Source organism: Rickettsiella endosymbiont of Rhagonycha lignosa (genome assembly GCF_964031165.1).
In the GTDB taxonomy this organism is placed as follows: Bacteria; Pseudomonadota; Gammaproteobacteria; order Diplorickettsiales; family Diplorickettsiaceae; genus Aquirickettsiella.
Map to the genome: position 1 here is coordinate 573,357 of NZ_OZ035011.1, position 57,671 is coordinate 631,027.

At 37.3% G+C, this 57,671-nt stretch carries 56 protein-coding genes (2 of these 56 cut by a window edge); 38 read left to right on the plus strand and 18 right to left on the minus strand.

Going from position 1 to position 57,671, the window contains the following annotated elements; genetic code table 11:
- From AAHI99_RS02635 to fumC, 5 genes are all read left to right on the plus strand, one after another.
- On the plus strand, window positions 1–745 hold the final stretch of the coding sequence (locus AAHI99_RS02635; protein WP_342228126.1) for a penicillin-binding protein 2. The gene continues 1,010 nt to the left of window position 1, outside the view; 745 of the gene's 1,755 nt are visible here — the last part of the coding sequence; the start codon falls outside the window, past its left edge; the stop codon is at window positions 743–745.
- A gap of 272 nt (window positions 746–1,017) precedes the next feature.
- Window positions 1,018–1,431, plus strand: coding sequence for a DUF807 family protein (locus AAHI99_RS02640; protein ID WP_342228127.1), 414 nt, complete (start codon window positions 1,018–1,020; stop codon window positions 1,429–1,431).
- A gap of 538 nt (window positions 1,432–1,969) precedes the next feature.
- The gene (locus AAHI99_RS02645; RefSeq protein ID WP_342228128.1) at window positions 1,970–3,772 is read left to right on the plus strand and encodes a hypothetical protein; all 1,803 of its coding nucleotides are present in this window, start codon (window positions 1,970–1,972) and stop codon (window positions 3,770–3,772) included.
- A gap of 127 nt (window positions 3,773–3,899) precedes the next feature.
- Entirely contained in the window at window positions 3,900–4,883 is a 984-nt protein-coding gene (gene epmB, locus AAHI99_RS02650; protein WP_342228129.1) for an EF-P beta-lysylation protein EpmB, read from the plus strand.
- A 117-nt stretch (window positions 4,884–5,000) separates the two neighbouring features.
- Window positions 5,001–6,401: a class II fumarate hydratase gene (gene fumC, locus AAHI99_RS02655; RefSeq protein ID WP_342228130.1), complete on the plus strand. Its 1,401-nt coding sequence runs from the start codon at window positions 5,001–5,003 to the stop codon at window positions 6,399–6,401.
- 113 nt (window positions 6,402–6,514) lie between these two features.
- Here fumC and AAHI99_RS02660 read toward each other — a convergent pair whose 3' ends face one another.
- The 5 genes from AAHI99_RS02660 to AAHI99_RS02680 all read right to left on the minus strand — a co-directional run bounded on the left by AAHI99_RS02660 (window position 6,515) and on the right by AAHI99_RS02680 (window position 11,430).
- The gene (locus tag AAHI99_RS02660) at window positions 6,515–7,882 is read right to left on the minus strand and encodes a hypothetical protein (protein ID WP_342228131.1); all 1,368 of its coding nucleotides are present in this window, start codon (window positions 7,880–7,882) and stop codon (window positions 6,515–6,517) included.
- A gap of 184 nt (window positions 7,883–8,066) precedes the next feature.
- A complete protein-coding gene (gene dapF, locus AAHI99_RS02665) occupies window positions 8,067–8,900 on the minus strand; it encodes a diaminopimelate epimerase (protein WP_342228132.1) in 834 nt (277 codons plus the stop codon).
- 11 nt (window positions 8,901–8,911) lie between these two features.
- Window positions 8,912–10,162 carry a diaminopimelate decarboxylase gene (gene lysA / locus AAHI99_RS02670; protein ID WP_342228133.1) on the minus strand — a complete coding sequence of 417 codons (1,251 nt, stop codon included), beginning with the start codon at window positions 10,160–10,162 and terminating at the stop codon, window positions 8,912–8,914.
- Window positions 10,162–10,305, minus strand: a complete 144-nt coding sequence (gene lptM, locus AAHI99_RS02675; RefSeq protein WP_342228134.1) for an LPS translocon maturation chaperone LptM — start codon at window positions 10,303–10,305, stop codon at window positions 10,162–10,164. The genes lysA and lptM overlap by 1 nt, the downstream gene beginning before the upstream one ends.
- A 621-nt stretch (window positions 10,306–10,926) precedes the next feature.
- Entirely contained in the window at window positions 10,927–11,430 is a 504-nt protein-coding gene (locus AAHI99_RS02680; RefSeq protein WP_342228135.1) for a DM13 domain-containing protein, read from the minus strand.
- 486 nt (window positions 11,431–11,916) lie between these two features.
- On the opposite strand from AAHI99_RS02680, the gene AAHI99_RS02685 reads away from it, so the two are divergent.
- The 7 genes from AAHI99_RS02685 (at window position 11,917) to AAHI99_RS02715 (ending at window position 18,897) form a co-directional block, all read left to right on the plus strand.
- A complete protein-coding gene (locus AAHI99_RS02685; protein ID WP_342228136.1) occupies window positions 11,917–12,588 on the plus strand; it encodes an alpha/beta fold hydrolase in 672 nt (223 codons plus the stop codon).
- 318 nt (window positions 12,589–12,906) lie between these two features.
- Window positions 12,907–14,700: a translation elongation factor 4 gene (gene lepA, locus AAHI99_RS02690; RefSeq protein WP_342228137.1), complete on the plus strand. Its 1,794-nt coding sequence runs from the start codon at window positions 12,907–12,909 to the stop codon at window positions 14,698–14,700.
- 23 nt (window positions 14,701–14,723) lie between these two features.
- Window positions 14,724–15,500: a signal peptidase I gene (lepB, locus tag AAHI99_RS02695; protein WP_342228343.1), complete on the plus strand. Its 777-nt coding sequence runs from the start codon at window positions 14,724–14,726 to the stop codon at window positions 15,498–15,500.
- A gap of 29 nt (window positions 15,501–15,529) precedes the next feature.
- A complete protein-coding gene (rnc, locus tag AAHI99_RS02700; protein ID WP_339051277.1) occupies window positions 15,530–16,219 on the plus strand; it encodes a ribonuclease III in 690 nt (229 codons plus the stop codon).
- Window positions 16,220–16,348: 129 nt separating this feature from the next.
- Window positions 16,349–17,227 carry a GTPase Era gene (gene era / locus AAHI99_RS02705; RefSeq protein ID WP_342228138.1) on the plus strand — a complete coding sequence of 293 codons (879 nt, stop codon included), beginning with the start codon at window positions 16,349–16,351 and terminating at the stop codon, window positions 17,225–17,227.
- A 72-nt stretch (window positions 17,228–17,299) separates the two neighbouring features.
- Window positions 17,300–17,944, plus strand: coding sequence for a hydrolase (locus AAHI99_RS02710; protein ID WP_342228139.1), 645 nt, complete (start codon window positions 17,300–17,302; stop codon window positions 17,942–17,944).
- An 83-nt stretch (window positions 17,945–18,027) separates the two neighbouring features.
- On the plus strand, window positions 18,028–18,897 hold the full coding sequence (locus AAHI99_RS02715; protein WP_342228140.1) for a hypothetical protein: 870 nt from the start codon (window positions 18,028–18,030) through the stop codon (window positions 18,895–18,897).
- A 389-nt stretch (window positions 18,898–19,286) separates the two neighbouring features.
- Here AAHI99_RS02715 and AAHI99_RS02720 read toward each other — a convergent pair whose 3' ends face one another.
- Both AAHI99_RS02720 and AAHI99_RS02725 read right to left on the minus strand, forming a co-directional pair.
- Window positions 19,287–19,793: a DUF721 domain-containing protein gene (locus AAHI99_RS02720; protein ID WP_342228141.1), complete on the minus strand. Its 507-nt coding sequence runs from the start codon at window positions 19,791–19,793 to the stop codon at window positions 19,287–19,289.
- Window position 19,794: 1 nt separating this feature from the next.
- Complete coding sequence (locus AAHI99_RS02725; protein WP_342228142.1) at window positions 19,795–21,759, minus strand: APC family permease; 1,965 nt, start codon at window positions 21,757–21,759, stop codon at window positions 19,795–19,797.
- Between the two features lie 152 nt (window positions 21,760–21,911).
- On the opposite strand from AAHI99_RS02725, the gene AAHI99_RS02730 reads away from it, so the two are divergent.
- The 6 genes from AAHI99_RS02730 (at window position 21,912) to AAHI99_RS02755 (ending at window position 26,900) form a co-directional block, all read left to right on the plus strand.
- The gene (locus tag AAHI99_RS02730; RefSeq protein ID WP_342228143.1) at window positions 21,912–22,703 is read left to right on the plus strand and encodes an ankyrin repeat domain-containing protein; all 792 of its coding nucleotides are present in this window, start codon (window positions 21,912–21,914) and stop codon (window positions 22,701–22,703) included.
- A gap of 122 nt (window positions 22,704–22,825) precedes the next feature.
- Window positions 22,826–24,136 (plus strand): glutamate--cysteine ligase, encoded by a 1,311-nt coding sequence (gene gshA / locus AAHI99_RS02735; protein ID WP_342228144.1) that lies wholly within the window; start codon window positions 22,826–22,828, stop codon window positions 24,134–24,136.
- Window positions 24,137–24,139: 3 nt separating this feature from the next.
- Window positions 24,140–25,084, plus strand: a complete 945-nt coding sequence (gene gshB / locus AAHI99_RS02740) for a glutathione synthase (protein WP_342228145.1) — start codon at window positions 24,140–24,142, stop codon at window positions 25,082–25,084.
- A 109-nt stretch (window positions 25,085–25,193) separates the two neighbouring features.
- Window positions 25,194–25,589, plus strand: coding sequence for an ADP-dependent NAD(P)H-hydrate dehydratase (locus tag AAHI99_RS02745; protein ID WP_342228146.1), 396 nt, complete (start codon window positions 25,194–25,196; stop codon window positions 25,587–25,589).
- Complete coding sequence (locus tag AAHI99_RS02750) at window positions 25,586–26,014, plus strand: ADP-dependent NAD(P)H-hydrate dehydratase (RefSeq protein ID WP_342228147.1); 429 nt, start codon at window positions 25,586–25,588, stop codon at window positions 26,012–26,014. The genes AAHI99_RS02745 and AAHI99_RS02750 overlap by 4 nt, the downstream gene beginning before the upstream one ends.
- Window positions 26,015–26,039: 25 nt before the next feature.
- Window positions 26,040–26,900 carry a DoxX family protein gene (locus AAHI99_RS02755; protein WP_342228148.1) on the plus strand — a complete coding sequence of 287 codons (861 nt, stop codon included), beginning with the start codon at window positions 26,040–26,042 and terminating at the stop codon, window positions 26,898–26,900.
- Between the two features lie 143 nt (window positions 26,901–27,043).
- Here the strand turns inward: AAHI99_RS02755 and AAHI99_RS02760 are convergent, their stop codons facing one another.
- Window positions 27,044–27,931 (minus strand): methyltransferase domain-containing protein, encoded by an 888-nt coding sequence (locus tag AAHI99_RS02760; protein ID WP_342228149.1) that lies wholly within the window; start codon window positions 27,929–27,931, stop codon window positions 27,044–27,046.
- Between the two features lie 185 nt (window positions 27,932–28,116).
- On the opposite strand from AAHI99_RS02760, the gene AAHI99_RS02765 reads away from it, so the two are divergent.
- The gene (locus AAHI99_RS02765; protein WP_342228150.1) at window positions 28,117–28,686 is read left to right on the plus strand and encodes a hypothetical protein; all 570 of its coding nucleotides are present in this window, start codon (window positions 28,117–28,119) and stop codon (window positions 28,684–28,686) included.
- A 104-nt stretch (window positions 28,687–28,790) separates the two neighbouring features.
- Window positions 28,791–29,552: a hypothetical protein gene (locus AAHI99_RS02770; RefSeq protein WP_342228151.1), complete on the plus strand. Its 762-nt coding sequence runs from the start codon at window positions 28,791–28,793 to the stop codon at window positions 29,550–29,552.
- A 20-nt stretch (window positions 29,553–29,572) separates the two neighbouring features.
- Here the strand turns inward: AAHI99_RS02770 and AAHI99_RS02775 are convergent, their stop codons facing one another.
- The 9 genes from AAHI99_RS02775 to AAHI99_RS02815 all read right to left on the minus strand — a co-directional run bounded on the left by AAHI99_RS02775 (window position 29,573) and on the right by AAHI99_RS02815 (window position 36,841).
- The gene (locus AAHI99_RS02775; RefSeq protein ID WP_342228152.1) at window positions 29,573–29,887 is read right to left on the minus strand and encodes a Rieske (2Fe-2S) protein; all 315 of its coding nucleotides are present in this window, start codon (window positions 29,885–29,887) and stop codon (window positions 29,573–29,575) included.
- A 35-nt stretch (window positions 29,888–29,922) separates the two neighbouring features.
- Window positions 29,923–30,267, minus strand: a complete 345-nt coding sequence (locus tag AAHI99_RS02780) for an SUF system Fe-S cluster assembly protein (protein WP_425288725.1) — start codon at window positions 30,265–30,267, stop codon at window positions 29,923–29,925.
- Between the two features lie 11 nt (window positions 30,268–30,278).
- A complete protein-coding gene (sufU, locus tag AAHI99_RS02785; protein WP_342228153.1) occupies window positions 30,279–30,740 on the minus strand; it encodes a Fe-S cluster assembly sulfur transfer protein SufU in 462 nt (153 codons plus the stop codon).
- Window positions 30,741–30,744: 4 nt separating this feature from the next.
- Window positions 30,745–31,992, minus strand: a complete 1,248-nt coding sequence (locus tag AAHI99_RS02790; protein ID WP_342228154.1) for a cysteine desulfurase — start codon at window positions 31,990–31,992, stop codon at window positions 30,745–30,747.
- Window positions 31,979–33,313 carry a Fe-S cluster assembly protein SufD gene (gene sufD / locus AAHI99_RS02795; protein WP_342228155.1) on the minus strand — a complete coding sequence of 445 codons (1,335 nt, stop codon included), beginning with the start codon at window positions 33,311–33,313 and terminating at the stop codon, window positions 31,979–31,981. Before sufD ends, AAHI99_RS02790 begins: the two co-directional genes overlap by 14 nt.
- Entirely contained in the window at window positions 33,307–34,071 is a 765-nt protein-coding gene (gene sufC, locus AAHI99_RS02800) for a Fe-S cluster assembly ATPase SufC (protein WP_342228156.1), read from the minus strand. Before sufC ends, sufD begins: the two co-directional genes overlap by 7 nt.
- Window positions 34,072–34,095: 24 nt before the next feature.
- Window positions 34,096–35,538 (minus strand): Fe-S cluster assembly protein SufB, encoded by a 1,443-nt coding sequence (sufB, locus tag AAHI99_RS02805; protein ID WP_342228157.1) that lies wholly within the window; start codon window positions 35,536–35,538, stop codon window positions 34,096–34,098.
- Window positions 35,535–35,999, minus strand: coding sequence for an SUF system Fe-S cluster assembly regulator (locus AAHI99_RS02810; protein WP_342228158.1), 465 nt, complete (start codon window positions 35,997–35,999; stop codon window positions 35,535–35,537). The genes sufB and AAHI99_RS02810 overlap by 4 nt, the downstream gene beginning before the upstream one ends.
- Window positions 36,000–36,301: 302 nt before the next feature.
- The gene (locus AAHI99_RS02815; RefSeq protein ID WP_342228159.1) at window positions 36,302–36,841 is read right to left on the minus strand and encodes a hypothetical protein; all 540 of its coding nucleotides are present in this window, start codon (window positions 36,839–36,841) and stop codon (window positions 36,302–36,304) included.
- 320 nt (window positions 36,842–37,161) lie between these two features.
- Between AAHI99_RS02815 and AAHI99_RS02820 the strand changes: the two genes are divergently transcribed.
- Complete coding sequence (locus AAHI99_RS02820; protein WP_342228160.1) at window positions 37,162–41,037, plus strand: hypothetical protein; 3,876 nt, start codon at window positions 37,162–37,164, stop codon at window positions 41,035–41,037.
- Between the two features lie 286 nt (window positions 41,038–41,323).
- Window positions 41,324–42,040, plus strand: coding sequence for a type 1 glutamine amidotransferase domain-containing protein (locus AAHI99_RS02825; protein WP_342228161.1), 717 nt, complete (start codon window positions 41,324–41,326; stop codon window positions 42,038–42,040).
- 155 nt (window positions 42,041–42,195) lie between these two features.
- Here AAHI99_RS02825 and AAHI99_RS02830 read toward each other — a convergent pair whose 3' ends face one another.
- Window positions 42,196–42,954 (minus strand): pteridine reductase, encoded by a 759-nt coding sequence (locus AAHI99_RS02830; RefSeq protein WP_342228162.1) that lies wholly within the window; start codon window positions 42,952–42,954, stop codon window positions 42,196–42,198.
- Between the two features lie 28 nt (window positions 42,955–42,982).
- Between AAHI99_RS02830 and AAHI99_RS02835 the strand changes: the two genes are divergently transcribed.
- The 16 genes from AAHI99_RS02835 to AAHI99_RS02910 all read left to right on the plus strand — a co-directional run.
- Window positions 42,983–44,164, plus strand: coding sequence for a class I SAM-dependent methyltransferase (locus AAHI99_RS02835; RefSeq protein WP_342228163.1), 1,182 nt, complete (start codon window positions 42,983–42,985; stop codon window positions 44,162–44,164).
- Window positions 44,165–44,236: 72 nt separating this feature from the next.
- A complete protein-coding gene (locus AAHI99_RS02840; RefSeq protein WP_342228164.1) occupies window positions 44,237–44,440 on the plus strand; it encodes a hypothetical protein in 204 nt (67 codons plus the stop codon).
- A 24-nt stretch (window positions 44,441–44,464) separates the two neighbouring features.
- On the plus strand, window positions 44,465–45,034 hold the full coding sequence (icmQ, locus tag AAHI99_RS02845) for a Dot/Icm secretion system protein IcmQ (protein ID WP_342228165.1): 570 nt from the start codon (window positions 44,465–44,467) through the stop codon (window positions 45,032–45,034).
- 122 nt (window positions 45,035–45,156) lie between these two features.
- Window positions 45,157–46,284, plus strand: a complete 1,128-nt coding sequence (icmP, locus tag AAHI99_RS02850; protein WP_342228166.1) for a type IVB secretion system coupling complex protein DotM/IcmP — start codon at window positions 45,157–45,159, stop codon at window positions 46,282–46,284.
- A gap of 8 nt (window positions 46,285–46,292) precedes the next feature.
- The gene (locus AAHI99_RS02855; RefSeq protein ID WP_342228167.1) at window positions 46,293–48,653 is read left to right on the plus strand and encodes a TraM recognition domain-containing protein; all 2,361 of its coding nucleotides are present in this window, start codon (window positions 46,293–46,295) and stop codon (window positions 48,651–48,653) included.
- 11 nt (window positions 48,654–48,664) lie between these two features.
- Window positions 48,665–49,186, plus strand: coding sequence for an OmpA family protein (locus AAHI99_RS02860; RefSeq protein ID WP_342228168.1), 522 nt, complete (start codon window positions 48,665–48,667; stop codon window positions 49,184–49,186).
- A 167-nt stretch (window positions 49,187–49,353) separates the two neighbouring features.
- Window positions 49,354–49,581 carry a type IV secretion protein IcmL gene (locus AAHI99_RS02865; protein ID WP_342228169.1) on the plus strand — a complete coding sequence of 76 codons (228 nt, stop codon included), beginning with the start codon at window positions 49,354–49,356 and terminating at the stop codon, window positions 49,579–49,581.
- Window positions 49,582–49,613: 32 nt separating this feature from the next.
- Window positions 49,614–50,252 (plus strand): type IVB secretion system apparatus protein IcmL/DotI, encoded by a 639-nt coding sequence (locus AAHI99_RS02870; protein ID WP_342228170.1) that lies wholly within the window; start codon window positions 49,614–49,616, stop codon window positions 50,250–50,252.
- A gap of 98 nt (window positions 50,253–50,350) precedes the next feature.
- A complete protein-coding gene (locus tag AAHI99_RS02875; protein WP_342228171.1) occupies window positions 50,351–51,214 on the plus strand; it encodes a DotH/IcmK family type IV secretion protein in 864 nt (287 codons plus the stop codon).
- Between the two features lie 8 nt (window positions 51,215–51,222).
- Window positions 51,223–53,583: a TrbI/VirB10 family protein gene (locus tag AAHI99_RS02880; RefSeq protein WP_342228172.1), complete on the plus strand. Its 2,361-nt coding sequence runs from the start codon at window positions 51,223–51,225 to the stop codon at window positions 53,581–53,583.
- Window positions 53,584–53,619: 36 nt separating this feature from the next.
- The gene (locus tag AAHI99_RS02885; RefSeq protein WP_342228173.1) at window positions 53,620–54,339 is read left to right on the plus strand and encodes a hypothetical protein; all 720 of its coding nucleotides are present in this window, start codon (window positions 53,620–53,622) and stop codon (window positions 54,337–54,339) included.
- 5 nt (window positions 54,340–54,344) lie between these two features.
- On the plus strand, window positions 54,345–54,965 hold the full coding sequence (locus AAHI99_RS02890; protein ID WP_342228174.1) for a hypothetical protein: 621 nt from the start codon (window positions 54,345–54,347) through the stop codon (window positions 54,963–54,965).
- Window positions 54,966–55,084: 119 nt separating this feature from the next.
- On the plus strand, window positions 55,085–55,429 hold the full coding sequence (locus AAHI99_RS02895; protein WP_342228345.1) for a type IV secretion protein IcmD: 345 nt from the start codon (window positions 55,085–55,087) through the stop codon (window positions 55,427–55,429).
- Window positions 55,430–55,651: 222 nt separating this feature from the next.
- Entirely contained in the window at window positions 55,652–55,993 is a 342-nt protein-coding gene (locus tag AAHI99_RS02900) for a type IV secretion protein IcmD (protein ID WP_342228346.1), read from the plus strand.
- A gap of 3 nt (window positions 55,994–55,996) precedes the next feature.
- Window positions 55,997–56,593, plus strand: a complete 597-nt coding sequence (gene icmJ / locus AAHI99_RS02905; protein WP_342228175.1) for a type IVB secretion system protein IcmJDotN — start codon at window positions 55,997–55,999, stop codon at window positions 56,591–56,593.
- Window positions 56,594–56,602: 9 nt separating this feature from the next.
- A protein-coding gene (locus AAHI99_RS02910; protein ID WP_342228176.1) for a type IV secretion protein IcmB crosses the window boundary here: on the plus strand, window positions 56,603–57,671 show its 5' portion. Its footprint extends 1,955 nt past the window's final position; only the first 1,069 of its 3,024 coding nucleotides appear in the window; the start codon lies at window positions 56,603–56,605; its stop codon lies off the right edge, out of view.

Sequence of the window (57,671 nt, forward strand, 5' to 3'; positions counted from 1 at the left end):
TATGGATGAACATAATAATGGTGTGATGGATTTAACTAAGATATTACAGATCTCGAGTAACATGGGAATGTCAAAGCTTATTCTTTCGCTTCCCGCAGAAAATTTGTGGAATACTTTACACCAAATGGGTTTTGGTCAAATTACACAAAGTGGTTTTCCAGGAGAGCGAACCGGCAGTTTGCCAAATTTTAAAGTATGGAATCCTTTTGTACTGGCCACTTTATCGTTTGGTTATGGGATCTCAGTCACTGCGCTACAATTGGCGCAAGCTTATGCAGTGCTAGCGCATGGAGGTATCAAAATTCCCGTTACTTTTCTTAAAGTTCAAGGTGATCCGCCATTAGGTGAACAGGTGATGGATAAAACTATTAGTAGAGAAGTTTTGGATATGTTGGAGTCAGTACTGACTAAAGGAGGAACAGCCCCATTAGCGCGTGTTCCAGGTTATAGAGTGATAGGCAAAACAGGTACGGTGCGTATAGTCGGCGTACATGGCTATGAAAAGCATCACTATAATAGTATTTTTATTGGTATCGCTCCTGCAAGTCATCCACGTTTAGTCGTGGCTGTCATTTTGCATGATCCAAAAGGTCGCTTGTATTATGGAGGTTATACGGCTGGACCTATCTTTTCGCATGTGATGAATAATGCTTTACACTTATTAAATATTGTACCTGATGATTTAGCCAGTCTTAATCAACCACTTCCTAAAGTAATGCTTCCTTCACTAGGCATGCGAGATTAAAGCGACTGCCGAATAATATCTCATCCTCATTATAATATTTGGTTTTTTCAAATTATAAATAAAATATAAACCGTTCATACATTATCATCATTAATGTCAACAAAATCCATTTTATCAGTTTATTCTGCGCTTAACTCTATATTATCCAATTTTAGTTTTTTCATTAAAAAGATAGAATTTTCGAGAAAGTTAAAAATCGTTTTAATCTTTCCAGTACGGCTTAGCAGTCGTCAGAAATTAGCAATTTAAAAATTATATTTTAAGGAGATAATATGTTAAACGCTAACTTATCGTTTGATGGTTCCACAGGGCAGATATTGAATTACATAGGAAATAAAAAAGCTATTGAGGCGCCCGATATTGTACGGATAGGAGCAGGAAAATACACTGTAACGTTTTTATCAGGTCGTCAGATTGATGCAGCTAGAATAGGATCATCTATCGTGACAGTCCAATGCCAAAGTCCAGTGGGGAGCGGAACAATTACCAACGTTATTGCGAGTCCAAAAGCTGTATATAATCCTAATTCCATTGAATTTCCCTGGAGTATTAGTTTCCAAATCGAAACACAAAATGTGGTTCCTGCTTTATTATTATTGGGTCCGATATTAAGTTATGTCGATAGACCGGTAGTAATGGTGGCGTTTCGAGCAAAAAATAAGATGCAGCACGGAAGAAATATGTGAAGTTTTGTTAGGACTGGAGATTGTAGTGCCAATTAGATAAAATTTCCTAGGCATAACAGAAATGTATCGTAACAAACGGGTTAAAATGCTACTAGCTATTTATCAAATAACAGGAATGACGAGGATAGTTTTTCCTCGTGGTAAGGAATATATAATAATACATAAATAAAGATTTGATAATTAACTCGTTTTTTACCCTTCACGACATGTATGCGCTAATTTAAATCTGCAGCGAATAGAGAGAAAAAAATCGTTGCAATACACGGATTAACGCATATATTCCCGTGATAGTCGTAATCCACCATAGCTTAGATGCAACTAATTCTGCAAATACAGATGATTTGGGTAGATTACCGTTACAGGTGATTTGACTTTGCAAGTAACGGAAGGTTCTAATATTTCATTCGATCGGTTAGTTGTATGCTCATTACCAATACAGCTAGTTGTTAATTTTTAAAAAAACTATACTATTATTGGGATGGCCATCGATTGTACGGCTTTAAGCTTTGAGATTACTTAATATTTGAAGGAATAGGCGATGCATAAGGAAATGCAGTTTCAGTTCATTTTTCTTAGTATATTGGTTTTTTTTGTATTTTTTACTTCAAGTATAGAAGCTCGCGAGCCTTTACCACCGCGCTTTTCAGCGGCGGCATCTACGGGTGTATATACCGTAGGTCAAGCGGATCTGATGGTATCACTCGATGGTGACGCGCAACATAATCTCTATGTGAATCCACAAGGCGCCTATGGTAGTGATCAGCAATGGTATGGTGATCTGGGCTTAGGTTATCGCTGGATCAAGAATGATGCCGCGATATTAGGTTGGTATTTATTCGCAGGACATACTCGTGGAGAAAATAGCAGTGGATTTTGGATAACCAATCCTGGTGTAGAAGTGATGGGCAGTCGCTGGGATGCTCGGATTAACGCGTATATTCCGGTGGCTGGGCGAAGTAATGAATTAGGTATAAAAGACTTTAATATCGTCAGCACCCCTGTTTTTACGGGTCATACCGAAACCATTAATAGTGTATTTAATGAAGTCAATGCGATTCAACAAATCGGTAATGGCGCAGATGCCAGAGTGGGATATCAACTTTTTCCTCAAGTACCCTTAAAAGGCTATATAGGAGCATATTTTTTTGATATAGCTAATACGGATAATGTGCGAGGTGGTGCAGCAGGATTAGAATATTGGTTTGATGATAATATTCGCGTATTCGCAAATTACAGTTATGATAATTATCAGCATAGTAAAGTAGTCGGTGGTTTAGGCATTAGTTTTGGCGGTGTGAGAAAACATTGGGCCGATCCCACGTTATCGGAACGTTTAACGGATCCGGTGGATCGCTATTTAGCGAACTTGGGTCATGGTTCAGGCATACCAAGTAAAACGCTCTTATATGCTATGGGTCGCGGTAGCAGCAGTGAGATTATCAGTAATAACATTGCGTTTTTTAGTCAAACGGGTACACCTAACACCGGAGGTAATTTAACTATCGCCAATTGCACGTTTGAAAATCCGTGTGGACCGAATGATTTTACACAAGCGGGTGTGAACAGTTTAAATCCTATATTACCCAATACAATGTTTTATTTTAATGGTGGAACTTATCCAGCGAATAATATTGGAAATGCACTCACTTTAAATGTTGGTCAAAGCGTTTCTTCTAGAACGGCAAATTACAGTGCTGCAGCAACAGGTGCTGCGCGTTCTACATTTAATGGTGGGTTTATTTTAAATGGAAATAACACATTGGATGGTGTTATTTTGAATAATACTTTAGTTGCACCATCTAATGGTATTTCTAGCAATGGCGGCCAAAATATAATGATTAGTAATAGCCAAATAGGGAGTGTGGGGAATCCTTATACTACTGGGGTAAATTTTCTAAGTGTTTCGAATGCCCGTATAACGGGTGATACGATTCAAGCGAGCTTATTAGGTCTCAATATATTGAATTCAACATCAGTCGATGTTGAGAATAGTAGGATTAATGTTAATGGGGCAAACGCAGCAGGTGTTGCAGCGGCTGGCTCTCAGATTAATCTAAGTAATGGAGTTATTACAGTTACAAGTAATGCAGCATCGACAAGTGCTGGAATATCTTCTATAAGTAATTCAAGCGTTACCGCGGATGATATGCAAATTACTGTAACTAATAATGGCACGGGTGCAGCCTTTGATCTTTTTACTTTTACTTCAGGTGATATTATCGTTACTAATAGCCAATTAGCTGCTAATGGACCTAATGCAGCGATAGCCAGTGGAACTAATATTATAATAGGCGCACTTACTACATGCACTTTAAATGGTGTAGCAGTTGCATGTCCTTAATTAATGAGTGATAGAAATTGTTTTGTGTAAAAGGTGAAGGAATTTAATAGCGTCAACACCTCTAGCTTGCTAATTGGAGGATAGTGGTTTAGTTTTCCTGATAAAAATTATTCAAATTATTAAAGAAATGCTACAAAAAAATTGGCAAACATCACTTAAGGAAGTTATTACTGATCCGACAGAATTGCTCGACAAATTGGAATTAAATCCTAGTTTATTAGCTGCAGCGCAACGAGCAGCACAATTATTTCCGTTACGCGTGCCCGCAGGCTTTGTGGCTCGTATGCAAAAAGGCAATCCTTATGATCCTCTATTACAACAAGTCCTGCCTTTAGCCGCAGAAGAAATAATCAGTTTTGGTTATAGCCAGGATCCTCTTCTGGAACAATCCGTTAATCCATTACCGGGTTTATTACATAAGTATCATGGCAGAGTATTGCTAACTATTACCGGCGCTTGTGCTATAAATTGCCGTTATTGTTTTCGCCGCCATTTTCCTTACACAGAAAATAGAGCAGGCGGTAAGGCTTGGCAGAATATACTGAAATATATTGAAGCGGATGCTTCGATTCGTGAAGTGATTTTCAGTGGTGGTGATCCTTTATTAGCGCCTGATGATTATTTGAGAAAATGTGCTGATGATCTTGCCAATATTGCGCATGTTAACATTTTACGCATCCACTCTCGTTTACCTATCGTTTTACCTGAACGTATAAGCACAGAGTTTTTGAACTGGTTTCCGGCAACACGATTACAACCGGTTTTGGTGACACATAGCAATCATGCGAATGAATGTGACGATTCGGTGCAGCAAGCAATAGAAAAATTACGCCTTAAAAAAGTCTATGTTTTAAATCAGGCAGTTTTATTAAGAGGCGTGAATGATAATGTTGCAGCCTTAGTTAATTTAAGTGAACGTTTATTTGCTTGTGGAATTTTACCTTACTATTTACATTTACTCGATAAAGTGCAAGGAGCTGCGCATTTTGCTGTGCCCGAAGAACACGCTAAGCAACTGATAATAACATTACGCGATAGATTACCGGGTTATTTAGTACCGAAATGTGTGTATGAACAAGATGGTGCTTCATCCAAATTGCCGGTGGTATAACCAAGTTAATGTTGAAAAATTATGTAGCATGTTAAAAACTAGCCAATTTTAAACAGACACTTTATACTTTCTCAGCCAATTTTTTCAAAATTCCTTGAGTCACATCGTGGGTGTTGTATGTCAGAAAAGCCAAAAAAGACCCGACTTGAAACCGATAGTATGGGACCGATTGAAGTCCCTGCCGATCACTATTGGGGCTCTCAAACTCAACGTAGCTTGCATCATTTTGATATAGGTCAAGAACAGATGCCTTTGGCTGTGATTCACGCGTTTGCTATTTTGAAGAAAGCAACTGCTAAAGCCAATCAAGAATTGGGGTTATTAACCAAAGATAAAGCCGATTTGATTATTCAAGTTGCCGACGAAATAAAATCCGGACAACTTGACGCTGAATTTCCATTACGCGTTTGGCAAACTGGTAGTGGTACACAAACAAATATGAACGTGAATGAAGTGATTGCTAATCGCGCCATAGAATTAGCCGGTGGGGAACGTGGTAGTAAAAATCCTATACACCCCAATGATCATGTGAATAAATCACAATCATCGAATGATACGTTTCCGACGGCGATGTATATTGCTGCGGTATTAGCTATCGCTAAACAATTGCTACCAGCACTACAAACCTTGTATGTTGCTTTAAGCGAAAAAGTTCATGAATTTAAAGATATTATTAAAATCGGTCGTACACATTTACAAGATGCCGTGCCTTTGACCTTAGGCCAAGAGTTTTCGGCTTATGTGGATCAATTAGAATCGGCTTTGGCAAATATCGAACAAACATTACCGGGTCTTTATCAGCTGGCAATTGGTGGTACGGCGGTTGGAACGGGTTTAAATACGCATCCGAAATTTGCTGAGTTAACCGCAAAAATAATTGCTGAAGAAACCAAATTACCTTTTGTTTCCGCCAAAAATAAATTTTCCGCTTTAGCAGCACATGATGCATTAGTGTTTTCTAGTGGCGCTCTAAAAACCTTAGCCTGTGCGTTAATGAAAATGGCGAATGATATTCGCTGGTTAGGTTCGGGTCCGCGTTCAGGTTTAGGTGAGCTTATTTTACCTGAAAATGAACCCGGTTCTTCGATTATGCCGGGCAAAGTAAACCCCACACAATGTGAAGCGATGACCATGGTGTGTGTGCAAGTGATGGCAAATGATACAGCGATCAGTATGGCAGGTAGTCAAGGTAATTTTGAATTAAATGTATTCAAACCCTTGATGATTTATAATTTTTTACAATCGGTCGATCTATTAAGTTCGGCATGCCAATCATTTGCACATTATTGTGTTAAAGGTTTAAAAGCCAATCAAGCGAAGATTAAGCATTTTCTTGAAAACTCACTCATGCTAGTGACCGCTTTGAACCCTATTATAGGTTATGATAAAGCCGCTAAAATTGCGCATAAAGCATTACATGAAGAAACCAGTTTACGCGCAGCCTGTGTGTCATTGGGTTATCTCAGCGCTGAAGAATTTGACAAAGCTGTGGATCCGAAAAAAATGTTAGGTGCTTAGAAATTTAATTTTCATGAATTTTATTATTTGCAGTCTGTTAATAAAATAGGCTTTATCTCTCATGAATGAAATCAAAAGCCTTTTTTAAAGAAAAACTATGACAGTCCTGCAGTTTATTTACATTTAATAGATTGAAACGAATGATCTATTAGACTATTCTTTGAATTTTCTGCCGGATTTACATTAAGGTTTCGTGGATGTGAGTTAAAAAAAATATTTTCTAGTTTTTTAGTCTGGTACTTTAAATAAAGATTTTTGTTTCCTGTTGGGTCATCCATTTTTTTACGTTCTTCAATAGCTTGTTTCGCTGCTTCAAGCCAATGGGGACGAAGTATACTAAGTTCATTTAAGATAGCACTATTATGATAGAACATATCAGTATCACCCATCTTTTTAGCTTGACCGAGCGAATAGTTTAAAAGACCTTGTAAGGTCCAAATCGTTGTACCTTCCTGATTTAAAGATTCCCTATAAACTGTTTTATCGGTTGCATCCATAATTCTTATTTGGAACTCGATATATTTATAGGACTGTGAATACATTAATAATGATGGAGGAGGAAGAAAAAAATGTTTTTTCTTACCATGACGATCATAGAATGAAAACGTCAATGTTAAAGTATTAAATTCAGCCGCATTATTCTTTAATAGTTTATATAACAAAGATAAACACAAGCTTCCGCAAGAAGTCGGATCCGCTTGGGGATGAGGTAATGTTGGAGGATTATCTGTATCAATAAAAAATGATAAGTCTGGCATAAAAAGTGGAATTCCCAAAAAATCAGAATCGAGAAGTTGAGATTTATGTGAAATGCCAGAGTTAGAAAAATAATTCCAAGTAATAGGTTTAATGATATTTTTTCTTGTCAATATCAAACATTCAATATGCTCTTTTGTTTTATCAGTATTATTAGTAAATATATAACCTATTTTTTCATCTTTTTTTAATGTTTTTCTAATTTCTTCAACTTCATGCTTCACTTCAAACTTATCTAAACAAACATCTTGTAAGCTTTGAATGTGATAATCAATTTGTTGATCCAAAAGAGGTTTACATGCAAGCTGACTGGCTGTCTCATTGAGTTTAATTATTTCACTATCGGATAAATCAGGGTTGAGATGGCCGCTAGGAAGTATAAATTTATTGATTGATTGGGTAATGTCGGAATAGTCTTTCCAGAAGGGTGGTGAAATATTTGATATACAAAGATGATTTTGCTTGGTTTCGCCTGGAGAAAGATAATTTAATTGAATATAAGTGGAGTATTTGCTGTTAGGATCTCGAAGTTTTTCTAATGTAGGTGCGATGCGAATTGAATTTTTCTTTCGTTTTTCAGCAAGAAGTTCTGGACTTTTTTTTCCATTTTTTATTATTTTAATTTTCTTTTCCCGGAAATGATTAATGATACTATCAATCCCTAAAGAGCTTATTTGATGAGAACGATGAAAATTTAAAAATATTTCCTTAGTAAATTTCTGCATAATTACTCCTTGCTTTTTTATGCTAAAAAAAATAATAATTTATTTCTATGAATAAAATTATTTATCCGGTCAGTTTTTAATGGACTTTATCGATATTGTCAAGATAACGATAAAGCAATTTTATAAAATGCCATACCGCATAGTACAAGAAGTGGTTAACTAGCTTTTATAAAGTTAATTATGGTTAATCAATGTCACCTTGAAAAACAACGACGGGGTTACCGCGCAAAAATACGGGAAAACCTTCACCTTCCCAACGTACAGTCAGGGGGCCACCAGGTAGTTTGACATTGACTTTTTTAGCGAGTCGATTTAATAAATGTCCAGCAATGACAGCGGCACAAGCACCACTACCACACGCTTGAGTTTCTCCGACACCACGTTCATAAATACGCAAATCGATTTGTTTCGGATCGCGAATTTTCATAAATTCAACGTTACTACCTTGCGGAAAATAAGGATGGGGATGTTGATTAAGGTAGGTACCTAAATCTTCTATAGGTACTTGATCTAAACAATTTACTTGTATTACACAATGTGGATTGCCTAATGATAAAACACAACAATCAAAGCGGCCGAAAGGTGTTTCGATAGGATGAATGGGCGGTGTAGACATACTGATGAAAGGAATTTTTTCCGGATCAAAAATGGGTAAACCCAAGTTTGCAGTGACTTTGCCACTTTTTTCAATATTCAGTTCCAAGATATTATTCATGGTCATTAGATGGATAGTGTTTTCTGTGCAAAGTTTTTTTTCTAATAAAAATTTTGCAACACATAATGCGCCATTGCCACATTGTGCCACTTCATTGCCATCCGCATTAAAAATTCGATAATAAAAATGCGAAGACTTAGGTCGAGGTTTCTCAATTAACAACAATTGATCAAAGCCAATACCACGTTGTCGATTGGCCCACAGGCGTATTAATTTACCACTAGGTTTGAAGTTTTGTTGTATGGCATCGATGACAACAAAGTCATTACCTAATAAATGCATTTTCGTAAATTCTGTTTTCATTCAAAAATTTTTTAGTATGTAGAAAGAAGCTTTTCGTTTTGCCATAATTGCTCTAAGGTTTCACGTGAACGAATTAAAAAACTTTGATTTTTATCAGCCATAACTTCTGCGGCGCGCGGCCTGGAATTATAGTTGGAACTCATAGAAAAACCATAGGCGCCACTATCCATAATAGCTAAATAATCGCCTGCTTGTATAGCCAATTGACGATTTTTACCTAAAAAATCGCTGTTTTCACAAATAGGTCCAACAACATCATAATTCTTTTCGGGTAGATCGCAACGTTGGATTATAGGGAATATATTTTGTTCAGCATGATAGAGCGCAGGGCGAATGAGATCGTTCATGCCGGCATCAACAATAGCAAAGTTTTTATCGCTATTTGCTTTAAGATATTCAACTTTTGTTACCAGTATGCCAGTTTGCGCGGTAATAATGCGGCCTGGCTCGATGATTAATTGTAACGTAGCGTTTCTTTTTTTTAGTGCGATTACAATTTGCTGACAATATTCTTGTGGCGTTGGAACTTTTTCTTGTTGATAGGAGAACCCTAAGCCTCCTCCTAAATTAATGGTTTTCAGTTCAATATTTTCTTTTTTTAACTGTTCGGCAAGATCTAACAATTGCTCAATAGCTTGCAAAAAAGGGTCTAATGTGGTGAGTTGTGAACCTAAATGACAGCTAATACCCTGGATTTTCAGATGCTGAGATGTTGCTGCGTGACGATAAAGTGGTAAGGCGTCATTTGCACTCATGCCAAACTTGGTTTCTTTTAAACCGGTGGTAATATACGGATGGGTTTTTGCGTCTATATTAGGATTGATACGTAAGGCAATGCTTGCCATTTTATGCAAATTTTTTGCAATGGCTTCGATTCGAAATAATTCTGATTCAGACTCAACATTGAAACAGCCAATATTTGCCTGTAAAGCAGTTTTTATTTCCTCACTGGTTTTACCTACGCCGGAAAATACTGTTTTTTTAACGTTTCCACCCGCTTGTATGACACGAGCGAGTTCTCCACCTGAAACGATATCAAACCCAGCGCCCCATTTTGCTAAGCGCGCTAAAATAGCAAGATTAGAATTAGCCTTAACCGCATAACAAATTTGCGCGTTTTGTAATAGTTGATCAAATGCGCGCCATTGCCGTTGTAATAATGCTTGCGAATAGATATAACACGGCGAGCCAAATTTGGCCATTATAGTTGCAATAGGTATTTCTTCTACGTGTAATTCTCGGTTTAAATAATGAAAAGACATTATGATGAAGATTTAGCAAAATGATGAGGGATATAAATCGGTGGCTTTTGATCAGGTAAATATAATGGGCCCATTTGTCCACATCCGGTTAAGAAAAATACAATGCTTAAATAAAAAATAGGTCGATAATTTTTTGTTGACATAATCAGAGTGTTTTTAACGAAATTCAAATAGTATACCCAATCTTATGACGACCGCCAACAAAATCCAGTTAAATTTAGCTTATTTTAATGACAAAAAACTCATTGTATTAAAATTGCAGTGATAACAATGTTTTTTTTTATTAATGCTAAAAAACAATCGGCTTCAACCAAAGTAAAGTACCTTGATTTGTTGTTTTTTTCTCTAGGTAGAATTAAATGATTTATAAAATTTACTTTTCATTTTTGAAATATTTTTTTTTAAAAAATTAACAAAATTATTTGGGAAAAAAATAGTCATTTGAAAAAGCAATAGAAAAAAACATTATAAAAAAGGTATTTTTAGGATATTTGAAATTAAGTTGAAATATTTTTTAAAAGCACAATATAAAAATTTGGTTTGATTAAAATAACAACAAGGAGAAATAAAGATGAAAATCAATTCTGTAAGTAATACTATTTCTCGTTGACGCGGGGACCCTTTCCAAAGACAAATTTATAGTTCTTTTTTTAAGGGATGTACTCCAGTTGGGGTTTTATTATATTTGCCATTTAGCGCATATCATAGAGTATTGCTTTCCAGCCAATGAGTCAGTAACAGCATGAATTAGAACCTATTTTTAATTATAAAGTAGGTTCTTTTAAATCAGCCGAAGTAATGAGTTGGGAAAATGAAACACACCAAATAACAACAGATTTTATTTCTGATAGATTGACATGACTTGGAACCGAATAAATCTGACTACCTTGGAAGCTTTTTAACATACCTAAATCATATTTTTTTGAATTTTTAAAGGCAGTATTGGTTTTAATATTTTTAGCATCAGATAAGAAAATATGAAAAGCAGGCCCAGGACCGACTTTAAAATCCTTATTAAGGAATATCTCATACTGATTTTTTGCTTTATAAACATTGACAGACCCTTTGCCATAATGGATAAAATCTTTTGGATTGGGATGAATAAAATTCCCTTTAGCGATTAAAGTTTTAGTTTCAGCATGGATAAGTTTTTCATTTAAGATAGGAGGTGGAAAAATAAAAGGGTAGACAATAAGCATGGCTGCGAGTCCAGCCAGAAAACCAAGCAGACAAGCAGTTAATAAACGAACATTAGCTTTTTTAGTCATTATTTCTCCTGATAATGTTGGAGTTTTGAGCTCTAAAAATACACAGCATTTAACCGCCCATTCAAAAATATTTTAATGTAATATGCAAGCTTTTACTATTTTCTTCGATTAGCCTTCGATAGTTCTTTCTTTAGGGAATGGTTAATTTTTATAAAGCTCTCATTATTACACAGATTTGTCTGTGGCTGGACTTATAGATGACTTTATTTAATTTCTGTTTTGCATCAAATCAGATCGATGAAAATGTTTGTTTTTTTTCGAGCACAATCAGGATTGGAATTGGCTAATTCAATTGCAGCGGGTTATTAAATATACAATTTCGATCTAATTTGAAAGTGATTACTGTATTTTTTATGCTTACTTGCTCATTATTGGCGCAAATAGGGAAAATTTAAAAATATTAAGGAGCAGTATATACTGAAAATATAAGTGATTTTTTATTCTAAACAATATAGCAAAAACAGTCTTAATTTTATGAGGTTCACAATGGAAAACCAAAAGCCATTAGATTATTTAGAGTTTAATCCGATCCAAACTCCTTCTGCCAGTATCATTTGTCTACATGGCTTAGGAGCCAGTGGTCATGATTCGGCCAATATGGCTAGAGCTGTTGCCTTAAGTACAGGCTTTCGTTTTGTTTTTCCTCATGCACCCGTGAGGCCAATAAGTTTAAATGGTGGCGTAAAAATGCCAGCTTGGTACGATATACATGGTCTAACGTTTGGTTCGCCTGAAGATGAGAGTGGTATTCGTGCTGCTGCACAGAGTTTATTTGAATTAATGCAAAAAGAAATGGCACGAGGTATTCCTGCTAGTCGAATTGTTTTAGCAGGGTTTTCTCAAGGTGGAGCAATGGCATTATATACTGCTTTACGTTATCCGCATGCTTTGGCAGGTGTTTTAGCTTTATCAACCTATTTACCTTTACATCATTTTTTAGAAAAAGAAGCCAGTGACGCGAATAAATCAACACCTATTTTTATGGCACATGGCGATGAAGATAATGTGGTTGCACCGGCCTTAGGCGAATTTTCTTATAATTGCTTGAAAAAATTAGCTTACCGTGTGCAGTTTAATCGTTACCCAATAGGCCATAGTGTTTGTCCACAAGAAATTATGGATATTACGCAGTGGTTACAACAACGTTTACAAAAATAATTTACTCTTCGCACTTGAATTTTTGACTATGTTGCCGTTCAATTCGCAATCCTCATGTACCTTGAATACACTGCGGCTGCTCATTTTCTCGGCGCCTAGTCAAAAATTCGATTGCTGTGAGTATATGCTTCGCACTTAAATTTTTGACAGTGTTGCTGCTCAATTTGTAATCTTCATGTACCTTGAATACATTGCGGTTGCCTATCTTCGCGGCACATGACAAAAATCCGATTGCTGTGCGTATAAATCCGTTATACTCTTTCGCCTTATCGATAAAAAAGCGACATTTAATATAGTTTAAGGCGTTATCATACTATCATGCAAAATATTCGTAACTTTTCTATTATTGCTCATATTGATCATGGAAAATCGACCTTAGCCGATAGGTTAATACAAGTTTGCGGGGGCTTGACGGAAAGAGAAATGTCCGAGCAAGTACTCGATTCGATGGATCTAGAACGCGAACGCGGAATTACTATCAAAGCACAAAGCGTAACGCTTTATTATACTGCTCGTGACGGACAGCGTTATCAGTTAAATTTTATCGATACGCCAGGGCATGTGGATTTTTCTTATGAAGTATCGCGTTCTTTAGCCGCTTGTGAAGGGGCGTTGTTAGTCGTGGATGCCGCTCAAGGGGTTGAAGCGCAAACCGTGGCTGTTTGTTATACCGCTGTTGAACAAGGTTTAGAAGTTTTACCGGTATTAAATAAAATAGATTTACCACAAGCTGATCCAGAAACCGTTATTCAGGAAATTGAAGAAATTATCGGCATACCTGCTCAAGATGCTGTTAGAGTCAGTGCAAAACAAGGTCTCGGCATTTTAGAACTGCTAGAACGACTCATACATGTTATTCCACCACCGCAAGGTGATGTGCAGCAACCCTTACAGGCACTCATTATCGATTCTTGGTTTGATACTTACTTAGGAATTGTTTCTTTAGTGCGGATAAAAAATGGTAGGCTTAAAATAGGTGACAAGATCCAAGTGATGTCTACTGGACGCAGTTACATCGTGGATAAATGCGGAATTTTCACCCCAAAACGACAAGAAATGGAAGAATTAAATGCTGGCGAGGTGGGGTTTGTTATTGCGGGTGTTAAAGATATTCATGGTGCGCCGGTCGGAGATACCTTAACCCATACTTCGAAACCTGCCAGTGCGCCTTTACCTGGTTTTAAACGCGTTCACCCACAGGTATTTGCCGGTTTATTTCCGGTCAATACCGAAGCTTTTACTGATTTTCGCGAGGCTTTAGAAAAGCTCAGTTTAAATGATTCATCCCTGTTTTATGAACCTGAAACTTCTGAAGCCTTAGGTTTTGGTTTTCGTTGTGGTTTTCTTGGTTTGTTGCACATGGAGATAGTTCAAGAGCGTTTAGAACGAGAGTATGATCTCGATTTAATAACTACCGCGCCCACTGTTGTTTATGAGATAGTGACAACCCGGGGGGAAACATTACTTGTCGATAATCCTGCCGATTTACCGATGGCCAATTTGATTGCAGTGATGCGTGAACCTATCGTTTTGGCGAATATTTTAGTGCCCCAGACTTATTTAGGCGCAGTGATAACGCTTTGTAATGAGCGTCGTGGTGTGCAAACCAAATTACTTTATACGGGTAAACAAGTTTCTATCGCTTATGAATTACCAATGAGTGAAGTGGTTTTAGATTTTTTCGATCGCTTAAAATCTTTAAGTCGGGGTTATGCCTCTCTGGACTATCATTTTATCCGCTTTCAAGAAGCAGATTTAGTCAAGTTGGATATTCTAATTAATGGTGATAAAGTCGATGCCCTTGCCTTAGTGGTACATCGCAGTCAATCACAATATCGAGGCCGTCAATTGGTGGCTAAACTTAGAGAGCTCATTCCTCGTCAGATGTTTGAAGTCGCATTACAAGCCGCGATAGGTGGCCATATTATTGCAAGGGAAACCGTTAAGGCCTTACGTAAAAATGTTATTGCTAAATGTTATGGTGGCGATATTTCGCGTAAGAAAAAATTATTAGAAAAACAAAAAGCTGGTAAAAAACGCATGAAACAAGTGGGTCGAGTGGAGATACCACAACAGGCATTTTTAGCGGTGTTACAACTCGAGAAGAAATAATCCTAATTAATAGAGTAACTATGATGAGCTTAAATTTTGAATTTTTTTTGACAACGGCGGTAGTCATTTCGGGTGCCATTGCTTTGGTGGACAGTCTGATTTTTGCACCCATACGAAAACGAAAAAAAATTGCTCATCCTTCGGTTCTCATTGAATATGCGCGTTCTTTTTTCCCAATTTTACTCTTGGTTTTATTATTGCGCTCTTTCTTGGCCGAACCTTTCCGTATTCCTTCTGGTTCAGAAAAACCCGATCTACTGATAGGTGATTTTATTGTTGCAAATAAGTTTAGTTATGGCATACGCTTACCGGTATTACATAAAAAAATCATTTCCATTGGTGAGCCCAATCGCGGTGATATTGTAGTGTTTTTATGGCCCAGAGATACATCAACTTATTTTATTAAACGCGTGATTGGTTTACCTGGCGACGTTATAAGCTATAAAGATAAAGTCTTAACCATCAATGGTCAGCTTGCTCCACAAACCTTACTCGGAAAGCAAACCGATCAAGATGGTGCGAATGAAAAATGGCCGGTGTTGTTAAAGCGTGAAAATTTATTGGGTGTGCAACATGATATTTATTTACGTCCTGACCAATTAGCGACGGATTTTTCAGTATATGTACCACCAGGCAATTATTTTGTTATGGGTGATAATCGAGACAATAGCTTAGATAGCCGTTATTGGGGTTTTGTCCCTGAAAAAGATCTTATCGGCAAGGCTATGTGGGTATTTTTTAGTTGGGATAACGAACAGCACCGAGTGCGTTGGAATCGATTGGGAATGCGTATCCATTAGGTGGAGTTTTTTAATTTTAAGAGGCCATAGTGAGAGCAGAAATAGAAACCTTATGTGAAAAATTAAATTATCGATTTAAGAATCCTGAACTATTGGAAGATGCACTTAGCCATCGTAGTTTTCGTGGCAATAAAAATAATGAACGATTAGAATATTTAGGCGATGCTGTACTTAACTTTGTAATTGCCGCCGCTTTATTTCGTCAAAACATTAAAGCTCGTGAAGGTGAGTTAAGTCGTTTGCGTGCTAATCTGGTGCGTGGCGAAACCTTGACCGATCTCGCAAAAGAATTTGAATTAGGAAACTATTTACGTTTAGGTGCTGGAGAATTAAAAACGGGAGGCGCGCAGCGTAAGTCTATTTTAGCCGATGGTATGGAAGCGGTTGTCGGTGCTATTTATCTCGATGGTGGCTTTCAGGCTTGTGAAACCTGCATACTACGTTGGTATGAAAATCGCTTGGAAAATGTCGAAACCATTCCAGATCTTAAAGATCCTAAAACTCGTTTACAAGAGTATTTGCAAGCAAAAAAATTAGCTTTACCTGTTTACACTATTTTAGCCTTAGATGGCCCTGCTCATAATCAATCCTTTAAAGTAGAATGTCAACTGCATGGGTTACCGAATAAAGCTGTAGGAATAGGCAGTAGTCGGCGTCGCGCCGAGCAAAAAGCCGCAGAAAAAATTTTAGCTGAATTAGAGTCAATCTATAAAGCTTAATACAATGATATACATACAGCAATTGAATTTTTGGCAAATGCTGCGTTGTTAAACAAGATTCTTTTATATAATAACCATGAGGATTGCGAATTGAGCGGCAACACAGACAAAAATTCAAGTACGAAAAGTATGAAACACTTAGAAGGCACTCATTGTGGCACCATAGCCATTATCGGTCGTCCAAATGTCGGTAAGTCTACTTTACTGAATAAAATCTTAGGTGAAAAATTAACCATTACTTCATCAAAACCACAAACGACTCGGCATCAAATTTTAGGAATTAAAACCGAAGCACAGACGCAATCAATTTATATCGATACGCCTGGAATACATCCTAATACTCAACGTCGTTTAAGTCGAGCGATGGTGCGATCGGCTATTAATGCTTTAATCGATGTCGATATTATTGGTTTTGTTGTCGAAGCCAATCGTTGGACTGCTGACGATGACGCTATTCTAGAACGTATAAAGCATCAAGAACATCCAGTGATACTAATTGTTAACAAGATAGATAAAATAAAAGATAAGACTCGTTTACTACCTTTTTTACAATCCTGTTCTGAGAAAATGTCTTTTTTAGCTATCGTTCCTGTTTCAGCGCAAAAAGATAAAAATATTGATGAATTAGAAAAAGTGATAGCGCTTGCGTTACCCATCGCTGAATTTATTTATCCAGCGGATCAGTTCACGGATCGAAGCCAACGTTTTTTAGCAGCAGAATTTATCCGTGAAAAATTGATGCGAAGTTTATACGAAGAACTACCTTATTGGTTAACGGTCAGTATCGAACAATTTGCTGAGCAAAAAAAAATTATTAAAATTTCAGCCATCATTTGGACAGAACGATCCAGTCAGAAAGCCATTATTATTGGTAAAAATGGTGAGTTACTTAAAAAAGTCGGCACTGAGGCACGCATGGATATGGAAACTTGTTTTGGCAAAAAAGTTTATTTAGTGCTCTGGGTAAAGGTAAAAGCAGGTTGGTCAGAAGAAGAAGGGAGTTTGTAAATTTATCGTTTTATATTCTCATCTAAGCTAAAATAAACATAAGTTGTTAAGCTTTTGTCATGGAGGGTAAAAATGCATGATATTAATGTCTGTGCGAAAAAACAAGCCGGAGATAATCGATTATCAAAGGATAATGCGGCATTATTGTTGGTTGATCATCAAACCGGGTTATTTCAATTAGTCCGAGATTATAATTTTGATGAATTTAAGAATAATGTCTTAGCTTTAGCTGACATTGCGCTACTGTATAAATTGCCAGTGGTATTAACCACCAGTCAAGAACAAGGTCCTAATGGTCCGATTCTCCCTTATTTAAAAGAAAAATTTCCTAAATCTGCTTACATCGCCAGACCGGGTGAAATTAACGCTTGGGATAATAAAGATTTTGTTGATGCGGTTAAAGCCACCGGACGAAAAAAACTTATCATAGCTGGAATTGTCACAGATGTATGCGTGGCGTTTCCAACCCTCGCTGCGTTAAGTGAAGGCTATAGCGTATATGTCGTAGTGGATGCATCGGGAACTTTTAATACCTCAGTACGTGATGCCGCATTAACGCGTATGGTTCATGCAGGGGCTATATTAACCAGTTGGTTTGCTTTATCCGCAGAATTACAACGCGACTGGCGCCAGCCAGAAGGTAAGGCTTTAGCTGATTTATATGAAGAGCGTTTAGTGCCGTATGGAAACCTTATCATCAGCAAGAACGCAAAATAATATCGTTATTAAATGACTGCGAAATGGTTTTTATTGGAATGTGAATTATACTCGACTAAGCATTTGCTTATTGAGGAGATAGTATGAAATTATTTCAGATGTTAGGTGCAGGCGCATTAGTTTCTTTGCTATTAACTGCGAGCAATGCATCCTTTTGTGCTACTCCTAGCGATGCCATCTTAAATTTATTACATATTACTCCTTCCGGTGAGTCTGTCGATTATGTCCTACATAAAAAACAATTCCAACTCCAAAACTTAGTGACTGAACAACGCCATCCTAAAACAAATAATTTGAGTTATCTGATCAGTAATGATACGCAAGGTGGGTTAAAGGAAATTTTGCTAATAGATGAAGATATCTCAAAAAAATTTAAAGAGATGGCGAATAATCCTCAACAATTAAAAACATTAGCGAATGCATCTCAGGCCATCGAAATGGCGATTATCAATCATAGAAAAATATTTTTTTATGGGACAGGTGCGACGGGTCGTTTAAGCGTTTTAGTGGAATCGTCTTTATGGAGACCCTTCTGGGAAAAATTAAAACTTCTACCCGAATGGGAAAAAATTAAACCACACCTAGCTTATGCTGAAAATACAATTATCGGAACCCTAACAGGTGGTGATCGTGCTTTAGTCAGTTCACTTCCGGGATTCGAAGATCTGCAAAGCATCGGAAAACTACAATTGCAAGAGCAACATATACAAAAAGGTGATTTAGTTTTTGCGATAACAGAAGGGGGTGAAACTTCCGCGGTTATTGGTAGCGTTTTGTCGGCAAATAAATTAAATTCCGAGACAAAACAAAACAACCCCTATTTTATTTATAATAATCCCGATAAAGTTTTATTGCCTTTTTTAAGAAGTCGTTCCGTTTTACAGAATCCCGATATAATAAAAATTAACTTGACTACTGGACCGCAGGCAATAACAGGTTCAACCAGAATGTAAGCAACGACTAGCGAACTTTATCTAGTGGGTATTTTATTAGAAGATGCTTTGCAGCGCATTTTTTTAGAAATATCTTTCTATACAAGAAATGCACCAACTCGGATTTTCTGAATTAATGACTTTGCAACAACGCTTGTTAAACTTTCAAGAATTACAAGCCAGTACGTATCATATAGCTTCGAAAATTGCTCCATGGACAGATTTAGAAGCGAAAATCTATGCTACACACCATAGAGCAATTTATTTTGCAAACCAAGCATTATTACCGGTTTTTACCGATATTACCGAACGTGCTCCTACTTTTCGTCTTGAACCATTGGACACACTAAATACCAAAAAATCTTGGGTATATGTATGGACTAATGCAAAAAATCAAGAACAAGCTTGGCTTATTTTATTGCATCATCCTTTTCGTGGTCAAACGTGCATAACACAGACTTTAATTTTCGTACTGAGATTCGCAGTAAGGCTTCTTGTAAAGATTTGGCTTTTATATTATCCGCGGCATTTTTCAGTAATTCTGCACTGGCAGATGATAGCAGCGGAGGAGGCTGGCTTAATTTTGTATTAGATGTATGAAACAGAGGTTGTATATTCCACTCAATATGCGTTAAATCGCGCAGATCAGGATGTTTAAGTAAGTTTTGGGTTATATCGGGCAATGTATAACGCAAACGTGTGGCCCAGGCGGCACTGTCACACTCGATGATTAAATAACCGTCACGGAAGTTAGCGACACGTGTGTGCTCGCTTAGCTCAGTAAGGATTTCAACTTGCCAGATTTGATTCAGTTTGGTTAGTTGCTGTACCTTGTTTTGAATGAATGCTAAAACGCTTTCTGGATCTTGTTGCAAGATATTCACGGGAGTTTTTTCTGGAGCGGGTTTTTTGCTCATATTAATCTATTTTCATGGGTAAAATAACCAGTTGTACACCCAATAAGTGTAAACGTCTTTGTAGCATGACCGCTGTTTCATTATGCAATAAGCGAGTTATCCAGTTATCTTTACTAAAAATCAATTTACTGGCAAAAAAGATCGAATGAGGAAATTCTTTAATGACCTTTTTGGATAAATTGGTTAATTTTTCGGTTGGATCGGTGCCGTAAGCGGTATAACCCTTAGCCGCTAAACCTTGTTCCTGGCAATAGGTGACAAAATAGTCCAACATTTCATCGGTGCTTTTTTGCATGTCGGTCAATTCTTTTTTGGCACTAAAACTTTCTACGTCGACAATGCCGACGTTAACAAACACGAAATTTTTAAAATGATTAGGGAACATGCGCAATATCCACAATAGATTATGCAAACCAATACCGCGGTGTCTACCCACCATAATCACAGCGGTAGCTTCTTTAGGTTGCAAAGGCGTGACTACACTAGGCACTTTTAAAGGTGTGCTGGTCATCAGTAAATCGATGTCATGTAATTTATTAAATACCATCGTGTAATGTTTTTTAACTAACAGACAAATGAAAATAACAAAACTTGTGATCAGTACGGTTACCCAGCCACCAAACGTAAATTTTGATATCAGTGTGATAATCAATATGCTAAAGGTGACTAGAAAAGCAAAAGCTGAAAAAAATAAACGTCCTAACCAATGCGGCGAGGCATTGCTTCTATGTTTTACCCAATAAACACACAGACCTAAAATTGAAAGAGAAAAGGTTAAGAACACATTCATACTATAAAGAATAACTAACCAAGAAACGCGACCACCACTCAGCCAAAGAATAAGGAGTGCAGCAATACCAAACACAATAACGCCGTTTTGTGTAACCAAACGGCTAGAAAGATGACGAAAACGATTCGGTAACCAACTATCGATCGACATGTTTGCTAATACACCGGGGCCAGCTAAAAAACCCGTATTCGCGCCGACTAATAATAGACCTGCCTCAAGTAATAAAGTTAGGGTTAACATCGCTTTTGCAAATGCAGAATCGCCTAATATCTTATGAAATACCACCGCATTTAAGGTTTGACCATACACAGGATGTGCATGCCAGAGTAAATACAACAATATAATTCCGCCCGCGGTAAAACTTAAGGAAAGTGCCATATAAAACATGGTCCACTTACCGGTTTGTACACGTGGTTCCATGAGTCGATTCACATTGTTGGAAACGGCTTCGATCCCAGTGTAAGTACCACTTCCTAAAGAATAAGCACGTAATAATAGGGCAATTATAAATAGCCAACCGGTTTGCTTTGACATTTCCAAGGTGTTACTTAAGGTGTCAGAAAACACGTTGGGTAAAGTGCTTTTATGCGTAATGACACCATAAATAATTAAAAAAAAGTGTGTTGCAACGAAGCCCAAAAAAATCGGCATTACGAACTTAATCGATTCTTTCATACCGCGTAAATTGAGTGTGATTAATAGAATAATGACGCAAGCAGCCGATAACAGTTTATAATTCAAGAAATAATGAGGCAGTAAACTAAACAAGGCGTCGATACCACTTGCTACCGAGATGGTAATGGTTAAGACGTAATCGACAATGAGCGCTGCACCGGAAACCAATCCGGCATGGGGGCCTAATAATTGCGTGGCCACTTTATAACCACCGCCACCGCTAGGAAATAATGTAATGACCTGATTGTAAGCCAGCGCAATAATAAATACAGTTAATATCGTGGCGATAGAAATGTACAGACCTAAAGAACTGTAGTGCGGGCCTAAAGCAATAAATGCTTCTTCAGGACCATAACAAGAAGAGGACAAACCGTCTGCACCGAGACCTACCCAGGCTAAAAAAGCGACTAATGCAATATTATGTTGCGCGTTCGGATTTAAAGGATTACGGGGTTTACCGAGCAAAAAACGACCAAGACGTTGAAAAAAAGTCATGCTCATGCAGAGTCTGAATAAAAAGCTACTATAGCCGGTTAAGCATGGTTTTTGAAGCCGCTCTCTCAAACTTGATTCAGTGTATACTAATTATGCGAGCACAATTTTGCTTGTTTAATATGGATTACTACAATAATTTTTTAAATAAGGACATCACTATGTTTATCAGGGACATCAATGAATTATTAACCAAAGCATTCCAACAAAAATGTTATCTTGAGGATGATCTTACGTCATTTTATAAACTTAAATTTCCAAATATATCAAGTATTGAGGAATTTAATGATATTAAAGATAATCTCGAAATGTTTTTATCTCAATATGATATGAAAATTGGAACGATGGCGATCCTTTATCCAAAAGAAACGGGTAAAGTCTTCATATTACCGATAAATAAATTACCTCTCGATCGGCTTTTAGAAAAACTGGATAATTTATTGAAAGATAGTCAATTACATGAAGCAGTTAATCCAAATGGTGTATTGCAAGTGAAAGAATGCTTAGATAACGGCGCTAATATTAATAATAAAAATATTGTCGGTGACACAGTGCTGCATATTGCCACGCGAAAAGACTATTTTCCCATTGTGAGTTTACTATTAGAACAAGGTGCCTCAACTAATATTTCGAATCACAAAGGTGAGACACCTTTATGGATTCTTGATCAAAATAATGATGCTATTATGGGAAAAGCGTTCATAGAGACTATATTAGATCCAAATGCTAAGAAACCTGACTTGACTATGCAAATACTGAATGATTATTGGGATGAACGAATCCAAAAACTGGCTAATAAGCCAATGAATCAAGACTTTGTAGAAGAAACAGTCGAAGGGGTACCGAGTCCTCAAAAAGTAAAAAAGCTTGTACAATTCTTTTTTTCTAAGACTTCTCCACAAATCGATGAGCAGCAGCCAGAAGAAGCAGTTATAGCAAACTTAGTCAAATAAAATTGATTTTTCGTATGCTTGTTTGACAGAAAGAGAAATAAATTTACAATCCTGATAGGACTTTTTTAGTACTTTAGTTAAGATAGGCTAAAAAAGTTCTTTTTCTTTCGGGGGTTAACTAGATGACAACATCGTCAAATAATCGATATGAGATCCCATGTCTGGCTTCACATTGCTTAGAACCGCTCCACCAGTTAGAACAGCGCTTACTGACTGCGCAAACAGCGATAGAAAATTGGTTACGTGAGCAATGGCGTAAAACACCCGCTCCTTTTTATTCCTCCGTCGATTTACGCAATGCCGGATTTAAGTTAGCGCCAGTGGATACTAATTTGTTTCCTGCTGGGTTTAATAATTTGAGTGAAGATTTTATTCCTCTGGCTGTGCAAGCAGCACAAGAAACCTTAGAGCGCTTAGCACCAGGATGTTTACGTATTTTATTGATTCCTGAAAATCATACTCGAAATAATTTTTATTTCGAAAATCTTTTCACATTACAAGATATTTTGAGTAAAGCAGGTTTTGAAGTCAAAATTGGATCCTTATTAGAAGACATCAAAGCAAACAAAAAGATTACGCTAGAGTCAGGCGGTTCGGTAACATTAGAACCCATCCACCGTCAGGGCGATCATATTAAAGTTAATGATTTTTTGCCTTGTTTTATTTTATTAAATAATGATTTGGCTAATGGTATTCCTAAAATATTACAGGGAATAAAACAATCTATTTTACCCAATGTTAATTTAGGTTGGCATAGTCGTTTAAAATCAAATCATTTCCATCACTATGAGCAAGTGACCAAAGAATTTTCAGAATTATTAAATTTAGATCCTTGGTTAATTACACCTTATTTTTCATATTGTACGGGTGTGGACTTCATGCAACGCGAAGGTGAAGATTGCATGCTAGAAAAAAGCCAACAAATATTACAAGCAACCCAAAAAAAATATGATCACTATCATATTAAAGAAAAACCTTATGTGGTTATTAAAGCGGATGCAGGTACTTATGGCATGGGTGTGTTATCTATTCATGAAGTAGAAGAAATCCAACAACTCAACCGCAAAAAACGTAGTGATATGATGGTTTCTAAAGGTAGCCGACCGATCAATAAGGTAATAATTCAAGAAGGGGTATATACATTTGAAACATGGAATGATGCAGTGGCAGAACCTGTGGTTTATATGCTCGGACAATATGTCGTCGGTGGATTTTATCGTGTTCACACCGGTCGTGGCGTTAGCGATAATCTGAATACACCCGGTATGCAATTTGAACCTTTGCCTTTTGTGCAAGCCTGCAATATTCCAGACCATAGCGGACAACAAAAAGGCAAATGCGCGAATCGGTTCTATGTTTACGGTGTGATTGCAAGATTAGCTTTATTAGCGGCTGCACGTGAACAAGCTGAAGTTTTAAAGCAAGCGGAGTAAACCATGCTTAAGCCACTTGGTGTGATTATGGATCCCATAGCTGGGATTAATCCAAAAAAAGATACTACGTTGGCTTTATTGTTAGCGGCACAACAGCGTCATTGGCCAATTTTTTACATGGAAGTTACCGATCTTTTTTTAATTAATGAAAAGCCTTATGCACGTATGCGCAGATTGCAGGTCAAGGATGATGAAAAAAGTTGGTTTTCTTATGATAAGGAAACTATTGCTCCTCTCACAAGTTTATCAGTGATATTGATGCGTAAAGATCCACCCATAGACATGCAATACATTTATGCGACTCAATTGTTGGATAAAGCAGAACAACAAGGCGTATTAATTGCTAATCGTCCACAAAGTTTGCGTGATTTTAATGAGAAATTATTTACATTAAATTTTCCACAATGTTGTCCTCCCAGTTTAGTCACAGCGACTATTCATGACGCACAAGAATTTTTGTCGGAATATCAAGATATCATCGCTAAACCTTTGGATGGTATGGGTGGTCAGTCAGTATTTCGACTGCGTGTCAGTGATCCCAATATCAATGTTATCTTAGAAACTTTAACGGCTAACAATCAATCTTATATGATGGTACAGCGCTATATTCCAGAAGTGCTCGCTGGGGATAAACGTATTATTATGATTAATGGCGAACCTATTCCCTATGCCTTGGCTCGTATCGCGCCACCCGGTGAAACACGAGCCAATTTGGCCGTAGGCGGAAAAGGTAAAGCCGTTAAATTAAGCGAACGCGATGTTTGGATTTGCCAACAAGTTGGGCCTATTTGTCGAGAAAAAGGATTATTATTTGTTGGTTTAGACGTGATTGGCGATTATTTGACCGAAATCAATATTACTAGCCCTACCGGCGTACGTGAAATCGATGCGCAATGTGATATCAATATCAGTGCGCAATTTATCGATGCGATTTTTCCTAACGCATAATCCTGTTTTTTATCCTAGTATAGAAAAATCACTGTTATAGCGAACGAATGTCTAAATTATCGCGTACCTCGGTGCTTACAATGACACATAAAATGCAAAGGATCACAAATTGATACAACCCCCAAATATACAGTTTGAAGATTTTAAGCAACTATTAAAACCACGACGCAGAGACGCGCACAAGGGTTTATTTGGCCATGCGCTGATAGTCGGTGGTGATCACGGCATGACGGGAGCAGCGCGTTTAGCGGCAGAAGCAGCATTGCGCGTAGGCGCAGGTTTAGTGAGTGTGGCCACTCGAGCAGAATCGATTACTGCCATTATCTCTGAACGTCCTGAAATCATGGCACATGCCGTTAAAACTGGCAAAGATCTCATTCCTTTAATTCAAAAAGGCAGTGTCATCGTATTAGGAACTGGATTAGGGCAAACAAGTTGGTTACAGCAATTATTATCGCGCGTTTTAATGGCTGCACAAGCTAAATATTGGATGCGGATGCTTTGAATTTGTTGGCGAAACAGCGTAAAAAATCAGACAATTGGATTTTAACGCCTCATCCAGGCGAAGCAGCCCGTTTATTGAACTGTTCTGTTAAAGTCATTCAAGCCAATCGGATTAAGGCGGTTAAAGCATTACAAAAAAAATATGGCGGTGTGGTAGTGCTCAAAGGTGCGGGTAGTTTAGTCTGTACAGACAAATCACTACGAATTTGTTTAGCAGGGAATCCTGGTATGGCCAGTGGTGGTATGGGCGATGTTTTAAGTGGCGTGATTGGCGGACTTTTGGCACAACATTTCACCTTACAACAAGCAGCAGAATGTGGTGTTTGTTTACATGCGCTGGCAGGCGATAGGGCGGCGGCAAAAAATGGTGAACGAGGTTTATTAGCCAGTGATTTAATATCGTATTTATATCAACTTATCAATTGAAATTAATTTAATTTCTGGAGCGACTATGCACAAGCAATACTATTCAGCGTTGGTTGGAGTTGCCATTATTGGCATTTTTTTAAGTTCAATCATACTTGCTTTTACTGTGCATGGAGTTCCTGCTAATCCGATTTTTTTTATTGTTATGTTGAGTTTATTCGGCATTATAGCGTTGTGTATGATGTATCGTTACTTATGCGCTCCTTTTTTGTTTGCAACGTTTAGTGTTTTAGCTGTGTTACGGATTTTAGGTTTACATAAATGTTTTATTCCTATGATCCCTGTCATTATTAGTCTGCTGTGTTTAGTGATTTTATTTATTTATATTGCTTATCATGATGTTAAACAACGACCTATTATCTTGCAGGGTAAGCCTCAAGAAATGTTTAATATGTCTGCTTATGAATGGCATCTTAGTTTTTTTCGAATATACGTAGGGTTTGATCTCATTGCGCATTGTGCTGAAAAATTATTTGCCGGACGCATCCCTTTTCGAGCGGATGTAAGCGCTTTTGCACACTTAAATGTTGTCGATCCTAGTTTTTTCGTCAGATTTTCAGGCTTATGCGAATTAGCGGGCGTCATCTCATTAGGATTAGGTTTGTTAACCCGCGTTGGTGCGCTAGGCACATCCTTATATTTAATTGTGGCAACAATTATCGGGCATCACTTTTTAAAGGGCTTTATCTGGGCGTTACCCGGTGGTGGCTGGGAATATCCAGTTATGTGGAGTGTTTTCATTCTGAGTTATGTTGTATTAGGTGCAGATGAGTTTTCTATCGATGGTGTTTTAGATAGGAATTTTAATTTACCCATTTGGCTAAAAAGATTAATGGGAGTCATGGAATCGGATAAGAAAGTTTCAGATAAAAAAATTAGCTTTTAATGAACACGTAAATTAGAAAGAAAACCAAACGAGCAATTCACAGTTTCTGTGATAAAGCTGTGTAAAAATATGTGTAAAAGCTTTTGAACACGTTAATATGACTGATGTCGTAAAGCTTGTTTAAAAATTAAACAATATGAAATTCAACCTCCCTTGAGTCTAAGAAAGCTTACGTCATTATCCTGTTCATTTTCTTCATTAGTTTCAGGCGTTGGAAAAAAAGCTAATTTAGAGTGTGAATAGTGTAAATTCATGGAACAAGTCAATTTCCTTCCACTAAATTTAATGGCTTCAATGGTGAGACTATATTCTTGCTTCCCTTTAGCTTTAAAATAATCCTCTAAAAGTTCATCAGCGAAAGCATTTTTTTGATTTTCTTCACGAAGGTGAGAAATTTGCGGAACAAGTGTTAAATAAAAAAAATGAAATTCAGCTCTGTTTTTAAACGCATGTTGAATATTTATTTTTTCCATTGAATTAACGTGAATTCCAGCATTACGCGCATAATCTTCATAGTTTGTATCATTTAAATAGCTAAAAGGAGATTGATAATTTTCAAAGTATTTTTGCCAATGTGGCTTTTGTGTCAAGCGAGTTATTAGTTCCGCCTGGCTTTTTTCATAAATAGCGGCAAGTATATATAAATCACCTTTATTTTTTAGTATTTTTGCAATATTTTGAAATGCTAATGCTTTATTAGTAACCCAGGGGATACAAAAAAAACTAACTGCAGCATCATATTTAGCTGTATAATTTAATCGTTCAACATCCGTAACCTGAAAATGTAAGTTATCTCGCTTAAAATGTGCTGTTGCAAATTTTATCATGTCAGCGGACTTATCGATCCCAATGACTTGTCCAGAAGTAAGCTGCGATGCAATGTAATGGGTTGTTTTTCCATTACCACATCCAATATCCAGAATAGAAGCACCGCTTTTAAAAGAACAAGTCTCTAAAAATTTTATCGCAGCATTATATTGGAAATCTGAACATTGAGTATACTTGGCGGGATCCCAGTCTTTTTTAATCATGTTAAAATCCCTTTAAAATAAAGACGAAAATTATAAATAAATTAAAAAATTTGTAAAGATAAATTTATTTATAGCTCTATATTATAAATGGAATAAATTTTTGACCTGAAAGTTAATGTCGATATTTTTGAATATATGTTAAGCTTTTATATAATAAAGAAATTATATTAACAAAGGTAAATAAAATGCTAAAATCACCAGAAAATACTAAAAAATATAAACCAATTCATTTATTTAAAGCGAACATTAACAATAAAAATGACGCATTTTTTTTCTTCACTGAATCGAATAAAGAGTTTTGGATGAAGCAAGATCCCACCGATTGGGAAAAAGTTACCATAGATAGTAGGGAAATTTTAAGGGATGGTGGTTCAACAACTTATTGTTTTAGTGGAAAAGAGTACGACAAATTATATGTACCCATTTCTAAGAAAGAAACTCCTTATATCTCAGGGAATTGTGCTCGCATTTTTTTAAAAAAAATACCATTGTCAAAAGAAATATTAAATGGGATAGATATAACTAAATTGGATCTATCGAATATTTCAGAAACTATTGCCGACGCAGAAAAAAAACAAAAAGAAGAAATTCAAAAAAGAGATAAATTGAGTAATAGTAATCTCTCAAGACTTTTCTCAACCAATTTACTTGATTTTTTTGATGCAATTTCAAAAGATTCCGAAGAGATTTCTGAGCCTGGAACTTCATTTCCTAGTGAACAATCAGCAAAAGGACTTAGCCAATTAAAAATCTAAATAGATGAAAAGATGTGCTCTTTAATCCATTTAAAGCGAAATGTTTTCTAATTGACAGAAAATAACAAGAAATTTATCATGCGCGTTTATTAAAGGAATAATAAATGAAAAAAGTAGAGCATGTTGAGTATCCAATCCAAACAGATAGTGAACAGTTAGCACAATCTCTTCCTAATTTCGAACAAGAAAGCTCAAAAATTGCTGAGACAACTCTAGTTGCTGAAAAAATTTTAAAATTAAAAGCGCAAATTGCTAAAATTGTAACTGAACTTGACGATCTGAAAGCCTTCTTACTGATTTTTGTAGCGGCAAGAGATGCAATGAAAAAAATAGATACTGATAAGAATGACCCTTTTACTAAAAACGATATTGAGGGTGAGATTAAAATAATTAATCGAAAAATACATTACTGCGGTTACTTGAAATTATCAAAAGAAGTTAAAATAGAGGCGCTCTCAACTAAAGAAATATATTTAGAACCTGAACTTTTCGAAAACCGCTTGTTAGAATTAAGAGTGCAAGAAAAAGAAACCCGTCCAGTTATTCAAAACTTAGAATTGGCTATTGATGCGTTAAATAGAGTTTCTGAGGAATTCTTTAAGAACCCCAGTAAATCTTCTTGGGAAGATTTTCAAATAAAAGAATGTATTAACGCAGAAATTCAATTACTTGAAAAAGAGAAATCAGAAAATAAATCGCGATTGGAAGATATAAAAGAAAAAATAAAAATATTAAAAAAGCCTAAATTTAATCAGGATACTTCTTTAGTAACCAATCACGCTAAACAGTTATTTTTTAATGGTAAGGCAGAAAGAGATAATTCCATCCCAGAATTAAAAACTCAGGCGATCAAGAACTGTATTTAAGGCGAATGTAAATTAGAAACTTAAACATCTATGCCGACTTGGATTTTGCCATCGATTAATCGAGTAGGGAAGGTTTTAACACCAGTAAAAGCGGGGGGACGGGTTGCTGCGCCTGTTTTAATACAAAAACCAGCGCCATGCCAAGGACAAATAATTTCTTCTCCTTCTATCTCGCCGCCTTCGAGTGATTGATCTTCGTGTGTGCAGAGATTTTTTATGGCATAAAATTCGCCATTTAGATTGAAAACCAATAAGGATAAACCATTCCAGTCAAATACTTGATAAGTACCCACGGGAAAACTGGCAGCATCGATTACATCAACCCAATTGGTCATTTTTCCTCCTTTTGTATAGCATTCTAGAAAGACTTTTATAGCATACCTAATTGTAATTTAGCGGCTTCGGACATATTTTCAGTGCTCCAAGGTGGATCCCACACTAATTCCACTTGTGTTTCACTGACACCCGCCACATTATTGATCGCATTTTCCACTATGCCAGGAAAAGTTTGTGCGACCGGACAACCCGGCGAAGTTAAAGTCATTTCAATCTTTACCAATCCTTGTGGATCAATAAAAATATTATAAATAAGTCCTAAATCATAAATATTGACTGGAATTTCTGGGTCATAGATCCCCTTGAGTGCTTCAATAATAGCATTTTTTAAAATGATTAATGCGTCTTCGGTCAATGGATAGGGGGTCAATGTCATCATAGGTATGTCGATTATTGATGTTCGGTAGAAACAACTAATTCATTGTTTTGTTTTAAAGCAGCTTGTAAGGTATGCCAGGCCAAAGTTGCGCATTTTACGCGCGCTGGATAGGCTTTAACCCCAGCAAATACCGCTAATTTTTCCAGATCATATAATTGTTCGGGTGTGGTGGCTTCACTGGTTAATAATTGGTGAAAACTAGCAAATAAGGCTTCGGCTTGGTTAAGTGTTTTACCCGTTAATATTTCTGACATTAAGGAAGCAGATGCCATAGAAATGGCGCAACCTGAACCTTCAAAGCTAATGGCCGTAATCTTTTCCTGTTCTATTTTAAGATATACGGTTAAGCGATCACCACAGAACTGGTTAAAACCATTTGCAGAGCGATTCGCCAACGGCATTGTGTGATGATGGCGAGGATTGCGTCCATGGTCTAGGATCATTTCTTGGTAGAGTTCGCGTAAATCTGACATCGTCTTATTTAAACAATTGTTTTAAAGTGTGTAAACCGTCGATTAAAGCATCAATATCTGCTTTATTATTATAAAACGCTAAAGAAGCGCGCACAGTAGAATCGACATTAAAGCGTTGCATTAATGGCATGGTGCAATGTTGGCCGGCGCGCACTGCAACACCGACTTCAGCATTTAATACGTCACTGATATCATGCCCATGGATACGTATGCCACGTGAATCGCTGACCGTAAAATTCAAAATAGCCGCTTTTTCTTTGGCAGTACCAATTAAGTGTAAACCTTGAATCGTTTGTAAATTTTGGCTGGCATAGTCGAGTAATTGCTGTTCATGAAGCTGTATTGCATCAAAATCTAATTGATTAAGATAGTCAATTGCAGCTCCTAGACCAATAGCTCCCGCAATGTGTGGCGTGCCGGCTTCAAATTTATACGGCGGCTCACGGTAATAGCTTTTTTCTAGACTCACTTCGGTAATCATACTACCACCACCTTGATAAGGAGGCATGGCAGCTAATAATTCCTGTTTGCCATATAAAACACCTATTCCTGTCGGAGCAAATAATTTATGACCGGAAAACACATAAAAATCACAATCTAAAGCTTGTACATCAACTTTTTGATGAGCGACTGCTTGCGCGCCGTCGACTAATACTTTGGTATTTGGACTATTCGCATGAGCATTATCAATAATTTGTTTAATCGGATTAATAGTCCCTAGCGTATTGGAAATATGGCAGATAGCGACGAGTTTAGTTTTTTGGTTGAGTAAACGTTGGTATTCTTCCAGTAGCAACTCACCTGCATCATTAATTGGGATGACTTTCAGTTTGGCGCCGGTTTGTGCACATAAAATTTGCCAAGGGACGATATTGGCATGATGTTCCATATGCGAAATAATAATTTCATCGCCCGCTTTGATCTGGCTTAGACCATAGGTCTGTGCAACTAAATTAATGGCTTCAGTGGTGCCGCGTACAAAAATAATTTCTGCAAACGATTTCGCATGAATAAACTGCTGAATCTTTTCGCGGCTTAGTTCAAATTCTTCAGTGGCTAATTCACTTAAGGTATGGATGCCGCGATGCACATTACTATTTTCATAACGATAAAAATAATCTAAACGTTCGATAACAGAACGGGGCTTTTGCGTGCTTGCTGCATTATCAAGGTAAACTAAAGGTTTGCCTTTTATTTTTTGTTGTAAAATAGGAAAGTCAGTTCTTATTTTTTTTTCATCAAATGCTTGCATAAGTTTTTTTAATTAAACTGGGTGAAGTAACATCACTAAATAGCGGCATTTGTTCAATGATGTCTTGAATAAAGGCTTTAACGAGTAATTCGGTCGCTGCGGTTACACTTAATCCACGTGTACGCAAATAAAATAAGGCATCGTTATCGAGTTGGCCAATGCTAGCTCCATGCGTACATTGGATATCATCAGTAAATATTTCTAACTGTGGTTTACTATTCACTTCGGCAAGCGGTGATAATAATAAATTTTTATTCAGTTGCTGAGCTTTAGATTTAATCGCTTGTTCACGAACAATCACTTTGCCATTAAATGCAGCACGTGCGCGATCATCAATAATACCTTTGTAAAATTCTTCACTGCGAGTATGCGGGCTGACATGATCGATCTGCGTAGTGTGATCGACTTGTTGCTGACCTACAGCGTAATAGAGCCCTTTTAATTGGCAATGTGCATCGGGCGCTAATAATTTAACAGTGACATCACTACGAATTAAAGCGCCGCTTAAAGCCAAGGAGTAAGCAGAAAATTGGCTCTGTTGTTGTTGTGTAACATAAAGACTACCAACATGCTGTGCTTGTTTACTCTCGGTGATGGCTTTGTAATGTTCAATATGGCTATTTGCCGCTAAATGGCATTCAGTAACGGTATTCGTAAAATAATTAGCATTATTTTCTCGCGTCATATCGATATATTTTTCGATAATAGTTGCCTGGCTATTCTCTTCGGCAATAATGATGTTACGCAATGGGATAAAGTGCTGGGATATTTCATCTGTATTAATAAACAAAATTTCTATTGGAGAGCACAAACGCGTGTTAGCCGCTAAATAAATATAAACACCCTCTTGCATAAAGGCAGTATTTAAATGTGTAAAACAATTTTCTGCTACGGTTTCTTTAGGCTTCCAAGTCGTATTTAATTGTTCAGGGTATTGATTCAGCATCGTGCCTAAATTCGATATTATGCTGTTATCAGTTAACATCGGAATGGTAGATAAGTGTGCGGCAAAAAAACCATTTACAAATACTAAGCGATAATCACCGTTCAATGGACTCAACAGGGTTGTTGCTGCATCATCGCTTGGCGGAGACATACTTAAAGAATAAGGAGTTTGACATAATGCCGTTAAAGAGGTGTATTTCCAATCGGCGTGTTTTTTACTAGGAAAACCGTGTGCAGAAAATTGCTCTAAGGCATCCAAGCGTAATCGGTTCAGTTTTTTTTGTCTTTGACCGATTAATTTTTTTTCAACGCGTTGGTATTCCTGGCAATAATGCGCTACGGCGTTAAGGTCAACATTTTTTTTATTTGTTAACATGTTTCACCTAAGGATTCTTCTTCTAAAATAGCGCTATAACCGTCTTTTTCTAAGGTTTGCGCTAAAGAAAAATTACCGGAACGAATAATTTTTCCACCGGCCAGTATATGTACATGGTCTGGTTTAATATAATCGAGTAAACGTTGATAGTGTGTAATGAGCACCATAGCGCGTTGCGGTGAACGCAGGTTATTCACACCCTCGGCAATTATTTTTAAAGCATCAATATCTAAACCAGAATCTGTTTCATCTAAAATTGCTAATTTAGGTTCTAAAAGTGCCATTTGTAAAATTTCATTACGCTTTTTCTCACCACCAGAAAAACCTGTATTGACTGATCGGTACAAAAAATCTTGATCCATTTCGACAAACTTTAGCTTTTCCTTAATGAGTTTTAAAAAATCCATGGCATCAAGTTCTGTTTCACCACGTGCTTTGCGGATAGCATTTAACGAAGCTTTCAGTAAATAAACATTGCTTACCCCAGGGATTTCGACGGGATATTGAAACGCTAAAAATATTCCGGCACGTGCTCGTAGTTCAGGTGTTAACTGGGTTAAATCTCCACCTAAATAGTCAATTTCGCCTTGCGTGAGTAGGTAGTTGCCGCGTCCGGCTAAAACATTGGCTAAGGTACTTTTACCCGAACCATTAGGACCCATGATCGCGTGTATTTCGCCGGGTTTTACCTGTAGGTTAATCCCACGTAATATTTTTTTATTATCGACTTCTGCGTGTAAATTTTTAATAGTTAACATATTTTTCTTTCTTTAAGTGAGTAATTAACCAATGGACCCTTCTAAACTAAGACCGAGTAATTTTTGTGCTTCGACGGCAAATTCCATAGGTAATTCTTTAAATACCGCTTTGCAGAAACCATTCACGATCAATGAAAGGGCTTCTTCGCTATCGAGACCGCGTTGTAAACAATAAAAAAGTTGATCTTCACTAATTTTAGAAGCAGAGGCTTCATGTTCTATCTGAGCCGTTTGATTTTTAACTTCGATGCTAGGGAAGGTATGTGCTTTGCAGTCACTACCAATCAAGAGTGAATCACATTGCGTATAATTGCGCGCATTGTCTGCGGTTTCTGCTATTTTGACTAAACCACGATAGCTGTTTTGACCGTGGCCAGCACTTATCCCTTTCGACAAAATCGTACTTTTAGTGTTTTTACCAATATGTATCATCTTAGTTCCGGTATCGGCTTGTTGTTTATGATTGGTTAGCGCAACAGAATAAAATTCGCCGACAGAAGCATCGCCTTGCAGAATAACACTCGGATATTTCCAAGTAATGGCCGAACCGGTTTCGACTTGTGTCCAAGAGATCTTTGAATGTACACCACGACAGTGGCCGCGTTTAGTAACAAAATTGTAAATTCCACCTTTGCCATCTTTGTCGCCAGGATACCAATTTTGCACTGTTGAATATTTTATCTGAGCATGATCTAAGGCGATGAGCTCGACCACAGCGGCGTGTAATTGATTTTCATCACGTTGTGGAGCAGTACATCCTTCTAAGTAACTTACATAACTGCCTTCATCCGCAATGATTAAAGTCCGTTCAAATTGGCCCGTATTTGCGGCATTAATCCGAAAATAGGTGGACAATTCCATGGGGCAGCGTGTACCCGGCGGTATATAGCAAAAAGATCCATCGGTAAACACTGCAGCATTTAAACAGGCATAAAAATTATCGGTATAGGGAACGACAGTGCCTAAATATTTTTTGATGAGTTCTGGATATTCTTGTACCGCTTCGGAAAAGGAACAAAATAAGATACCCATACCACGCAATTTTTCTTTAAACGTGGTAGCGACAGAAATACTATCAAAGACAGCATCGACGGCAACATTGGATAAACGTTCTTGTTCTTGCAGTGAAATACCTAACTTATTATAAGTGCGCAACAATTCCGGATCGACTTCATCTAAACTATTCAGTTGTTTTTTTATTTTTGGCGCCGAATAATAGCTAATTGCTTGGTAGTCGATAGCCGGATAATGCATATAATCCGCCCAGTGCGGTTCGGATAAGCTTAACCAATGGCGGTAGGCTTTTAAACGCCAAGCCAATAAAAATTCCGGTTCATTTTTTTTAGCAGAAATATGCCGGATAACCTCTTCATTCAATCCGCAGGGCAGTGTGTCTGCGTCGATATCACTGACAAAGCCATGTTGATAATCTTGTTGTAATAATTTGTTTAAAGCAGCTTGGGTCATGGATTGTTCTCTGGCAGCAAATGAAGTGGAATTTTTATCGTTTCTAATGGGCTGAGCCTAACGGGTTGAATGAGGTCTGCCAAACTAATATGCATTAAAGTCGCTTGAATAAAGGCGCTAATCCTACGCCAGTTATCACGTATCGTACACTGTTTTTCTAAGCTACAGCCTAGTGTGGTATGACTACATTCAGTGAGTGCTATTTGACCCTCTAGCGTTTGAATTACCGTTCCTAGTGAAATATCTGTCGCCGGATAAGCGAGTTGATAGCCGCCTTTAACACCCCGATTAGCTTGCAAAAGGCCTTCATGGCTCAAACGTTTCAGTAGTTTACTGGTCGTCGGCAAAGAGATACCGGTATGCTCGGCAATGCTTTTCGCATTGATGGCAAGTCCAGGATGTTGCGATAAATACGCCATGATGACCACGGCATAATCGGTTAGTTTGCTGAGCCTTAACATAATAAGAAGTAAGTTTTTATTATACCCGTCTGAAATGGGACCATTTTAGTCCTATTCTTTGCCAAAAACAAGCTTCTCTCTACTAATTAAGAAAAATTAAGAAAAAAATTTTAATATGCGAACAACTTTTATATAAAGGAATGGGTGAAATAACAGGATGAAAGCCTATGATACTTCGAATAAGTAAGGAGTGATTGTGAGTCGGGCGGCGTTTTATTAATTCGTGTGCTTATTGCTACGTTTGAGAGTTGCACCCAATAATAAAATTTATTTATTATTGGGTGCTGAATCGACTGAATCAGTTAATTTTTGTACTGCAGTGTGTTTTCTGACTTTATAACGCTATCAAAATCTTGCGGTGTAGTAGAAGTAGATGCAATTAGAAAAAGTGAAGGAGAATACTGTGTTTTTTTAGACTCAGAATAATTCTTAGAAAAATCTTTGTCGGTAAGGGTTTTAGGTATTGGAATAGAATGATGAGCACTCACATCGAATTTTTTAAGTATTGCTAAAGTTTCATCTAATGTAGAACAGCAAGGTAACGAGGCTAGACCATAATAAAAACCGGAAATGAAGCAAGAAGCAAAATAACTAAGGAACAAAAGAGTCGAAATTATAACTAGAGTTGCAGAAACAGCAGCAAAAGCAACAGCAACAGCAGCAAAGCCCAAAAATATAGTAGATATAATTGGCAGCAATCTTGGGAAAAAAAGGACTTCTTTATAAGTAATCCCTATTGTAATCCATTGTTGAAGTCTTTGTTCTTGAATCATTATTAATTGGTGTAATTCATTATCATGTAAAAGTATTACATCTGTTAAATTTTTCTGGCGTAGCAACATATCAGTATATATATACGGAATTTGTTAAATCAGTTGCTTGTTCTTGATACATATATACGGAATTTGTTAAATCAGTTGCTTGTTTTTGTGTAATTAACTTGTTTTTTCTTCCAAAGTTAATGATTTTCGTAAGTTCTTCTCTAGAAATTTTTTCAGTGGTAAGTATCGGCATAAGTATTCCTTAAATAAATCTAGATTAAATTAACATTTAAAACTTAAGCATTTATTAAGGTCACAAGGACAGTTTTTAATTTTTAAAACTACCTTTAATAATTTCTTAATATAAAGATCTTAAAATAATAAAAAAATAGGGGGTTTTTATGACTAAAGCGCTCCAAGAGTTACAGAAAGAATTGTTAAGTAACGCAAGCATTGCGATACAACTGGATGTAATGGAAGAATGGAGGCGTTTAAAAACTGATTTTGCTATAAGTATTGAAATGGGATCGGTTTATGGTCTTTTCAAGCTCTCTAATTATCCCTATATTATTGCTTTGTTCAAAAATGCAGTAGAAACAGGGAATCAACAACTCATTACACTTTTTTTCGAAGCTAAATTAATTGGTATGGAAAGCCTTGTGGCTGGTTTATATCCAGAAGCAATTAATGATAACGCTCAGGATTCTCTGTTTTTCATTGGTATGACTTATGATCTGCATCGAAAAGATCCCCTATTGCTCGATCTCAGTTTTGCGTCGATCTCAGAATCCGAATTACCAAGTATAATTACCACTTTTAAAGAGCTGCATATCCCAACATTAGAAGGGATAGATAAAGCTTTGGCAGAAAAGTTACTTGTTTATTTCGCGAATAAAAAATATCTTGATTTAACCGTTGAAGCGTCTACTTTTCCTGAAGAAAAACGTTACCAGCGAGCATTATTATTGCAAATTACCGATTTCCTATTGAATCGACAAGAGTTATCAGAAAGCCAAGTTAAATTTTTTCAAGAATATAATAATAAGGACTTGCTTAGTTATTTGATCAGCGTAATCAATGCTGACCACACTTCTGATGAAATTAACACTTTACTCGATAGTCCTTACCTGAAAGACACGCTAGAAGAATTAAAGTTACAAGAGTTAAATACTTTTTTTTATACGGCCCGACTCAAACCACTCCTGGAAAGTTATGAAAAAAATCTGCTTATTTTTGCAAGAAAAGCTGATTTTTCTAATTTCGAAAAAAATTGGGAAACTTTTTTGAGTTTATATCAAACCTATCAACAGAAAGTCGCTAAAGAATTTAATTTTTCAAACCGAATATTTACTATTTTTCGAGAGACGGTTAAAGGAGGAGATACGCAGATAGCTGAGTTAATTTTAAAAGAAAATATCAGTATTAATTTTTATTATACCAGTTCGAAAAGTGCAGATGAACCGATGCATGCCTATAACATGCTAGCTTTAGCAGCGTTTAATAAAAACGAAGCGATGTTAGCCTTTCTTTTGAGTAAAGGAATTAACATAAATTTTCGTCCTCAAGCTGCAAAAGGAGCGTATGTTTCTCCTCTGGCTATTGCCATCCAAAAGGAAATTCCTGCGATGGTTACGCTTTTACTTGAAAAAGGGATAAACATTTGGGATAAAGGCCAAATATTTACTAATTCTCCAATTTTTGCGGCTATAATTTTTGATTATCAATACGCAAATAAATCCGCTTATTACTCAACTTTGCTATTCAATCAAATCGAACCTGGTTTGATTGAGGAACTAAGGAAAGAGTTGTTTAAAGAATACTTTTTTATTCTTGAGCAGGGCTTTTCTAAGGAACTCGCGCAATGGACATTACGTTTTTTGTTAAATAAATCCTATTTAGATATGGAAGATATGCTCTTAAAAGTAGACACTTATCCCTTTTGGTATCCGGATTATTTTTTGGATCCTTTGTTAGAAAAAGTGCTGCATTTAAATCTAGCTGATTCTCAGAAAATTTCGAAGCTTCATGAAAATTATCTAAGCAATTTTAAAATTAGACTTTCTAAATGGATTACCTCACAAATTAACGCAGATGGGTTTTCCCCGCTAGAAATCGAACAACTGGTAAAAAACCCTATTATTTTTAACTATTTAAATAGAAATACACAAGAGTTGGTCCAAAATACTGATGAGATGAATAAGTATAAAAATCAGCCTTTAAGCTTAATTATATTAAAAAAAATATTCGAAAGTTTAGATCATAGTTTGAAACAAGAAAAAGATAAAGCTGTGCGTAAAATTCTCAGTAATATTCATTTTTATCAAGAAATAAGAAAGCTTTCCGATCAAATTGAACATACTAGAGAATTAACACCTTCTATCGCTGATCTAGAAAAACTTAATTTAGAATTAAATACTGATGAAATAGAGAGTTTATGGATTATTATCGAGGATTTTAAAAGAGATAAAGTCGATCAGAATCCACGATACCAGCAAATTTGTACATGGGCAGTAAAAAAATTGTGTAGTACTTCTACATTAAGTGTGCGTATGTCCAAATCTGAAAGTACTTCGTTGTGCTCGGTAATTTTACCTGAGCAATATCAGGAAAAAATTAATCAGATTAAACAAGTAGTCAATCAATTAAGAAAAGTTTGTAGTGATGGCGAAGCTGTTTTGGCATTTATGGAACATTTGCTTAATGATCGGAATACGATTGAACAATTTTTTCAAGAAAAATACTCCGTTTATTATTTTCTATATGTGAAGGATCAAAAAAAATATTCAGTTGCTTTACATACCGAAAATATTCCGCGCGGTAATCTCAAGGAACTTCAGAATTTTATCCATAGGTTGATTAGAGAATATATTGCTTGCTTTGATATTGCCCATAGAGCAGGAAAGTCCCAAGAATTTTTTGGCCAGTTTTCTGGATTATGTATTGAGGGTCGTTTGCGAAACTGCTTTAAATGGATAGCTAGTCTAGATGATTTACCTACATTTGATGAGATTATGCAAAAAGCTGTCCTACAATATAAGGCTTATACCAAGGTTATGGAGCCTAGTGTTTTAGCGGATATTAAAAATTTTCCTACGAACGATGGCAACGAATACGATGAAGAAGATTTGTCGCAAGCCCTTGCATTTATTGCACCGCGTATTGTAGACACGCCATGCTTTTTCGAAGATCGAGAAACAGGCGAGCGGCTTACTAAGAACATCAGTGAAGCGGATATAGAAGACTATTTAAAGAATATTTTAGTATTTAATGAAGAAAATGATTTTGTGTTTTTGGCGGATCCAGATCCTATCGTAGGTTATGAAATAGCTGCTGCTTCCAAGGATATTCCTGTTTACGCTGAACAGACACCACAGAAACTTCGATTAAATCCAACCTTAGTTGAAAATTTACTTTTATCCTATATTGAAGGGTTCGTTTCTGAAAAACATAAAATTGAAGAAGGTTTTGTTCAAACCTTAGGAAAGTATACAATCGATACTGCGTATAAAAAAATTTACTCTGCTAAGAATAATCTTCCAATTGTTGTTTTTCAAATAACGCGAGATTCAAAAAAGGATGATGAAAGTAGGAATCTTCCTTTTATTAATGACGTCATTCTCACTTTTTTAAGTAATAATCCAGAAGAAAATATGACATTGTTAATGCCCATGGCTCAGTGTCGTTCTCAATTAGGAAAAAATAAAAAACATTATGTATTGGTTGAGATTACTCTCCATGGCGTAAACAAAGAAATAGTTATATATAATTCCCAATCTAAAAGCTCTACTTTTGCATATTTCAATTGCCTTAAAGATCTTAAGGGTTTTAAGTTCACCAAGCACCATACCTATCATCAGCAAGAAGATAATTTTTCTTGTGGTTTGTTTGTTTATCGATATATTCAATCTATTTTAGAGTTGGGAAGCAATGCTCAATTGATAGATATAAGAGCAAGTCTAGCGGCGCCTTGTTTAAGTCTAGATGGAATTATCAATGATAATTTAAGCCGAGTAATAAATTTACAGCAGAAAAAAATAGCAGCCAGTGAAAATCTTCCTTGGGAACGAAAGAACCTTGAAAAGTATCTTGCATCAGAAAATTTGGATCAGGATATAGATTTTCCAAATAAAAATGATTCATCCTTATCATCCTTAAAAGATGGAGTTTTACCAGCGACAGATTCACCTAGGACTTTATTTTTTGCTAGAGATTTAAATAAACTACCCCTGGAACCAGCCACTGAGGTGGTCGAACAAAAAATGAGCAATGGCCCATAATTTGCATTATATGGATAAAAGACTAGACTTGAGTATGAAAGTTCCGTTGGATTGCGCTTGAAGTTTGATCCTAGAAGGTTGGAGATAGTCTTGATGCATGGTGTGCATGCCTACTTTAAGTAGGAAGCCTAAAGTGCTTCACAAATCACCATCGTAGCGTTGTTGCTTTCAAGTAGATTAAGACACTAGCGGAACTTTTTTCTATTTTTACTCTTAAGACTTTCTTTGTTTCTTTAATTCTACGTTAAAAATTTATCATACTAAATTAATTTAATAGGGAAAATGTATGCGTTCTGCAAATGAATATCCTAGTAGAAAAAAGATCTTAATAGTTGTTACAAGCATAGCAAAGTATCCCCAGCTTAAGCGAGCAACCGGTCTTTGGCTAGGTGAAGCGGTAAATTTTGTCAAAAAAATTCAAGATGAAGGTTACGAAGTTGATTATATAAGCCCTGATGGGGGTTATACTGCCATTGATCCTCACAGTTTAGAAGAAGCAACCGTACTTGATTGGGAGTGGTATCAAGATAAGATTTTTATGAATCGATTGGGCTCAACATTAAAACCTAACCAAATCCATATAAACAACTATCAAGTTATTTATTTTACAGGCGGTCATGGGGTTATGTGGGATTTTCCAGATAATCATGAATTACAAACATTTACTTCAAAAATATATCAAAATGGAGGTATTGTTTCTGCAGTTTGTCATGGTGTAGTCGCTTTGTTAAATGTTAAGTTGCCTGATGGATCTCATTTAATAAAAGGTAAAAAAATTACAGGGTTTTCTAATTGCGAAGAAAAGCTCGCAAAATTAGATAAGCAAGTACCTTTTTTAACAGAGGATCAATTAATAACTCGCGGCAGTCTGTATAAAAAAGCCTCTAAAGCTTGGGAAGCATTCGCCATTCAAGATGGTAGGCTTATCACTGGCCAAAATCCTGCTTCAGCAGCACACGTTGCCGAGTTAGTTATCAACCAACTAAAAAAATCTCTTGGATAGTTTTACATATGAAATCCATGAATTAATAAAATCAAAGAGTTAGCATTAAATCAAATTAAAGAATCTAATTAAAAATTAAGAATATTTGCAGTAAGTTATAGTAAATCTGCAGCTGATCTTTAACGCGATAAAACCTGGTTAAGAATTTTTTTGGATTAGTATCCCAACGAACGGCCGCCATCGACAGCGATAATTTGACCCGTGATAAAGTCAGCGTAGTTAATTAAAAAAACCGCTGTCTTAGCAATGTCTTGAGGTGTTCCGGCGCGCTTTAAGGCGTTGCGGTCGATGATTTTTTTACGTAAAGCTTCATTAAATTCAGTTTCATCATCTGGCCACAATACAATACCTGGGGCAATGGCATTGACGCGAATCTCAGGCCCTAATTCTTTGGCTAAGCTCTTTGTAAGCATCACTAATCCGGCTTTAGCAATACAATAGACAGAATAATTCTTTAATGGACGTTGTGCTTGAATATCGACGAGATTGATAATACAACCTTTTTGCTGTTTGAGATGAGGGGCAGCAAGCTGGGATAAAAAAAACGGGGCTTTTAGATTGCTCGTCATCAATTCTTCCCATTCTTTAGATGTTACCTTGGCTAAAGGTACTGGATAAAAGCTAGAAGCATTATTGATTAAAACATCGAGTTGGCCCCATTCGCCAAGCACCTTTGCGATTAAGCCTTCCAGTTTGTCGGTATCACATAAGTCAGCCTTTAATGCGATAGCCGAATTTTTGCGTTGTTGATTAAAATTTGTACATAAGGTAGAAGCGTGTTGGGCAGACTCTCGATAATGTATTGCTAAGCGCATGCCTAGTTGATGACAATGTTGGGCAATAGCTGCACCGACGCGTTTTGCGGCTCCAGTTATTAGCACTACCTTATTGTTTACTATAGAATCATCTGGCATGGTTTTACCTTAAATGGTTAGAGTAACAATGATAAAAATACCGCTAGGTCTACCTGTTCCGACGGATGCATTGCAAGCACAAAGTGCTATGTTGTGTCAGTTGATTAGCGACGAAATACGACATGCGCCATTAGCCTCTATTAGTTTCGCACGATTTATGGAGTTGGCATTATACGAGCCAAATTTGGGATATTATACAGCGGCTTTAGATAAATTTGGGAAAATGGGCGATTTCACTACCGCACCTGAGATTTCCCCTTTGTTTGCACGCTGTATCGGTCGACAGTGTCAACAAATTTTGGCAAGTTTAGGTCAGGCAGATATTTTAGAAATAGGAGCAGGTACTGGTCAATTAGCTATCGATTTATTGTTGTTCTTAGAGCAAGAAGAGAGCTTGCCTTGCACGTATAAGATTCTCGAAATTAGTCGAACACTGAGAAAGCGTCAGCAAGAACGTTTGCAACAACATATTCCTCATTTATTCTCGTTAGTAGAATGGTTAGATGAATGGCCAGCGCTGCCTATTAAAGGGGTAATTTTGGCTAATGAAGTGGTGGATGCTTTGCCTGTACATCAATTCTTTTGGACTGAAGAGAGTATTCAAGAGGTGCGAGTGGCTTATAAAAGCGATAGATTTGTTTATCATTTAGCTCCAGTGGATAACTTGCTAATAAGTCAATTAACTCAGTTGCAAGCAAATTATTTTCCAGAGATAAAAAACTATCAATCAGAAATGTGTAGGCGACTCCCAGATTGGGTGGAAAAGCTTAGTTGTACTTTAGAGCAGGGGTTGGTGTTAATTATCGACTATGGTTTTCCAGCACAAGAATATTATCACCCCGATAGAGTGAACGGTACACTCCTGTGTTATTACCAACATCGTGCCCATGCCGATCCTTTAAGTTTAGTGGGTTTACAGGATATCACGGCCTCGGTGAATTTTAGCAGCTTGGCACAAGCAGCACTTCAATCAGGTTTAAAAGTGGCAGGCTTCACCTCGCAAGCTGCGTTTTTGCTTAACAATGATTTGTTACCTTTAATAGAAAAATGTTATGATGAGATATCCTCGATGGATGCCAACCGACAAGTGCATTTACTAACATCACCGAGTGAAATGGGAGAGCTTATTAAAGTGATGGGCTTGACCCGAAACTGTGAGTTTTTCCCATTAAATGGATTTAAATTCTACGATAAACGGATGCGTTTATAGTTTGGTTTGTATTAATTTTATTAAAAAATAATTTGCAAATAGTTCATTATAAAGTGAATAGGAGTAACTAAAGTGAGTAATTTTTCATTGAATGATGGAAAGGAAAATCTTTTAGTAGGATTAGATAACGTTATTAAGACTACTATTGAAGTATCGAATATTAAACAAAGTAAAGAACTCCGAGAGGCACTTATAAATTTGGAAGATATTCGTCATCAGATTGAAATAAAGCATCCAGAATCTAGGCTAACTCCTTTTTTAAATAATCGTCGCTGATAAGTGAATTAAGGGCTTAAATTTATGCTTCAGACTGAGCAAGAAATTCAAGTCGCTTTAGAAATAAAGAAAATATTGGATGAAGGGATAATGGCGGGTCCGTGGCAAGCCAATTTGTTTTTGAAAGGGATTAAGAAAAAACTCGAAGAGTTACGTGATAATTTTGTGATTAAAGTCGGTTTAGACCAACACCATGAGCAAATTACGAATGATTTGCTAGCAATGGATAATTGTGAAAATACCGAAGTGTATATTGCGCTTTATCAATCGCAAGGGTGCAATATGAGTAAATGGCAAGAAGTGCTGCTATCTTTAGTTAATTATACTATGGGGCGGCCTATTTACTACAGTGAAGCGGATGTACAAGCTGCAATACGTTTAAACGATAGAAATTTAAATCAGGCCTACGCTGTAGTTAAAATACATAACGATGCAATTTTATCGGATACGACGGATTTAGCTCGTACCGATCGCGAAGGGCGCAAGTTAATTAGCTTGCGTGAAGCGGCGATACAGCTAAAGAATATTGTTCGCTTAGTGCATGCGACGGGACAATATAAATTGGTTAGAAATTTTTTAGTTAAACAAAATTGAATTTAAAAAAATATAAAAATATACTCACAGCAATTAAATTTTTGGCAAGGGCCGTGAATACAATTAAGCGGTAACATAGGTAAAAATTCAAGGGCGAAGAATATAAAAAATAAATAACAATTATGGCTGCTCCCGCACAACAACAGCAATCTGGAGATAATTCACTTGCTCCACTATGGATCGTTCTCTGTATCTTTCTTTTAGGATGGTTGCTATGGGCTTTTTTTCATACACAAATTGTTGCCTGTACATTACAGATTAAATTCTGGGAGTCGCGTTTAATTTCATTTGCCTTGCCTTCCATGTGGCAACTTCCTTTAAGTATTCATCGTCTAATTCCTGCAGACGTACCTTTTCCACAGCTGCTAGATGTCAGCCGCGAAGTCGGCAATTACTTACGTTATCCGATTATCGTGATCCTGGTGATATTGGCGTTAATTATTTATTTTGGCCATATTAATTTACAATTTAAAAGATTTTATAATATGGAGACGCTTGCCGAAGCGGAAAGAAAAAATTGGCCACAAATTTCACCGGTCATCAAGTTGGATTTGGTCAAAGAAGATATTGATAAAGGTCCTTGGGCAATGGCTTTATCGCCGATGCAATTTGCCAAAAAATATCAATTATTACAGGAAGAAAAAATCATCCCTTCGATGACTATGACTGCAAAAAAGCATAATCAAAGGACGGTGAGTATAAAAAGAGAAGCTGCACATCACATTTTTGTGATGCAGTCTGGAGAATATTGGCAAGGTATCCATTATTTAAAACCGGCAACTAAGGCATTATTTGCGGTATTTGCTGCAAGGGCTAATCGCGATCGTGATGGCGCATTGAAACTATTGCTGCAAATCGCAGAATCGACAGTTAACGGGCGGTTGGATTTTTCTGGGGTTGATGCCTTATTAGATAAACATAAAAATAATAAATTAGTACACCGCGTGATGCATAGTCATGCTTATGTTTTAACGGTAATGGCATCGATGTTGGTATTAGCAAGAAAAGAAGGAGTTTTAGCGACTGCAGATTTTTTGTGGCTTAAACCGACGGATAGATTAATGTGGTTTATGTTAAATTCTGTTGGCCGTCAAACCGCTTTTGCAGAGGTAAGTGGTCCGTTTGCGCATTGGAATGTCGAGCAGGCGATGGGTAGAAGGCTTATGGTTCCTATGGTAGACGAAGCGGTAAATGGCTTGGAAGCCGCGATTAAAGACATACTTTATATTCCTGATTCTGAAGAAGGTTGACAATTAGTATGGTAGCTATAGCACGGGGTTTAGAACAAAAACACGAACAAGATCCACGTAAGTTATTACGCGATACGCGTACGCTATCGCAACGTTTTGTTGATTTTTTCAAAAATCCTTCAGCAGTGACTATTTTACTGGTAGGTTTTGCTTCGGGCGCATTTTTTATTCCGGCGCTTGCTGACGTTATTTTTTTACTGGGTATTCTATCTTTTCTTTATGCCTATACACGTAAAACCAGTTTACCGTTTCGGATGCCGCAACGTTCGCATAAATTAGATCACAATGATTTAAAAGCTGGAAGTGATAAACCACAAAAAGCACGCGGTATTTGTTTGTTTGGTAATGAAATATCCAGTGGCGAGGAATTGTGGTTTAGCAACGATGACATGCGTACGCACTGTTTAATCTTTGGTTCCACCGGAAGTGGTAAAACTGAAGCGTTAATATCATTGGCTTTCAATGCATTGGTACAGGGTAGTGGGTTTATTTATGTGGATGGAAAAGGAGATAACAGTTTATTTGCTAAAGTTTTCTCTATGGCCCGTTCAATGGGGCGTGAAGACGATATTCTGGTCGTTAATTTCATGACCGGTGCGCGTGATATTGTCGGACCGCAAGAAAAACGCTTGTCAAATACGATGAATCCCTTTGCTAATGGTTCTTCGAGTATGTTATCGCAGCTCGTTGTCAGTTTAATGGATAGTAGTAGCAATACTCCCGATGGGGATATGTGGAAAGGTAGAGCGATAGTATTCGTAGAAGCGTTAATGAAATTGCTGGTTTATATCCGCGATCAAGGCGGAATTTTATTAGATGTTAACGTCGTGCGTAATTATTTTGAATTAACACGCGTAGAAAATATTGTTATCGATAAAATATTCCCGCGCGATGGTCAAGAGCCTTTGAGCTTGATGGATATACCCGAAGTCGTATTAGAGCCGATTACTAATTATCTGATTAATTTACCGGGCTATGATAAATCCAAAAAAGGAAAACAAGTCTCACAAGTATTAGAGCAGCATGGTTTTATTACCATGCAGTTAACCCGAGTGTTCGGATCCCTAGCTGATACCTACGGTCATATTTTACGAACTAATTTGGCAGAAGTGGATTTAAAAGATGTGGTTTTAAATCGACGTATCCTCTTAGTACTATTGCCGGCTTTTGAGAAATCACCTGATGAGTTATCTAATTTAGGTAAAGTAATTATTGCTTCCTTAAAAGCTATGTTAGCCGCAGGTTTAGGTGAGGAAGTGGAAGGAGATTACCGCGATATTATTGAACGTAAGCCCACCAATGCCTTAACCCCTTATTTATGTGTACTTGATGAGTATGGTTATTACGCAGTCCCTGGATTTGCAGTGGTTCCTGCGCAAGCACGGTCTTTAGGATTTTCCATTGTTTTCGCAGGCCAAGATTTACCCGCCTTTCAAAAAGCTTCTAAAGAAGAAGCGGCGTCGATAGGTGCAAACTGTAATATAAAACTTTGTATGAAATTGGAAGATCCATTAGAAACTTGGGATTTCTTTTCCAAAAGTGCCGGCGAAGCATGGGTCACTAAAGTTGATGCTTTTCAAACACGTGCAGAAAGTGTAATGAATAATTATGCGGATACACGCAGTGCTTCTTCAGAAAAACGCGCACGTATCGATTTGCTCGATTTAAAAGAACAACGAGAAGGTGAAGCACACATTTTATTTAAATCTAAGATTATTCGAGCACGATTATTTTATGCAAACCCACGGCCAGTGGTACGCATGCGACTGAATCAATTTTTGAAAGTGGGTCTGCCGACTAATCGCTATTTGTTAGATTTGCAATCACGCCTGCAAAGTTTTTGCTCAGTGACTGAGAAAGAACAATTTTCACTCAAAAAACTCGATGAGTCAGCCATTATTACCAAGTTGTCACAAACTTTATCTGGGCAAGCTGATCTCAGCCCCATTCAGGCGGCGATGTCCGCTTTATTGGCCTTAAATGAGCCTACAGAGAATAGTAGCGAACAGGAAACTCTTATAGAAGAAACTGCATCATTACCTGCAAATGAACTGAATATATTCACTCCTTTAACTGCGACACCGCAATTAGTGAGCCTGATGATGGTGGATAATCCGGATCAATTTAACGCAGCATTTCTAAAACGTTCTGTAATACAAAAGCAAGTTGCAGTGATAGAAAAAGTATCGGGTAAATTTGAAAAACATGCCAATAGTATCGCAACGGAAATTGTTCAGGATATGGCGCTTGCGACACATTATCCGCCTGCTTTGCATCATATCTTGTCAGGTGAAGAAGTGGCAAAGGATGTAAATAAATTGCTGTCAGCTATTAAACAGGCGCAAGCAGCGCGTGAAGAAAAATCATAAACGAGTTATTTATGAAAAATCGAATTTTTTTATTATTTATCTTTTTGTTGCTTGTCGGGTGTGCGAGCACCCCCAAAAAACCGCTCAGCCCAGCGGAGCAAAAGGCTAATTTGTTAAGTGCTATTAGTAAGGGCGGAGTACGTAGATTGGAAGTGGGTGATGAATTAAGATTAATTCTTCCAAATAATTGTTTTTTTATTAAAGGAACTGCACGATTAAAAGTCAGTGCATATCCTACATTAACTAAGCTAGTTATTTTGCTTAATCAAAGAAAAAATTTGGGTATTGATGTGTTGACGTTTACTCCAACGCCTGATTTACAACAAGAAACATCGGATTTAGCCAAACAACAGGCCTTAGCTATCGAGGACTATTTGTTAGACCATGGTTTAAATACACGAGTTATTATTGCTAGAGCCTGGGATAGAAAAGATCAAAGCGATGAACGCGGGGTGAGGTTTGACGGAGATCAACCACAAATCTTATCCACCGAGATAAGAACTCGCCATTTACACCCAGAAGACAGTGAGTGAAGGTAGCCGAGCTAAAGATTCCATTAAAATTTAGGAAATGAGCAAATAAATTATAATTAAAACCTTTTTTTGGAAAATTTAATGATGTATTTAAAACTAGCTTTTTTGACGGCTATTAGGTTATAGTTCGTTGAAATAAGGCCAAATTAGACAAGAAGAGGGTCACCGTGGGGAATCGGATTGAGTTGCTTAAATCGCGTAAAGGGTTTTATCGGCATAATTACAATCGAGTTTGTAGTGCACTCTTGCTGAGTTTATTGATTATTTTAATATTAAGTGCACTCGTTATTTATTTAGCTATTTTTTCTGCTACTCCTGATTTTTATGCAAGTTCTCAAGACGGAAAATTAACACGTTTAGTTTTATCAAATTTCTCTAACACGACGCGTACTTAATTAATAAGAATAATTTTAAAATTGAGATGACCATGAATGAAGATGCCTTACAAGTCGTTAAATTGCGTAACGAATTTTATCGAGATAATTATAGAAAAGTTGTCGCCGCTTTAATGTTCAGTTTTTTCGTAATGTTGATTTTAGCTGGCGCTTTATTTTATATCGTCACACATCCGCCTGAACCACGTTATGTCGCAATGACCCCTGATGGTCATATTGTCCCTTTGGTGGCGTTTTCACACCCGAATTTAAGTAATGCTGCCGTATTGGAATGGTCTAATACGGCGGCTACTGCAGCCTATAGTTATAACTTTGTAAATTATCGACAAGCGTTACAACAAGCCGCCGATTATTTTACGCCAGAAGGAAAACAAATGTTTTTTGCGGCAATAAAGAGCTCGAATAACTTGCAAGCTGTGATCAGTAAAAAATTAATTGTTTCTGCTGTGGCGACGGGCGTTCCGGTCATATTAGAACAAGGCTTATTAGCGGATCGTTATACCTGGAAAGTGCAAATCCCGATGTTGATTACTTTCCAAAGTGCCAGTCAATTTTCTCAGCAAGCAGTGACAATCACGATGTTGATTGTTCGTGTTTCGACCTTAACATCGCCACGTGGTATTGGTATTGCACAATTTATTGTATCTGGAGGCGGGGGTATAACCGGTTAACAGCTATGTATTTTTTTTCTGTTCAAACAAAAAAGCGACTGCGAACACTTTTCAGTTTTTTAGCATCAATAATATTAGTCAATCTATTGGCAGTGTCGATGGCAGCTGCAGAAAATTTAGTTAAACAAGACTCACCTCCTAGCAAATCATCAGACGTTGTTAATGATAACGATAAAGATTCAGTCTCAATTCAAGCGCTTAATAAAGCCGCGTTTGGAACAATGGCGCAAACGATGTTGCCGATGTCGCCGGAGCAAATAAAACGTTTAAGAGAACTTTTCAATCAAACCCAAGTAGCAGCGGTTACAACACCTGGTACGCCTCCACGTCCCACTATTTCATCTCAATATGTGAAATTAGAACCCGGTGCTACTCCTACGGTTATTCGTTTAGCGGAAGGTTATGTAACGACACTCGCATTTCTTGATTCCACCGGCCAACCCTGGCCTGTGGACAATTATGATATCGGTAATCCACAAGCCTTTAATATTCAATGGGATAAAAAAAGTAATCTGTTGATGATACAAGCGACTTCTTTATACAACGTTGGAAATCTTGCTGTACAGTTACGCGGTTTAGAAACTCCAGTGATGGTGACACTTATTTCTGGTCAAAAAGCAGTAGATTATCGAATTGATTTACGTATTCCCGGTAATGGTCCTAATGCAAAAGCGCTCTTAGGAAGAAATCTACCGCAAAGTGCTGATCCTGCGCTATTAAATATTTTAGAAGGTGTTCCGCCCGCAGGCAATACCGCCTTAAAAATTTCTGGTGGCCTCGCTCAAGTTTGGTTAGTCGGCGATCATCTTTATGTGCGCACGCGTTTAACCTTAATTTCACCCGCTTGGATTGCAACAATGTCGAGTCCAGATGGGATGAAGGCCTATGAAATGCCTAAAACACCTCTTATCTTGGGTTTTGAAGATGGACAGTCTATCCAATTAAAAGTTGAAGGATTTTAAATAATTTTATGAAACTTCAATTACAAAATATTACCAATTTATTTAAAAATATACGTACGCGTAGTATTATTATCGTAACAGGTTGCATACTTGTATTCGGTTTTTTATATGGTTTCCTTCATCTTACGAATAAAAAAACCGGAGATACTTCAATCCAATTGAAAGATTCTCCTGATATCCAATCTGTTCCGGGTGGTTTAACACAATCTCCTTCTGCCGACTATCAACGTTTACAAGCACAACAAAATCGTGAGCAAGCCGCTCTAGCCGAAAAAACCGGTGCTAGTTCAATCCCAACCTTATTGGATTCTAATCAATTTAATCAAAATCAAATTGGACAGAGCCTTAATGGCAACTCGCCTTGTCCAATGATGAATAATGGTTGTTCGCCGTGCGATGCCTGTGCAAAATATATGGCATGTGCAGGCATTCAGTCGACAACACCCCTGGTATCTTCTTTACAGCCCAGCCAATTGAAATCGGGAACCTTAATCTACGACACGCAAGGAAAAGTTATTGGCCATCTGGGAGTCGACGGCAAAGTAAGAGATGGTAATGGACAAATAATAGGACAAGTAGGACCTGATGGTTTAGTTCGATCCGAAGATGGCACCGTGATAGGGAGTGCAGCGGTCCCTGCTATGGGAGATCCAGTTTATGATGTGGCCGGCCGTTTAATAGGTACGGTAGGTCGAGATGGAAAAGTTAGAGATGCAAAAGGTCGCGTTATTGGCATAGTGGGTCCTGATGGCATTGTACGTAGTCTAAAAGGCGCAGTGATTGGTAAAGTAGTTGTCCCTAAAGCCAGTATTGTTATCCCCGCTTATGATAAAAAAGGCCATCTTATTGGTACAGTGGATGCCGATGGTAAATTAAAAGATGCTAATGGTCATGTTATTGGTGAAGTCGATGCCGATGGTACTGTGCGTAATGCTGAGGGTGATGTTATCGGTAAAACCGGTGTTAACATGGCCGGCGCTCCTGTTTATGATCCTGAAGGTCATTTGCTGGGTACTATCGGTACTGATGGTAAGTTAAGAGATGCCGCAGGAAATGTTATCGGTGAAGTTGATGCAAATGGTGTGGTGCGTAATCCTGCTGGAAAAATTATTGGGCATGCCTATTTAAAAGGAACCCATGAAAAAAGACAGGCTATTCCAGGCACGCCCGTTTATGACCGACAGGGCAAATTATTAGGGACGCTGGATAGCGACGGTGAAGTACGTAATGCACAAGGAAAGGTGATTGGTAAGCTCGATAGCGATGGTTTAGTACGTGGATTACATAATGAAATTATTGGAGAACTCGGTGCAACCGCACCTGGCACGCCTGTATATGATGATCAAGGTCACCTCGTTGGAACGGTGGGTAGCGATGGCATTGTTAGGGATGTACAAGGTAAAGCATTAGGAAAATTAGGTGCTGATGGAATGGTTCGCGATACGCAAGGCAATCCGATTGGCAGCATTACACCGCCACATAAAAATAATAATATTCCTTTAGCGTCAACAACCAATAGTGATAATGTAACTAATGCTGCTGTGAGCTTACTTCCAGATAATTCAAATAAACCCAACCCAGAACTACAAAGCATTTTAGATAGACAAGCGCAACAAATTTCAGCTCAGAAAGCCGATCAATTACAACAACAAATGCAGAGTTCGATGAGTACCCAAGCCAGTCAACTTTTTGCAGCTTGGGTTTCACCTAATCAACAATATGTGGCAGGAACTCCAGACTTAAATCGTCTTGGGGCGGGTTTAGGTGGCGCTTTGTCTGGATCGCCAGCACGCGCCATAGCCCCTGCAGTAAAAGCTGGGACAATTATGTATGCAGTACTTTTAACGGCGGTTAATAGTGATGAACCAGGCCCAGTGCTCGCTGAGATAGTACAAGGGAAATTTAAAGGTGCTCGTATAATGGGTACTTTAAGTAATCAAGGTCAAAAGGTTTTACTTTCCTTTAATACCTTAACGCTACCCAAATTATCTGAAAGTGTTGCAATTAATACCGTTGCGATTGATGAGAATACCGCTCGTACCGCTCTATCTAGCGACACCAATAATCATTATTGGTTACGTTATGGGACTTTATTTGCTTCCGCTTTCATCCAAGGTTATGGACAATCCTTTATTAATTCGGCACCCAACTATAATTTTTCTCTTTTTCCACCCGATAACTCTAATCAACCACAAAAAAATAACTTGTCCCCACGGGATAGAATTTTTGTTGGTTTAGGTCAAGTGGGCCTGCAATATTCATCGGTATTGAGAAATATATTTAATACACCACCGACAGTGAAGGTTTTTTCAGGAACACCCATGGGGATATTATTCCTTTCTGATTTAGCAGCATTACCGACGAGTTAATTTTATGCTTAAAATATTACCTACAGTGAGGCAATAATGGATAATAAAAACTATAATTCTGATGAAGAATACAAGCTTCAGGATTCAACAGCAGAATCTGCGTCACACTTTTCTGACGCAACGAATAATGCCGATCCAGCCTCTGCTATTCTGGAAAAGACACAACGTCACCATATTTTTTTAATCGTATTTATTATTTTTGCTAGTTTGGGCATTTATAAAATAGTAAGTACATTAATTCATAAAATGCATGCTACGTCTAAACCTAAAGTTGTCGCAATTGCACAAAAACCTGCAGTCCCGGTAATCCCAGCAGCTGTGCAAGCTAACATAGTGCTTGATAATCGCTTTAATCATATAGAACAAGAGCAACGTGAATTGCAAGCGCATTTGCAAACTTTCGATTCAGATTTAAGTGATATTCGATCAACTCTAGCGGATCTTAATTCGCGATTAACCGATATCAATGATCAAACTCAGCTACTCCATACGCAGCAAGAAGCTTTTTTGCAAAAACAACAAAAAGCAGAAATTAAACTCATCGAAAGAAAAAAATCCGCACCTAAACCTATTTATTATGTGCGCGCCATTATTCCAGGGCGCGTATGGTTAACCTTGCAGGATGGTTCGACATTGACTTTAGGCATGGGAGATAAATTAGCAGGTTATGGTGTTATAACAGCGATAGATCCTAGCCAGGGAACGATCACGTTAAGCTCAGGGGCTATTATTGGCTACAACCCAGACGATAGATAATTAATATGTTCTTATTTGAGGGCGACAACAATTTAATAAAAAAACACTGGAGGAATGCTTTTTTTCTCCTGTGGTGCTTGTTGCTGAGCGGATGTATTAGTGCCCAACATGCTGCGACTGCTGAATCTATGTTGCTGCATATGACCGATCAATTTCCGAATATTTATCGTCTAATTACCGCCTTAGCTTATTTGATGGGGATCGCTTTTATTTTTCGAGGTGTTTATCAATTAAAGGTGTACGGGGATTTACGTACCATGATGTCAGTCCAAACTAACTTTAAAGCGACAATGATGGTCTTTTTTGCCGGCACTGCATTGCTCTATGCACCGACTGCTTTTAACAGCATGATGTTATCGACCTTTGCGACCACCGATGTCAAGGATCCAATGAGTTATGTGCAGGCCCATGATATATCTACGCTATTAGCCTCCAGGGCAGTTTTGCTCTTTGTTCAATTAATAGGTACTATCTCGTTCATAAAAGGCTGGGTTAGCTTGACCCATACATCTAACCCCAATGGTAGAAGTTCCATGGGTAAAGCCGTTACGCATATTGTTGCTGGTCTTTTAGCGATTAATATCGAAGGCACAAAAGAAATACTACAAGCTAGTCTTGGCATGTAGTCGGTATGAATTGTATATAAACTATGTAAGTTTGGAGAGTTTAAAAAATGAATAATAAATTCCTTAGACCTAAGTTCATTCAGCGCGGTATAGCTTGTTTAGGCCAATTATCCCTTTGGATGAGTGCCTATTTTTATACCAGCGTAGCCTTAGCGGATGATGATAATTTAGGTAAGGTGGCTAGCACGATTACGGGTTCTTTTAGTCAACTTGCTCGATTGATTACCGCAGGTGCTTATATGGCGGGTATTGGTTTTTGCATGGCTTCGATGCTGAAGTTTAAAGCGCATAAAGATAACCCTACACAAATCCCTATTGGTACACCCATTGCTTTATTGTTTATTGGTGCCGCATTGATATTCTTACCGAATATATTCCGTATTGCCGGTTACACGGTTTTTGGTGGAACCAGTGGAGCAGGTGGCGTTTATGGTACGACTGGGCTTCCAGGAGAAGGTCAATAAAACATCTTGAGATCTTATGCGAGTTAGGGTGTTTATATACTACACCCTAACTTATTAGATCCTTATTATTAAGGAGTCTTTTGTTTTGAATGAGTCAAGCTAAAGCCATCATTTAGTTTACAATAGATGAATGATTTAAGGATTAAAAAATGCATGAAAAATAAGAAGGTGATTTTGGTTAAAAAATTAAGTGTCCAGCGATGCATATTCGTAGTTACAGTGATGCTGAGTAGCTTAGGTTACGCGTCAATAAGTAAAGCCGAGGTGCTGACATTAGGCGAAATGGCCTTAAAAATTACCCAATCATTTTATGGTTTATCGAAGTTGATTACTGCGGGTGCGTATATGGCAGGAATCGGTTTCGTGATGGCCTCAATGTTGAAGTTTAAAGCACACAAAGATAATCCGACGCAAATTCCGATAGGTACGCCGATTGCCTTATTGTTTGTCGGATCAGCATTAATTTTTTTACCGCATATATTTATTATTGCGGGTTACACAATTTTTGGTGGGACCAGTGGAGCAGCTGGAATATATGGTACAACTGGGTTGCCGGGCCTTTAAACGATGTATCCGATTAAATTGAATGTAAATCCTCATGGCTGGCGCCTTTTTATGCAACGTAAGCTGGATCAGCGTTTTGAGGAGTTTAGTCAAAAAATTTGGCAGCGAGATGAATTTACTTGTCAATTTTGTGGCTTACAATCAAAAAAACACCAAGAAATAGTTAATTTGGATCAAAATTATCATAACAATAAACTCTCTAATTTAGTGACGGCTTGTAGTTTATGCACACAATGCTTTTTTTTAGAGTCAGTTGAGACCTATGGTGGTGGGGTGTTAATTTATTTGCCTGAAGTATCGCAAAGTCATTTGAATGGATTTTGTCATTTATTATTTACGGCAATGAATAATGAAAGTAAATATAAAGAAACCGCGCAAAATGCTTATCGAAATTTAAAGTTACGTGCTGAAATTATTGAAGATGAATGGGGAGCACAATTGCAGCAACCCGCGATTTTCGGTCAGCTTATCATTGAATCTGAAAATAAAAATTTATTGGACAAGAAAATTTTTAGCACGATTCGTTTATTGCCTTCACGGGCAGGGTTTAGGTATCAAAATACAGATTGGTCACGTTCGATAACAACACTTTTACAATAAAAAAAATGCATGGCTAAATTTCTAGATTCATTTTTAGATGGAATAGATTCCTTTCTAGCTTGGTTAAGTACTTCACTTAAGCAGACTGTAGAATCCTATTGCGATTTAGAAACCGCCGATAGTCCTAATGTACTTGTTGCCCATGATGGCTCACTCATTTCAGTCATTCAGATCGTTGGAGTGACGCAACTCATAGGAACAACTGAATTTCAACGACTACATGAAGGATTAACACAGACCTTGCAAACCGCTCTGTCGCGTTCGGGTCACGCGCTGCAAGTTTTATTTCAATATGATAGAAATGCTGTTTCTGAACTACTAGAAGAAATTTTAGAACCCGGTAAACAAACCAGTCAACGTTTAAATTTAGATTTAAGTGATTTATTCGCTGAACGCATTAACTTTCTAGCAAAACATTGTGCTTCTGAAAGTGTGTATTTTGTTTGTTGGACGCGCCCAATGAGCTTAACCACAGAACAGTATCAACGTGCTAGCAAAGATAAATTAAAATTTATTCGCGAAAAAAAAATACCTCCTTCCATACTCACACAGAATGTTATTGCTGCTATTCCAGATTTACGCGACTCGCACGATGCATTTATTCGTTCGATACGCCATGATTTGGCTAATTTATATATTGCTGCCAATTTATTAGAAGTTCATGATGCACTGCATGCGATACGTTCGGTAGCTGATCCTGCTTTTACCGATAAAAATTGGCGTCCGGCATTACCAGGAGATAAAATTTCACTGAAAGAATATGACCGCTCTCGTAATACCATTTCCGATATTTTGTGGCCTTCATTGGCTCGTCAAGTACTACCCCGTGATGCCGAGAATTTGGATTTAAGGACGGTACGTTTTGGCGATAAGATTTATTCATGTGTTTTTATTGATCTGTTACCGAAAGAAATAAAAACCTTTAACTCCTTACTACAACGTACTTTATCGGCAAGAATTCCATGGCGCATTTCTTTTTTTGTAGAAAGTGACGGTTTACGTTGTATTAAATTACGATCGGTATTGGCAGCTATACTGAGTTTTTCTTCGGCGCAAAATCGCTTACTAAGCGATGCAT

Bases quoted from the DNA above. Each gene is read 5' to 3' on its own strand.
- AAHI99_RS02640 (WP_342228127.1), top strand. From the start codon at position 1,018: ATGTTAAACGCTAACTTATCGTTTGATGGTTCCACAGGGCAGATATTG.
- AAHI99_RS02645 (WP_342228128.1), top strand. From the start codon at position 1,970: ATGCATAAGGAAATGCAGTTTCAGTTCATTTTTCTTAGTATATTGGTT.
- epmB (WP_342228129.1), top strand. From the start codon at position 3,900: ATGCTACAAAAAAATTGGCAAACATCACTTAAGGAAGTTATTACTGAT.
- fumC (WP_342228130.1), top strand. From the start codon at position 5,001: ATGTCAGAAAAGCCAAAAAAGACCCGACTTGAAACCGATAGTATGGGA.
- AAHI99_RS02660 (WP_342228131.1), bottom strand. From the start codon at position 7,882: ATGCAGAAATTTACTAAGGAAATATTTTTAAATTTTCATCGTTCTCAT.
- dapF (WP_342228132.1), bottom strand. From the start codon at position 8,900: ATGAAAACAGAATTTACGAAAATGCATTTATTAGGTAATGACTTTGTT.
- lysA (WP_342228133.1), bottom strand. From the start codon at position 10,162: ATGTCTTTTCATTATTTAAACCGAGAATTACACGTAGAAGAAATACCT.
- lptM (WP_342228134.1), bottom strand. From the start codon at position 10,305: ATGTCAACAAAAAATTATCGACCTATTTTTTATTTAAGCATTGTATTT.
- AAHI99_RS02680 (WP_342228135.1), bottom strand. From the start codon at position 11,430: ATGACTAAAAAAGCTAATGTTCGTTTATTAACTGCTTGTCTGCTTGGT.
- AAHI99_RS02685 (WP_342228136.1), top strand. From the start codon at position 11,917: ATGGAAAACCAAAAGCCATTAGATTATTTAGAGTTTAATCCGATCCAA.
- lepA (WP_342228137.1), top strand. From the start codon at position 12,907: ATGCAAAATATTCGTAACTTTTCTATTATTGCTCATATTGATCATGGA.
- lepB (WP_342228343.1), top strand. From the start codon at position 14,724: ATGAGCTTAAATTTTGAATTTTTTTTGACAACGGCGGTAGTCATTTCG.
- era (WP_342228138.1), top strand. From the start codon at position 16,349: ATGAAACACTTAGAAGGCACTCATTGTGGCACCATAGCCATTATCGGT.
- AAHI99_RS02710 (WP_342228139.1), top strand. From the start codon at position 17,300: ATGCATGATATTAATGTCTGTGCGAAAAAACAAGCCGGAGATAATCGA.
- AAHI99_RS02715 (WP_342228140.1), top strand. From the start codon at position 18,028: ATGAAATTATTTCAGATGTTAGGTGCAGGCGCATTAGTTTCTTTGCTA.
- AAHI99_RS02720 (WP_342228141.1), bottom strand. From the start codon at position 19,793: ATGAGCAAAAAACCCGCTCCAGAAAAAACTCCCGTGAATATCTTGCAA.
- AAHI99_RS02725 (WP_342228142.1), bottom strand. From the start codon at position 21,759: ATGAGCATGACTTTTTTTCAACGTCTTGGTCGTTTTTTGCTCGGTAAA.
- AAHI99_RS02730 (WP_342228143.1), top strand. From the start codon at position 21,912: ATGTTTATCAGGGACATCAATGAATTATTAACCAAAGCATTCCAACAA.
- gshA (WP_342228144.1), top strand. From the start codon at position 22,826: ATGACAACATCGTCAAATAATCGATATGAGATCCCATGTCTGGCTTCA.
- gshB (WP_342228145.1), top strand. From the start codon at position 24,140: ATGCTTAAGCCACTTGGTGTGATTATGGATCCCATAGCTGGGATTAAT.
- AAHI99_RS02755 (WP_342228148.1), top strand. From the start codon at position 26,040: ATGCACAAGCAATACTATTCAGCGTTGGTTGGAGTTGCCATTATTGGC.
- AAHI99_RS02760 (WP_342228149.1), bottom strand. From the start codon at position 27,931: ATGATTAAAAAAGACTGGGATCCCGCCAAGTATACTCAATGTTCAGAT.
- AAHI99_RS02765 (WP_342228150.1), top strand. From the start codon at position 28,117: ATGCTAAAATCACCAGAAAATACTAAAAAATATAAACCAATTCATTTA.
- AAHI99_RS02770 (WP_342228151.1), top strand. From the start codon at position 28,791: ATGAAAAAAGTAGAGCATGTTGAGTATCCAATCCAAACAGATAGTGAA.
- AAHI99_RS02775 (WP_342228152.1), bottom strand. From the start codon at position 29,887: ATGACCAATTGGGTTGATGTAATCGATGCTGCCAGTTTTCCCGTGGGT.
- AAHI99_RS02780 (WP_425288725.1), bottom strand. From the start codon at position 30,267: ATGATGACATTGACCCCCTATCCATTGACCGAAGACGCATTAATCATT.
- sufU (WP_342228153.1), bottom strand. From the start codon at position 30,740: ATGTCAGATTTACGCGAACTCTACCAAGAAATGATCCTAGACCATGGA.
- AAHI99_RS02790 (WP_342228154.1), bottom strand. From the start codon at position 31,992: ATGCAAGCATTTGATGAAAAAAAAATAAGAACTGACTTTCCTATTTTA.
- sufD (WP_342228155.1), bottom strand. From the start codon at position 33,313: ATGTTAACAAATAAAAAAAATGTTGACCTTAACGCCGTAGCGCATTAT.
- sufC (WP_342228156.1), bottom strand. From the start codon at position 34,071: ATGTTAACTATTAAAAATTTACACGCAGAAGTCGATAATAAAAAAATA.
- sufB (WP_342228157.1), bottom strand. From the start codon at position 35,538: ATGACCCAAGCTGCTTTAAACAAATTATTACAACAAGATTATCAACAT.
- AAHI99_RS02810 (WP_342228158.1), bottom strand. From the start codon at position 35,999: ATGTTAAGGCTCAGCAAACTAACCGATTATGCCGTGGTCATCATGGCG.
- AAHI99_RS02815 (WP_342228159.1), bottom strand. From the start codon at position 36,841: ATGTTGCTACGCCAGAAAAATTTAACAGATGTAATACTTTTACATGAT.
- AAHI99_RS02820 (WP_342228160.1), top strand. From the start codon at position 37,162: ATGACTAAAGCGCTCCAAGAGTTACAGAAAGAATTGTTAAGTAACGCA.
- AAHI99_RS02825 (WP_342228161.1), top strand. From the start codon at position 41,324: ATGCGTTCTGCAAATGAATATCCTAGTAGAAAAAAGATCTTAATAGTT.
- AAHI99_RS02830 (WP_342228162.1), bottom strand. From the start codon at position 42,954: ATGCCAGATGATTCTATAGTAAACAATAAGGTAGTGCTAATAACTGGA.
- AAHI99_RS02835 (WP_342228163.1), top strand. From the start codon at position 42,983: ATGATAAAAATACCGCTAGGTCTACCTGTTCCGACGGATGCATTGCAA.
- icmQ (WP_342228165.1), top strand. From the start codon at position 44,465: ATGCTTCAGACTGAGCAAGAAATTCAAGTCGCTTTAGAAATAAAGAAA.
- icmP (WP_342228166.1), top strand. From the start codon at position 45,157: ATGGCTGCTCCCGCACAACAACAGCAATCTGGAGATAATTCACTTGCT.
- AAHI99_RS02855 (WP_342228167.1), top strand. From the start codon at position 46,293: ATGGTAGCTATAGCACGGGGTTTAGAACAAAAACACGAACAAGATCCA.
- AAHI99_RS02860 (WP_342228168.1), top strand. From the start codon at position 48,665: ATGAAAAATCGAATTTTTTTATTATTTATCTTTTTGTTGCTTGTCGGG.
- AAHI99_RS02870 (WP_342228170.1), top strand. From the start codon at position 49,614: ATGAATGAAGATGCCTTACAAGTCGTTAAATTGCGTAACGAATTTTAT.
- AAHI99_RS02875 (WP_342228171.1), top strand. From the start codon at position 50,351: ATGGCAGCTGCAGAAAATTTAGTTAAACAAGACTCACCTCCTAGCAAA.
- AAHI99_RS02880 (WP_342228172.1), top strand. From the start codon at position 51,223: ATGAAACTTCAATTACAAAATATTACCAATTTATTTAAAAATATACGT.
- AAHI99_RS02885 (WP_342228173.1), top strand. From the start codon at position 53,620: ATGGATAATAAAAACTATAATTCTGATGAAGAATACAAGCTTCAGGAT.
- AAHI99_RS02890 (WP_342228174.1), top strand. From the start codon at position 54,345: ATGTTCTTATTTGAGGGCGACAACAATTTAATAAAAAAACACTGGAGG.
- AAHI99_RS02895 (WP_342228345.1), top strand. From the start codon at position 55,085: ATGAGTGCCTATTTTTATACCAGCGTAGCCTTAGCGGATGATGATAAT.
- AAHI99_RS02900 (WP_342228346.1), top strand. From the start codon at position 55,652: ATGCTGAGTAGCTTAGGTTACGCGTCAATAAGTAAAGCCGAGGTGCTG.
- icmJ (WP_342228175.1), top strand. From the start codon at position 55,997: ATGTATCCGATTAAATTGAATGTAAATCCTCATGGCTGGCGCCTTTTT.